This is a genomic window from Enterococcus sp. AZ078 (assembly GCF_051714985.1).
In the GTDB taxonomy this organism is placed as follows: domain Bacteria; phylum Bacillota; class Bacilli; order Lactobacillales; family Enterococcaceae; genus Enterococcus_B; species Enterococcus_B hirae.
In genome coordinates, this window is sequence record NZ_JBIOSW010000001.1 from 2,610,172 (window position 1) to 2,667,842 (window position 57,671).

The 57,671-nt window shown below is 37.5% G+C and carries 52 protein-coding genes (2 of these 52 only partly in view); 6 read left to right on the forward strand and 46 right to left on the reverse strand.

Annotation, left to right across the window (positions count from 1 at the left end):
* The 20 genes from glpO to IGJ18_RS12255 all read right to left on the reverse strand — a co-directional run.
* A protein-coding gene (gene glpO, locus IGJ18_RS12160; RefSeq protein ID WP_438843376.1) for a type 1 glycerol-3-phosphate oxidase crosses the window boundary here: on the reverse strand, window positions 1–1,814 show its 5' portion. 10 nt of this gene lie to the left of the window's left edge; 1,814 of the gene's 1,824 nt are visible here — the first part of the coding sequence; the start codon lies at window positions 1,812–1,814; its stop codon lies off the left edge, out of view.
* Window positions 1,815–1,828: 14 nt separating this feature from the next.
* Window positions 1,829–3,325 (reverse strand): glycerol kinase GlpK, encoded by a 1,497-nt coding sequence (glpK, locus tag IGJ18_RS12165; RefSeq protein ID WP_413138913.1) that lies wholly within the window; start codon window positions 3,323–3,325, stop codon window positions 1,829–1,831.
* A 112-nt stretch (window positions 3,326–3,437) separates the two neighbouring features.
* Complete coding sequence (locus IGJ18_RS12170; RefSeq protein ID WP_034700450.1) at window positions 3,438–4,898, reverse strand: helix-turn-helix domain-containing protein; 1,461 nt, start codon at window positions 4,896–4,898, stop codon at window positions 3,438–3,440.
* Complete coding sequence (locus IGJ18_RS12175; RefSeq protein ID WP_438843377.1) at window positions 4,888–6,183, reverse strand: FAD-dependent oxidoreductase; 1,296 nt, start codon at window positions 6,181–6,183, stop codon at window positions 4,888–4,890. Before IGJ18_RS12175 ends, IGJ18_RS12170 begins: the two co-directional genes overlap by 11 nt.
* A 223-nt stretch (window positions 6,184–6,406) precedes the next feature.
* On the reverse strand, window positions 6,407–7,000 hold the full coding sequence (locus IGJ18_RS12180; RefSeq protein ID WP_053766215.1) for a hypothetical protein: 594 nt from the start codon (window positions 6,998–7,000) through the stop codon (window positions 6,407–6,409).
* 322 nt (window positions 7,001–7,322) lie between these two features.
* The gene (locus IGJ18_RS12185) at window positions 7,323–8,144 is read right to left on the reverse strand and encodes a hypothetical protein (protein ID WP_438843378.1); all 822 of its coding nucleotides are present in this window, start codon (window positions 8,142–8,144) and stop codon (window positions 7,323–7,325) included.
* Window positions 8,145–8,493: 349 nt separating this feature from the next.
* The gene (locus IGJ18_RS12190; RefSeq protein ID WP_010737023.1) at window positions 8,494–9,171 is read right to left on the reverse strand and encodes a type 1 glutamine amidotransferase domain-containing protein; all 678 of its coding nucleotides are present in this window, start codon (window positions 9,169–9,171) and stop codon (window positions 8,494–8,496) included.
* Between the two features lie 35 nt (window positions 9,172–9,206).
* On the reverse strand, window positions 9,207–10,313 hold the full coding sequence (locus tag IGJ18_RS12195; protein WP_053766213.1) for an NADH-dependent flavin oxidoreductase: 1,107 nt from the start codon (window positions 10,311–10,313) through the stop codon (window positions 9,207–9,209).
* A 79-nt stretch (window positions 10,314–10,392) separates the two neighbouring features.
* Window positions 10,393–10,827 (reverse strand): MarR family winged helix-turn-helix transcriptional regulator, encoded by a 435-nt coding sequence (locus IGJ18_RS12200; RefSeq protein WP_010720971.1) that lies wholly within the window; start codon window positions 10,825–10,827, stop codon window positions 10,393–10,395.
* Between the two features lie 423 nt (window positions 10,828–11,250).
* On the reverse strand, window positions 11,251–11,688 hold the full coding sequence (locus tag IGJ18_RS12205) for a hypothetical protein (protein ID WP_063627598.1): 438 nt from the start codon (window positions 11,686–11,688) through the stop codon (window positions 11,251–11,253).
* Window positions 11,689–11,691: 3 nt separating this feature from the next.
* Window positions 11,692–12,108 (reverse strand): DUF3021 family protein, encoded by a 417-nt coding sequence (locus tag IGJ18_RS12210; RefSeq protein ID WP_010720973.1) that lies wholly within the window; start codon window positions 12,106–12,108, stop codon window positions 11,692–11,694.
* Between the two features lie 98 nt (window positions 12,109–12,206).
* Window positions 12,207–12,668 (reverse strand): LytTR family DNA-binding domain-containing protein, encoded by a 462-nt coding sequence (locus IGJ18_RS12215; RefSeq protein WP_010737019.1) that lies wholly within the window; start codon window positions 12,666–12,668, stop codon window positions 12,207–12,209.
* Between the two features lie 66 nt (window positions 12,669–12,734).
* Complete coding sequence (locus IGJ18_RS12220; protein WP_438843379.1) at window positions 12,735–14,360, reverse strand: glycoside hydrolase family 13 protein; 1,626 nt, start codon at window positions 14,358–14,360, stop codon at window positions 12,735–12,737.
* A gap of 263 nt (window positions 14,361–14,623) precedes the next feature.
* Window positions 14,624–15,937, reverse strand: coding sequence for an NCS2 family permease (locus IGJ18_RS12225; protein WP_088745584.1), 1,314 nt, complete (start codon window positions 15,935–15,937; stop codon window positions 14,624–14,626).
* A gap of 229 nt (window positions 15,938–16,166) precedes the next feature.
* Window positions 16,167–16,427 (reverse strand): hypothetical protein, encoded by a 261-nt coding sequence (locus IGJ18_RS12230; protein ID WP_010737016.1) that lies wholly within the window; start codon window positions 16,425–16,427, stop codon window positions 16,167–16,169.
* 102 nt (window positions 16,428–16,529) lie between these two features.
* Window positions 16,530–16,886, reverse strand: a complete 357-nt coding sequence (locus tag IGJ18_RS12235; protein ID WP_034700463.1) for a VOC family protein — start codon at window positions 16,884–16,886, stop codon at window positions 16,530–16,532.
* 288 nt (window positions 16,887–17,174) lie between these two features.
* Window positions 17,175–17,885, reverse strand: coding sequence for a B3/B4 domain-containing protein (locus IGJ18_RS12240; RefSeq protein ID WP_010737015.1), 711 nt, complete (start codon window positions 17,883–17,885; stop codon window positions 17,175–17,177).
* 13 nt (window positions 17,886–17,898) lie between these two features.
* Entirely contained in the window at window positions 17,899–18,423 is a 525-nt protein-coding gene (locus tag IGJ18_RS12245; RefSeq protein WP_034700466.1) for a GNAT family N-acetyltransferase, read from the reverse strand.
* Between the two features lie 13 nt (window positions 18,424–18,436).
* Window positions 18,437–18,889, reverse strand: coding sequence for a MarR family winged helix-turn-helix transcriptional regulator (locus IGJ18_RS12250; RefSeq protein ID WP_053766210.1), 453 nt, complete (start codon window positions 18,887–18,889; stop codon window positions 18,437–18,439).
* Window positions 18,890–18,984: 95 nt separating this feature from the next.
* Complete coding sequence (locus tag IGJ18_RS12255; RefSeq protein ID WP_438843380.1) at window positions 18,985–19,584, reverse strand: NUDIX hydrolase N-terminal domain-containing protein; 600 nt, start codon at window positions 19,582–19,584, stop codon at window positions 18,985–18,987.
* A 255-nt stretch (window positions 19,585–19,839) separates the two neighbouring features.
* On the opposite strand from IGJ18_RS12255, the gene IGJ18_RS12260 reads away from it, so the two are divergent.
* Complete coding sequence (locus tag IGJ18_RS12260; protein ID WP_010720983.1) at window positions 19,840–21,294, forward strand: helix-turn-helix domain-containing protein; 1,455 nt, start codon at window positions 19,840–19,842, stop codon at window positions 21,292–21,294.
* Window positions 21,295–21,431: 137 nt separating this feature from the next.
* Here IGJ18_RS12260 and IGJ18_RS12265 read toward each other — a convergent pair whose 3' ends face one another.
* The 4 genes from IGJ18_RS12265 to tdc form a co-directional block, all read right to left on the reverse strand.
* Window positions 21,432–23,975 (reverse strand): HAD-IC family P-type ATPase, encoded by a 2,544-nt coding sequence (locus IGJ18_RS12265; RefSeq protein ID WP_438843381.1) that lies wholly within the window; start codon window positions 23,973–23,975, stop codon window positions 21,432–21,434.
* Between the two features lie 109 nt (window positions 23,976–24,084).
* Window positions 24,085–25,404 (reverse strand): amino acid permease, encoded by a 1,320-nt coding sequence (locus IGJ18_RS12270; RefSeq protein ID WP_088745579.1) that lies wholly within the window; start codon window positions 25,402–25,404, stop codon window positions 24,085–24,087.
* A gap of 16 nt (window positions 25,405–25,420) precedes the next feature.
* Window positions 25,421–26,851, reverse strand: coding sequence for an amino acid permease (locus IGJ18_RS12275; protein WP_010720986.1), 1,431 nt, complete (start codon window positions 26,849–26,851; stop codon window positions 25,421–25,423).
* 315 nt (window positions 26,852–27,166) lie between these two features.
* Window positions 27,167–28,999, reverse strand: coding sequence for a tyrosine decarboxylase (gene tdc, locus IGJ18_RS12280; protein ID WP_438843382.1), 1,833 nt, complete (start codon window positions 28,997–28,999; stop codon window positions 27,167–27,169).
* 495 nt (window positions 29,000–29,494) lie between these two features.
* On the opposite strand from tdc, the gene IGJ18_RS12285 reads away from it, so the two are divergent.
* Window positions 29,495–30,925: a helix-turn-helix domain-containing protein gene (locus IGJ18_RS12285; RefSeq protein WP_438843383.1), complete on the forward strand. Its 1,431-nt coding sequence runs from the start codon at window positions 29,495–29,497 to the stop codon at window positions 30,923–30,925.
* Between the two features lie 234 nt (window positions 30,926–31,159).
* Here IGJ18_RS12285 and IGJ18_RS12290 read toward each other — a convergent pair whose 3' ends face one another.
* From IGJ18_RS12290 to IGJ18_RS12325, 8 genes are all read right to left on the reverse strand, one after another.
* Window positions 31,160–31,519, reverse strand: a complete 360-nt coding sequence (locus IGJ18_RS12290; protein ID WP_010720989.1) for a DUF1622 domain-containing protein — start codon at window positions 31,517–31,519, stop codon at window positions 31,160–31,162.
* Window positions 31,509–31,880: a DUF1622 domain-containing protein gene (locus tag IGJ18_RS12295; RefSeq protein ID WP_010720990.1), complete on the reverse strand. Its 372-nt coding sequence runs from the start codon at window positions 31,878–31,880 to the stop codon at window positions 31,509–31,511. Before IGJ18_RS12295 ends, IGJ18_RS12290 begins: the two co-directional genes overlap by 11 nt.
* A 237-nt stretch (window positions 31,881–32,117) precedes the next feature.
* A complete protein-coding gene (locus tag IGJ18_RS12300) occupies window positions 32,118–33,812 on the reverse strand; it encodes an IS1182 family transposase (protein ID WP_438843385.1) in 1,695 nt (564 codons plus the stop codon).
* Between the two features lie 463 nt (window positions 33,813–34,275).
* Entirely contained in the window at window positions 34,276–34,935 is a 660-nt protein-coding gene (gene csn2 / locus IGJ18_RS12305) for a type II-A CRISPR-associated protein Csn2 (RefSeq protein WP_438843386.1), read from the reverse strand.
* A complete protein-coding gene (cas2, locus tag IGJ18_RS12310) occupies window positions 34,925–35,269 on the reverse strand; it encodes a CRISPR-associated endonuclease Cas2 (protein ID WP_010720992.1) in 345 nt (114 codons plus the stop codon). The genes csn2 and cas2 overlap by 11 nt, the downstream gene beginning before the upstream one ends.
* Window positions 35,266–36,132, reverse strand: a complete 867-nt coding sequence (gene cas1 / locus IGJ18_RS12315) for a type II CRISPR-associated endonuclease Cas1 (protein WP_438843387.1) — start codon at window positions 36,130–36,132, stop codon at window positions 35,266–35,268. The genes cas2 and cas1 overlap by 4 nt, the downstream gene beginning before the upstream one ends.
* The gene (gene cas9, locus IGJ18_RS12320) at window positions 36,114–40,124 is read right to left on the reverse strand and encodes a type II CRISPR RNA-guided endonuclease Cas9 (protein ID WP_438843388.1); all 4,011 of its coding nucleotides are present in this window, start codon (window positions 40,122–40,124) and stop codon (window positions 36,114–36,116) included. Before cas9 ends, cas1 begins: the two co-directional genes overlap by 19 nt.
* Before the next feature lie 373 nt (window positions 40,125–40,497).
* On the reverse strand, window positions 40,498–40,653 hold the full coding sequence (locus IGJ18_RS12325) for a hypothetical protein (RefSeq protein ID WP_161440159.1): 156 nt from the start codon (window positions 40,651–40,653) through the stop codon (window positions 40,498–40,500).
* Between the two features lie 145 nt (window positions 40,654–40,798).
* Between IGJ18_RS12325 and IGJ18_RS12330 the strand changes: the two genes are divergently transcribed.
* Window positions 40,799–40,927, forward strand: coding sequence for a hypothetical protein (locus IGJ18_RS12330; protein WP_010720995.1), 129 nt, complete (start codon window positions 40,799–40,801; stop codon window positions 40,925–40,927).
* Window positions 40,928–40,980: 53 nt separating this feature from the next.
* Window positions 40,981–42,675 (forward strand): oleate hydratase, encoded by a 1,695-nt coding sequence (locus tag IGJ18_RS12335; RefSeq protein WP_010720996.1) that lies wholly within the window; start codon window positions 40,981–40,983, stop codon window positions 42,673–42,675.
* A gap of 127 nt (window positions 42,676–42,802) precedes the next feature.
* Here IGJ18_RS12335 and IGJ18_RS12340 read toward each other — a convergent pair whose 3' ends face one another.
* Window positions 42,803–43,687: a hypothetical protein gene (locus IGJ18_RS12340; RefSeq protein WP_438843389.1), complete on the reverse strand. Its 885-nt coding sequence runs from the start codon at window positions 43,685–43,687 to the stop codon at window positions 42,803–42,805.
* A 250-nt stretch (window positions 43,688–43,937) separates the two neighbouring features.
* Between IGJ18_RS12340 and IGJ18_RS12345 the strand changes: the two genes are divergently transcribed.
* The gene (locus IGJ18_RS12345; RefSeq protein WP_010737002.1) at window positions 43,938–45,071 is read left to right on the forward strand and encodes an alcohol dehydrogenase catalytic domain-containing protein; all 1,134 of its coding nucleotides are present in this window, start codon (window positions 43,938–43,940) and stop codon (window positions 45,069–45,071) included.
* A 27-nt stretch (window positions 45,072–45,098) separates the two neighbouring features.
* On the forward strand, window positions 45,099–45,416 hold the full coding sequence (locus tag IGJ18_RS12350; protein WP_010720999.1) for a YrhK family protein: 318 nt from the start codon (window positions 45,099–45,101) through the stop codon (window positions 45,414–45,416).
* A gap of 293 nt (window positions 45,417–45,709) precedes the next feature.
* Here IGJ18_RS12350 and IGJ18_RS12355 read toward each other — a convergent pair whose 3' ends face one another.
* From IGJ18_RS12355 to IGJ18_RS12415, 13 genes are all read right to left on the reverse strand, one after another.
* Window positions 45,710–46,177: a GNAT family N-acetyltransferase gene (locus IGJ18_RS12355; protein WP_010721000.1), complete on the reverse strand. Its 468-nt coding sequence runs from the start codon at window positions 46,175–46,177 to the stop codon at window positions 45,710–45,712.
* Between the two features lie 271 nt (window positions 46,178–46,448).
* A complete protein-coding gene (locus IGJ18_RS12360; RefSeq protein ID WP_010721001.1) occupies window positions 46,449–47,702 on the reverse strand; it encodes a PTS sugar transporter subunit IIC in 1,254 nt (417 codons plus the stop codon).
* Between the two features lie 34 nt (window positions 47,703–47,736).
* Window positions 47,737–48,054, reverse strand: coding sequence for a PTS lactose/cellobiose transporter subunit IIA (locus IGJ18_RS12365; protein ID WP_010721002.1), 318 nt, complete (start codon window positions 48,052–48,054; stop codon window positions 47,737–47,739).
* A 15-nt stretch (window positions 48,055–48,069) separates the two neighbouring features.
* A complete protein-coding gene (locus tag IGJ18_RS12370) occupies window positions 48,070–48,390 on the reverse strand; it encodes a PTS sugar transporter subunit IIB (protein WP_010721003.1) in 321 nt (106 codons plus the stop codon).
* A 280-nt stretch (window positions 48,391–48,670) separates the two neighbouring features.
* Window positions 48,671–49,345 carry a DUF1003 domain-containing protein gene (locus IGJ18_RS12375; protein ID WP_081128849.1) on the reverse strand — a complete coding sequence of 225 codons (675 nt, stop codon included), beginning with the start codon at window positions 49,343–49,345 and terminating at the stop codon, window positions 48,671–48,673.
* A 53-nt stretch (window positions 49,346–49,398) separates the two neighbouring features.
* A complete protein-coding gene (locus IGJ18_RS12380) occupies window positions 49,399–50,391 on the reverse strand; it encodes an aldo/keto reductase (RefSeq protein WP_438843390.1) in 993 nt (330 codons plus the stop codon).
* A gap of 176 nt (window positions 50,392–50,567) precedes the next feature.
* Window positions 50,568–51,407 (reverse strand): GH25 family lysozyme, encoded by an 840-nt coding sequence (locus IGJ18_RS12385; RefSeq protein ID WP_081128853.1) that lies wholly within the window; start codon window positions 51,405–51,407, stop codon window positions 50,568–50,570.
* 168 nt (window positions 51,408–51,575) lie between these two features.
* Window positions 51,576–52,388 carry a peptide-methionine (S)-S-oxide reductase MsrA gene (msrA, locus tag IGJ18_RS12390; RefSeq protein WP_438843465.1) on the reverse strand — a complete coding sequence of 271 codons (813 nt, stop codon included), beginning with the start codon at window positions 52,386–52,388 and terminating at the stop codon, window positions 51,576–51,578.
* Between the two features lie 192 nt (window positions 52,389–52,580).
* Window positions 52,581–53,321, reverse strand: a complete 741-nt coding sequence (gene truA, locus IGJ18_RS12395) for a tRNA pseudouridine(38-40) synthase TruA (RefSeq protein ID WP_207414521.1) — start codon at window positions 53,319–53,321, stop codon at window positions 52,581–52,583.
* Window positions 53,322–53,453: 132 nt separating this feature from the next.
* The gene (locus tag IGJ18_RS12400; RefSeq protein WP_094940687.1) at window positions 53,454–54,089 is read right to left on the reverse strand and encodes a DUF998 domain-containing protein; all 636 of its coding nucleotides are present in this window, start codon (window positions 54,087–54,089) and stop codon (window positions 53,454–53,456) included.
* Window positions 54,090–54,275: 186 nt separating this feature from the next.
* Window positions 54,276–55,724 (reverse strand): response regulator transcription factor, encoded by a 1,449-nt coding sequence (locus IGJ18_RS12405; protein WP_438843391.1) that lies wholly within the window; start codon window positions 55,722–55,724, stop codon window positions 54,276–54,278.
* Between the two features lie 4 nt (window positions 55,725–55,728).
* Entirely contained in the window at window positions 55,729–57,456 is a 1,728-nt protein-coding gene (locus IGJ18_RS12410; RefSeq protein ID WP_438843392.1) for a sensor histidine kinase, read from the reverse strand.
* On the reverse strand, window positions 57,449–57,671 hold the 3' end of the coding sequence (locus IGJ18_RS12415) for a YesL family protein (RefSeq protein ID WP_010721012.1). 392 nt of this gene lie beyond the right edge of the window; 223 of the gene's 615 nt are visible here — the last part of the coding sequence; its start codon lies off the right edge, out of view — the gene reads right to left on this strand; it ends in the stop codon at window positions 57,449–57,451. Before IGJ18_RS12415 ends, IGJ18_RS12410 begins: the two co-directional genes overlap by 8 nt.

Sequence of the window (57,671 nt, forward strand, 5' to 3'; positions counted from 1 at the left end):
CCCTTCAATTCACGTAGATCCGACTCTGCGATCAATTCTTCTAAATGAGCTTCTTGACGCTTCTTCTCTTCTGCTGACCAAGCGAAGTAAGACGCAATGGCATCAATGATCGGTTGTTTGATTGCATCAAGTTGATCACGTTCAAACAACAAGTGATTCGTGCGGCGAATCAAGTAGTCGCCTGGTGCTAATACCATTTCTTCTTCTAACCCATAACGTAAACGAGCAGATTCAGCTAAACTTAGTCCTTCATACGGTGTCATTTCTTTTGCCAAAGCAAAAATCTTTTTCGCATTGGTTCCATAAAAATCTGCAATGTATTTTGCATCAGCTTCTGCTAAACCAGATTCAACTCCGATTTTTGTCAATTCTTCCACAGTTTCTTCCAGTTTCGTTGGATCAAAATCTCCACCGGAAACGGGATAATGTTTCGAATCGATTTCTTTTACTGACATCCGGTAGTCATCTTTCAACAACTGGCGGATTAATTTTAGTGCCCCCTCTGCCATCTTACGGTAGTCTGTGATCTTCCCACCTGATAGTGTCACCAAACCATCCGATTCACGTTCTAATGAGCTACCTCGAGAAATCGAAGAAGGGGCTTTTTCATCACGGCTGTTTTCTAAATGATTCAATACATCCTCTACTTCTAACCGAGAAGCCTTGTTTTCTTTATATTCAGTAACCGTATCAACGACTTTACTAAAGCTTTTATCTGAAATAGAGCCGTTGTCACCACCGTTATAGTCAGAACCAGAATTACCGATCAATAATGGGCGTAACCCTGCCCAACTTGATTCGATATCTGCGAGGGTGATGTTTGCATCTGGGTAACGATGATTGATGACATCTAATAAATAGTCCACATCTTCTTGCGTTACTTTTGGTTCCGTATAGTCTCCTTGATAGTCCGTATCTGTCGTTCCAAAATACGTTTTATTTTCTCGTGGAATGGCAAAAACCATTCGGCCGTCTTGTTTGCCCGTGTCAAAATATGTTGGTTGTGGAACAGGCAGTTTTTTAGCATCTACGACTAGATGAACACCTTTGGTTGGTCGCATCTTAGGTGATACCGCACGTTTGAAATTCAAGTTACGGATTTTATCGACCCATGGACCACTTGTGTTGATCACTATTTTTGCGTGGATCTCCACGACTTGATCCGTTAACAGATCACGTGCTTTGACACCCACGATTTGATCTCCTTCATATAAAAAGCCAATCGCTTTCATTTTACTTACTAGGTAAGCACCATCTTCTGCTGCTTTTTTGATGTTATCGATCACTAAACGTGAATCATTGTTCCGAAAATCTAGATAAACACCAGCGCCCTTTAACCCTTCTTTTTTCAAAAATGGTTCTCGTTCTAACACTTCTTCTGGTGTCAGCGTATAGTTTTCATATTTTGTTCCAGTCACATTTGCCAATTTATCGTAGAGATCCATTGCCACTTTGACTGAAAACATATTAAACGTCGTTGCACCCTCATCTTCATAGATCGGTAGTAACATTGGATCAGGTTTTGGAATGTGCGGTGCAATGCCTTGGACCACCGCTCGTTCGCCTACAGTATCTGCTACAACTTCGACGTCAAAAGTTTTAAGATAACGAATCCCTCCGTGTACTAATTTTGTGGAGCGTGAAGAAGTACCTTCTGCAAAGTCTTGCATTTCGATTAGCCCCGTTTTGATTCCTGATGCAGCGGCTTGAAGCGCCACACCAGCCCCTGTGATACCGCCACCAATAATCAGCAGATCCAATTTTTCGTGTTGCATTTTTTCAATACTTTCTTGTCTTGTTCCTCTTGAAAACATGACATTCCCTCCCTTTACTCAAATGCTTGTGTTGCTACTACCGCTTTTTTCCAACCGCCATATAATTTTTCTCTACGCTCTTCAGGCATCTCTACTTCAAACATCTTGCCCGCTTCATAAAATTCTCTGATTTCATCTGTATCTTTCCAAAAACCAACCGCTAAACCAGCTAGAAAAGCAGCACCTAATGCCGTAGTTTCCAGATTTTCTGCTCGTTGGATCGGAATATTTAAAATATCTGTCTGAAATTGCATCAAATATTCATTATTCGCTGCTCCTCCATCGACCTTCAAGACTGGAATTTTGATCCCTGTGTCTTCTTGCATCGTATCAATGATATCTCTTACTTGGTATGCAATCGATTGTAAGGTTGCTTTGATAATGTCTTCTTTGGTCGTCCCACGTGTCAACCCAAACATCGAACCTCTCGCAGCTTGATCCCAATAAGGTGCCCCTAACCCAACAAATGCTGGCACGACATAAACTTCATCCTCACTTGTGGAACGTTTTGCTGCTTCTTCGGAATCACTTGCTTTTTGTAACATTTGCAACCCATCTCGCAACCATTGGATGGAAGAACCTGCTACGAAAATGCTCCCTTCCAGTGCATAGTAAACCTTGCCATTGATTCCATAACCAATCGTCGTTAATAGATTGTTCTTGGATAGTTGGGGTTTTTCCCCAGTATTCATGACGATAAATGATCCTGTACCATACGTATTTTTGACCATTCCAGGTTCAAAAGCCATTTGTCCAAACAAAGCAGCTTGCTGGTCACCAGCCATCCCAGAAATCGGCACTTCACTTCCATAGAAATGATACCCTTGTGTATAACCATAAATTTCTGAATTAGAAGTCGGTTTTGGCAGCATTGCTCGAGGAATGTTCAAAAGATCAAGGATTTCCTGATCCCAATCAAGATCGTGAATATTAAACAACATCGTCCGACTTGCATTGGAATAATCCGTCACATGTGCTTGACCGTCTGTTAATTTCCATACCAGCCATGAATCGATCGTACCAAAAAGCAATTCGCCTTTTTCAGCACGTTCTTGCGCTCCCTCTACATGGTCAAGAATCCAACGTATTTTGGTAGCAGAAAAATAGGCATCAATCACTAAACCTGTTTTTTTATGGAAAAAGTCTTGGTAGCCTTCCTTTTTTAAATTATCAGCAATTGATGCGGATTGACGAGATTGCCAGACCACAGCATGATAAATCGGACGTCCAGTATCTTTTTCCCAGATCACCGTCGTTTCACGTTGGTTAGTGATCCCGATGCCTGCAATTTGATTCGGTTTGATCCCAGATTCAATGAATGCCCCTGCAATGACCGACTGTACGGAGTTCCAGATTTCATTCGCATCATGTTCCACCCAGCTCTCTTTAGGAAAATATTGCGTGAATTCTTTTTGTGAACTACCGATATGTCTACCTTTTTTGTCATAAATAATTGCTCGTGAACTTGTCGTTCCTTGGTCAATCGCCATGATGTATGTTGATTCTGTCATTCTGATCTCCTCCATTATCTGCAAACGCTTTCTAAATTTATCTTTATCTTACACCGTTTCATTTTTTAGAAACTGCCAAAAAAACATTTATTTTCTGTTTTTTTGACAGTTTTTAATTTTTTGCTTTTTTTTCTTCTTCGATTTTTTGCTTTAACCTTGCGATATCATAGCTTGAAGCAAACTCTGATAAATAATAATAATTTTGATGAGGATCTTCTTGATTAAATGTGATCACTAAATCATACTTTTTCCCTGGTTGTCGATTTTCAATCTCAATCCCACTGATTCCTTTTAGCTCTCTTAACAAAAATTGTTGAAATGCCACTCGATAAATCGGTAATGTTTCAATATCGATTCCGATAGTGACCGATTTCGCAATATAAAAATCGATCATCATAAGAATATTGGCATACTGAATCATGAGATAACTTAAAGCAGCTTCTTCACCTTGTTTAGCAGGTAGTTGTGTCAGCGTTGTTTCTTTCAATCGTTCGAGTAATTGACTAAGGGAGCGGCCTAACATCTTTTTCTGTTGTTGCAAGAGATGTTCTGGCTCATAGATCATCATGACTCCTCGAAAAAAATAAAACTCATTATCGATTTGAGCTAATTGATAACCAACTGCTTTTTCTTCCTTGATCTTCAACTTTCGTGGACGATAGTGCCACAACATCGTTTCTCTAATGTACGTATCTAATACAGCTGTTGGTAATTTTTTGCTTCGGGTTAAATCATATTGATAAAAATGTTCTTCTGATAACACAGCAAACGAGACAAAAAAACTGTAAAACATTAAAGGCTCATAGCCACTGATCTCAGCAGCTGTCCGACTTAAATAAAGCGAAATGACCGGATCAAGTGCTTGATACAAACGATCCTTTTGGTAAAGTATTTTCTTTTCTTTCAATGTAGCAAACGTCGTTTTTTCACTCAATAGCCGTTTACGAGTGATCCCCAGCCAGCAGGCGATTTTACTAGCTGACTCTTGAGAGAATGTCGTTTCTAAGGCTCGTTCCAACCCTAAAATAAGTGGCGCTTTATCAGGCGTCTGTTGTAAGAAAAGGGGACGTTGTGATTCAGAGATAAATTGGAATAACACATAGTAGAAATAACGAACTTGCAATTCCTCGCCATAGAGTTGGCCATTTTTGATTTGTAGAGAAAATTCTTGCAGTAACTGATTCAATTCTTTGATCTTACGAAAGACAGAAGATTCACTGATATTAAAAGCTGTCGCTAGACGAACGATCGATGCTTGGTGATGTTCTAATAAATAAACAAGCAGATTAAATTTCAAGCTTTGTTGAACTAAGAATAGAATGATTTTTTCTAAGCTGACATCTTCAGCCAACTCTAATGTGACTTGAAATTCATTTCTTTTGATTGCTACTTTCTTCCCCATCATCCTACCGATCATTGGGATTTCTGCTATATATTGATCAAATGATGTTTTAGAAAGATTGACTTGTTCCCTTAATTGATTCGTGCCTACAGTTCCACCATGCAACACCATTTCCCTAAGAATCAACACTTGCAACTGCTCTTTTTTCTCTAATAATTGTTCAATCTTCATCGAGCGTATCAACCACCTTTATCAATTGAAGCGGCAACCGATATTCTGGCTGGAAGAATAACTCCCGTTCGAATAATTTCTCTAACGTCCAGCCTTCCTCGATAGCGAGAGTGAATCGATCCAATAAATCGAATATCTCTCCACGACTTCGCAACTGCGCACCAAGTAATTGTCCCTTTTCATTGCACATCACTTTGATTTTCGCCGTTTCACTATTGATCGCAGCTAAGCGGGCAAGCAAATATGTTTTACGGACAGTCTGCGGATAAAAAATACTTTCTTCTTCCGTTAGCCCGACACTTCCTAGAAAATAACCAAACCAATGATTTCCAATTGCTCGGTAGGTTCCCGGATCTTTCGTACGTTTGCCACTAATCGTTTGACTGACCACTTGTGCCGTACGTAGTGCATTATTGACCAAAGAGACATACATTTTTTCTTGAGTCGGTTGGAACGTCACTTGGATCGCATCACCGATTGCATAAATATCCTTCGCTGACGTCTGCAAATACTCATCGACCCAAATCGTACCATCTTCATTTAGCTTCAACTGATCTTGCCAGAGATGATGGTCTGGACGCGTGTGATTCGCTAGCAGAACTAAATCATAGCTTTCTGTTTTTTGATCCGTCACTACGACCACTTGCTCGTTTTCTTCGAGCGTTTGCACTTGTTCATTCAAAAACAATTGGATATGCCGTTGCAATAACTCATGTGTTAACGGTTGAACCATTTCGGGATCGAAATAACGGAACAACAATGTTGGTCGACTTTCATAGAGATGGATTTCTTTTTGCTGATGATATAACCCTTCTGCTAATTCAAGTCCTACTTGTCCCGCACCAATCACAGCAATCTTTTGTGCCTTCGCAAGACTTTGTTCCAAAGATTCTTTTAAGTGGATATCTTTAACAGAACGGATCTGCGTACTTTTGTTTCCATTTTTGAATTGCTGACTCGAACCCGTTGCAATCACTAACGTATCAAAAGTAAGCTGACGCCCATTTTGGATAAACACTGTCTTCGTGGCTATTTCAAGTGAAACGACTTCCGTGCGTACTTGCACATCAATTGCGTATAGCGCTTGCAATTCTTCCTTAGTCAACCAATAAAGTTGCTCTTTACTTGTGAGTTGCTTTTTTAACAGTAAATTGAGTCCACTCGGTATAAACCCAATCTTGTCTTGTTTTTCCAAAAGTATGATTTCACTGTCAGGACAACTTTTTCGCAAAGAAATTGCTGCATAGATCCCCGCAAAAGAACCACCAATGATCACGATCCTCATCCATTTCCCTCTTTTCCAATAGCCTATTTGAAGAGTATCATGTAACCGTTAATGTTTCAAAAAATGTACTCAAAAACGAAGCAAATCTTCGATCATAAGAACAGCCGTGGTGTTAGATCAAGTAGGCAACTTTTGCAGAATAAAAAAATAAGTTCGATTTTGACAATAAAAATCAAAATCGAACTTATCTTCTTTTTGAGAAAGAACTATCATCTCAGTCTCATTAATCTATTATTAACGAAGCATCAATTACAATAAATTTTTTGTACTCCACATCATAGATTGTCCATAAATATGCTCCAAGTCCTTCTCGCCCCCCATTATAATATTGGGTAAATTCATTATTCCAAAGATAGATTTCCAACCTTTTTTTTTCTGGAAAAAGTTGCTGGTTTATTTCAATAAAATCTTCCTTTTTCCCATATAAATTTTGAGGATTATCCATAAACGCATGTTCATATGTTCCTTTTTCTTCAAAAAATTCTTCGACAGATATTTTTTTGCTATTCATTAACTCTGGATTTACTTGGATAGGATAACCTTTGATTTCATCAAATGAACGCAAATTAGTGTAAATAATCTTTTCCTCTCTTGTTTCCTGATACTTCTTTTCATATTCCCTACTAGTAAACTTTCCATCTTTTGTTTTAATCGCCCAAATTCTAAGCGCCCACAGTCTATTTTTGTAATTAAGAAAAGCTAATGCAGCTTCTTGATGGCTTATTATCTTTTGATAATTCTCTTCATAAAAAAAAGCATAATTCATAGCAAAACCTTTTTTTCTGAAATTCCATGTTTCTTCTTCTAATAATTCCATTTCATCACTCTCCTATACTTCCCCATACTATTTTCCTTTAATTCCATCATAAAACCTTTTTAATTATAAAATTATTTAAAACTACTTTTTCACAAAAAAAGGAAGAACGAACTTCGAAAAAATCATAAGTATTACATTGTCACTGCTTTTCCAGATCTAAAAAGATATAAAGAAGAAACAAATACTTTGATCTATGAATAATAGTGTAGTATGGAGTAATCGAACTACAAATATGTACTTGATTTTGTTGATTTCCCCTTAAAGAAAAGAGAGCCAAGGAAGTTCTTCCCTTGACTCTCCTTTTTTAAACACTTTTTACCACCTATGGAATAATTAGGGCAATATCAATCACTGTAAATCGTTTCCTTTTTTTGTCATAGATCGACCATAAATACGCTCCATCATCTCTTCTACCTTCATTATAATAATTGGTAAAATCAGTATGCCATTGATAAATGACTAACTCACTTCGATCAGGAAACAAGAGTTGATTGACTCGTTGGAAATCTTCGATTGTTCGATGGGTCTGGAGATAACTACAAAAAGCAATTTGGTATTCCCCACCCTTGGCAAAAAAAGTTGTAGAACTGATTTCATCAGCTTTCATCATTTCGGTATTGACCCGTATGGGAAAGCCGTCATAAGTATCAAACGAGGTTTCTTTCATATAAGTAAGCGTTACTTCTTCAGTTCGTTCGTAGAGTTGTGGAAACCTGATCAATAATGCTTCACGCTCTTTTCTAAGCTCTTTTATCATTTGGTAACGCTCTTGTTTGCGTTCTTCATACTCCATTTGTAGCTTTTTGAGGTTTACTTTTCGCCCGACTGCTTGAAGATATTTGATCTTTCCTTGTATATCTGCTTTTATTTGGGCATCTACACCAGCTTCTATTTTTGCCTCGACTTCTGGGGTTAGTGTGACCTCAATTTTTGGCACTTCGGCAAATTTTTGAGTTAATCCAGGCACAAATTTTGGTGTCCAGATACACCATGCCCGATTAGCATATGTAAGAAATGCCAGTACTGCTTCACGATGACTTTCATATCCTCGATACTTTTCCTCAGTAAAAAAAGCACAATTGACCGGCTCAATTAGATATTCATTACATTCATAATAGAACGTTTCTTTTTCTAGCAATTCCATTTCATCATTCCTTTCTTCCTTCCTTAATTACTTTCTATGTATCCGCTTTTATTTTACCATGTTTTTTTACCTCTCATACTCCATAAAAAAATCAATTTTTAGACTTACGTTGTACATTCTTTTTATTTTTTTATAGAAATAGAGGGCAAAATCTGAAGCGACTCCAAACAGTTAGACTAAAAAATCTAAATTTTGGAGGACGTTTCAGATTCCACCCTCTACTTTATAAAGTTTTCTTCTATTGTTAAATTGGATTGTTTTTTGGCAGACTTACTATAATGCTGTAATAAGAAGGCCTACATCGGAACTATTTATTTTCGTTTTTTGCTTAACTTTTTCCCTTAACAACTTATTTCTTCAAAGATTCAACGACTTTGATTCCTAATTGATGCGCAGATTGAGGATTCTGTCCGGTCAACAACTGTCCATCTGCATGTACGACCGCTGTAAAAGCTGGTCCTGCTTGATAGTTTGCTCCTTTTTCTTTCAAGGCATCTTCTGTTAGAAAAGGTACTTTGTCCGTTGTTCCATTCGCTGTTTCTTCTTCGTTACTAAAACCAGTGACCGTTTTTCCCGCTAAAATCGGTTGACCAGAAACGTCAACTACAGGAAGTAATCCGACTACACCATGACAAACAGCTGAAACGATTCCGTCATTCTGGTAGATCGATGAAGCAATTTTTCCTAGATCCGTTGCTTCAGGAAAGTCCCACATGGTTCCGTGTCCACCGGTATAATAAATCGCACGATACTCGTTTGGGTCGACTTCAGCTGGACTCAAGGTGCTTCCTAACGCTCGGTTACGGAAATCTTCGTCCTGATAATAGTTCCAATCGATTTCATCCATCGCTTCCAGACTCTTCGGCTCCAAAGGAACATACCCACCTTTAGGACTGACAAAATCAGCTGAGATATTATTTTTGACTAAAGCATCATAAAAATGAGTCAGTTCACTCAGCCACAGCCCTGTTGGACGGTCGGTTCCTTTATATCTTTCCACATTCGTTAAGACGATCAATACTTTCATTGTTCTCTCTTCTTTCTTTACTAATAGATCTTCACTTATCTATTAGTATTTGATTGATAACGGATCTGTAAAAAATTATACAATGGATTAGGTAAATAGAGTTCTTGATATGCTTTTGCAAATGGTTTGGTCACAAGTTCTGTATCGCGATTTTCCATTAATTTGACCGCCCATTCGGGATCAACTAATAGTTGCTGTCCAACTGCGACAAGCTCTGCATCAGATAAAACCGCTTCAACATCTTGGCGGTTACGGACATTCCCTACACCCACTAATGGTATTTTTCCTTGCAATGTTTCATGGAGATAGTGAAGCATCGATTGCTCATTGTATTGCTCAGAACGAGCAACACGATCATACGTACTTAATGAAACATGAAGGTAATCCAATTTTGTTTCACGTAATTTTTCCATTAGCCATATGGTATCTTCAAAACGGATACCAGGCGTTTCAAATTCTTCTGGTGAAAAGCGATAACCTACGATAAAAGGCTCTGTTGCGTATGTTTCGACAGCTTGAAACACACTTTTCACTACTTCATCAATAAAGCGATAGCGATTTTCTAAGCTTCCGCCCCATTGATCTTCACGACGATTAGAATGTGGCGAAAAGAATTGTTGGATCAAATACGTATTAGCACCGTGTAATTCTACACCATCAAATCCAGCTTCGATCGCTCTTCTAGTTGCTTCACCAAAAGCCTTGATTGTTTCTAAGATTTCGTCTTCTGACAAGGCACGTGGTGTTTCCGCATTAGGTCGTTCTGCAGGGATTGCGCTAGCCGAAACAGTTTGTTCGCCTGATAACGTTGCTCGACTCGTCATACGTCCGCCATGGAAGATTTGTACGATCGCTTTTGCCCCATTTTCTTTGATTGCCTTTGCCAAGTCACTGAGCCTAGGTATCATTTCATCATGGGCTATGCTAAGTTCACCGGGCCAGCCTTTTCCTATATCTTGCACATTCGCAGCCCCTGTAATAACAGCGCCTAGTCCCTTCGAACGTTCTTGGTAATACGTGATCTCATCTTCCGTAATCACACCATTATAAAAACTTAACTGGGTGGTCATAGGTGCCATCATCAAACGGTTAGGTAATGTCACACCAGAAGGAAAAGTGATTGTTTCGTTAAAATTTGCCATGGTGATTCCTCCATTCAGTTCTCTTCGTTTATTAAAACACATAATTAGTTGCGCATACAACTAACGAGATTAAAAAAATTTATTTTTTTTGTAGTTTTTCAGTGGCTGAATTGATTGCTTTAGATAAACATTCACTTTCTACAGATCCTAGAATCTCTTGATATGCATGATGTAGTTCTTCCCAACTACTATCGATTTCTTTTACAAATTCCCGTCCTTGATCCGTCAGATAAACTAATGACAAGCGTCCATCACTGACTGTTTTGATATAGCCTTTGTATTCCAATTTTTCGACAAAACGAGCAATCGTTGAAGGTGCAGAACAAAGTAATTGGGCGATATCCTTTTGTGGTAACCCATCTTTTTCTTTTAAAATCAATAAAATAAACCCATATGTCGGTGTCAAACCCGTTTTCTTAAATGCTTCATCTGCCATTTTATTCAACAGGCGATCTAATTTTTTCACACTAAAAAACAGACAATCATTTAACGCTTGTTCAATCGGTTTTCCCATGTTTTCTCCCCCTAATATCCGCGTAACATATCATAGTATGATTTTTGTTATTTGTCAAAAAAGGCTGTAGTAACAAGGGAAAACAAGAGCATGTAAAATTCCTAGAAAGAATAATATAACCTGTTTTAGGGGATATAAAAACGCAGAAACAAGATTCAAGCACCTTCAAACAATGGGCTGCACCAAAAATTTGAAATAAGATAAGTAGAGAACAGATACGGCAAAAAATTGTCTTGGTATTTCTTATCATTTTTGAAGTCTTCTTACTTTCTTGATGTTTCATACTGTTATCTTTTCACATGCTCTCCTTGTTGAAGAGAGGTCTTATTCCATTCATAAAAGAATGATTCAAAAAAATTGTCACTAGGTACCGCCGAATAAGAAAAAATACGACTGATTGGTATTGTTTATGCGCTGATTGGTTTATACTTTTTTCAGATAAACTACTTTGGCACCTAATAATGAGACACCGATATGCAAAGTTTCAGCAACTGCAGGTACGCTTTCACCAAAAGGCAATACGCTGACACGATTGATGATGACCCCTATGATAAATACAAGAACGGTCAGCCAAGTTCCCTTTTTTACCCATTGCTGGTCACTTTGTCTTTGATAGATTTTTACAGTTTGGGCACGTAACACGCCAAAGATGAATCCCAGCAAAACAGACAAAACAATAAGAATAAGTGTATGGTTAGTCTTAATGATTTCTTGCCAGTTGCTTATGATTAAATAAAGTCCAACTAATACAATGATGATTTCACTTTTCATCGTGTCTTTGATTGCTCTTTCTTTAAGTAATCTCTGTAAAAAAAAGAGAATCAATACTAACACAATGAGATAATTTTGTAGATGTTCCACGTTTTATTCTTCTTTCTTTCCTGAAATTCCTGAATGCCGTGTATTGATTATTTGGATTCGTTTATTTAACAATCGGGCTCGTAAAAAGTTCCTGATGATCAAACAAAGCCACACAATGAAATAGATACTCACAAAGGTTAGCGTGTATCTCTCAAAATGAACAGAAACACTTCCATTCAACAGCACCAACAAGAAATAACTAAAGGCATACGTACTAATAAAATGTAGCAGTATAATCTGAAGATAATTAAGCTTCTCAATTCGCTCGATCAGCGATACTACGCCAATAAAAGCCGAGAGAAAGAAGACAAAAAGAATCTCATTTCTCGTGATCTCATGGGTTTGTGAAACTAATTTGAACAGCAAGAAAGCAAAGCTTCCAATACCAATACTTCTCATCATACGTTGTATCAATTTCATCGAGCTCTCCTTTTCATCTTACTAGCTATCAGGTACATTTATTCTACAAGGTTTCCTTATTGAAGCTAGTTTGATTGTCATTTCTTGCATTTTTCTTGTCACTTGTTGCGAAAAGTCTGATCAATTTTTTCTTTTAATGCTTTGGAAAAATAACGGCTAACGAGTAACTCTTCTGTATTTTGTAATGTGACATAGAGATTTCCATTTAAAAGCGACGAATTGATTTCTTTAACCATATAGATATTTAAAATAGTCGTTTTCGATATTTGGATAAATGGTTCTGGGAGTTCTTTCATTAACTGAGCTAGTGTCAATCTTCGCTCATACACTTCATTTTCCGTATAAAAAAAACATTTGCGATCAAGATATTCGATATAAAAAATCGAGAATAAATCTAAATAGACATCTCTTTCTTTTTTATAGTCTCTCACTAAAATAGTTTCCACTTTGTATTTCTCTAAAATATCAGCAATCGAAGTTAAAAATGGTACCTTTTCATGAACTTGAAAAAGTACCATCTCCTCTTGTTTTTTTGGAATCAAATCAAACAATACTTTCATCATGGTCCTCACACTTGTCTAAATTTCTTTTATCATACTCTTTTTTGAGGTGTTCGGACAAGTCATTTATTTGCTCATCTTCAAAACAAAAGCTTCATAAGGACGTAAATTCAGTTTGCCTGTTGGTATCTGTTTTTGTGGATAGTTTGAAATGACCAGTGTCATCGCTTGATCAGCCAATGTGTATGGCTGATTTTTTTCAGACATATTGCAAACGACTAACCATTGTTCATTATTCAACGTCCGATAATAGGCAAATACGTCATCGGGCGTATCTGTTACCAATTGGTAATCTCCCCAGACGATGAGTTCATTGTTTTTCCGTAACTCGATCAATTGCTTATACGTATAAAAAATAGAATCTTTCTTTGCTAAGGCTGTTTTCACATTGATCGTTTGGTAGTTTGGATTGACGTGTAGCCAAGGAGTTCCTGTGGTAAATCCAGCATGTTCACTATTATCCCATTGCATCGGTGTACGCGCATTGTCACGCCCTTTTGCATTGATCGAACACAAGATTTCTTCCGGAGTAAATCCTAAAGTTAACCGTTCATGATACATGTTGATCGTTTCAATATCTTGCGCTTCAGAAATATCCTTGATCGGGTAGTTTGTCATCCCGATTTCTTCTCCTTGATAAATATAAGGTGTCCCTTTCATCATATGAAGCAAAATCGCAAACATTTTGCCACTTTCTTCTCGATAATCTTGATCATTCCCCCAACGTGAGATGATCCTTGGCAAATCATGGTTATTCCAAAATAGACTGTTCCATCCTTCATTCCCTAAAGAAGTTTGCCATTTTGATAATACATGTTTCAACTCAGGAATACTTAATGGTTTTAAATCCCATTTGTCTTTTCCTGCCTGTTGATCCAAACCGACATGTTCAAATTGAAAGATCATCGATAGTTCATTTCTCTTGGGATCAGAATAAAGCTTGGCAATGTCCGTGGTTGCTCCCCAAGTTTCGCCCACTGTCATCAGATCTTTGTTTCCAAAAGTAGCTTGATTCATCTCTTGTAAATAGTCATGAAGTTTGGGACCATTACTTGTTATTTCTTGATCAGGTAACTTCCCAATCGTATCGATCACGTCCATTCGGAAACCACCGATTCCCTTGTCGATCCAAAAGTTCATCATCTGATAGATTTCTTGACGTAAATGGGGATTTTCCCAGTTTAAATCTGGTTGCTTTTTACTATAAAGATGTAAATAATACTGACTAGTTGTTTCATCAAACTGCCAAGCAGAGCCACTGAATATCGACCGTAATTGATTAGGCTCATTTCCATTGATTGGGTCACGCCAAATGTAATAATCCCGATACGGATTTTCTTTACTTTGACGAGCTTCGATAAACCAAGCATGTTCATCTGATGTGTGGTTGACGACGAGATCCATAATGATTTTTATTTCACGTTTCTTTGCTTCTGCAATCAGTTCCTCCATATCAGCCATCGTGCCAAATTCGGCCATGATTGCTTGATAATCACTGATATCGTAACCATTATCGTCGTTAGGAGATTCATATACGGGAGATAACCATATCGTATCGATCCCTAAATAATGCAGATAATCTAATCGAGCGATCACTCCTTGTAAATCCCCGACTCCATCCCCATTCGTATCTTGAAAACTACGAGGATATACTTGATAAACAACTGATTGATGCCACCATTTTTTCTCCATACTTTCCTCCATTGGTTAAAGATTATATACCTCGCAAAAATTGTAACGCTTTCAAAAACGAGAGTAAATAGCCATTATTCTCCTTATTTCTTTCACCACGCCTAAACCTTGATGCTATCGTCTTTTACTTTCAGTTGTTACCGATAACAATTTTTTCCAAAAAAGAACCCTGGCATTTGTTTTCTCGCTAACAATAGTGAGATCTCCATTTGCCAAGGTTCTTTTACTTGTCACACATCAAAAAAATAATCAACTAAATCAAGTTAACTAACGTTCAGTATCCACATGAAGCCAATAAAGACAAAGAATAACAGATACATGATCGGTGATACTTCTTTTCCACGCTTTGCTGCGATCATAGTAATTGGATAGAAAATAAATCCTAATGCGATCCCATCAGAAATACTGTAAGTTAACGGCATGCCGATCAAGATCAAGAAAGCAGGAATGGCGATCTCTAACTTGCCCCATTCGATTTGACGTAACGATTGTGCCATCAATACACCGACAATGATCAGTGCTGGTGCTGTTACTTGTGAAGTCACTACTGATAGCAACGGTGAAAAGAATAAACCGAATAGGAATAAGATCCCGGTCGTTACTGCAGTGATCCCAGAACGGCCACCAACAGCAATTCCGGCAGAAGATTCAACGAAAGCCCCAACTGGTGAAGTTCCTAATAAAGAACCTGCAAGCATAGCTGTTGAATCAGAAGCCAACGCTTTCCCAACACGAGGCATTTTGTTATCTTTCATAAAACCAGCTTGATTAGCTAAACCGACTAACGTGCCTGCTGTATCAAAGAATGTAACTAATAAAAAGGTTAATACGACTACCCACATTTGTAGTGAGTTGATGTCTCCGATATGTTTCAATGCAACTAAGAATGTTGGCTTTAAACTTGGTGCAGCTGAAACTAATTGAGAAGGCATAGGAATAAGTCCAGTCACTAATCCAAGAATTGTGCTAGCTACCATCCCAATAAAAATACCTCCTGGAACACGTCTTATCAATAAGATTGCTGTCACAACTAACCCAAAAATCGTCAACCATGTTGAACCTACGCTTAGTGATCCTAACCCCACTAATGTGGATTCATTTGAAACGATGACTCCTCCTTCATTCAAGCCAAGGAAAGCAATAAATAAGCCAATCCCACCTGAGATCGCATATTTTAAATCAGCTGGAATTGCATCAATGATCATTTCACGTAATTTGAAAATCGTGATTAAAATAAAAATCAAAGAAGCAACGAACACGCCTGCTAAAGCTGTTTCCCAAGGAATCCCCATTCCCAAACAAACGGAATAAGCAAAAAAGGCATTAATCCCTAATGCTGGCGCAGTACCAATCGGGTAACGTGCTAAGACCCCCATTAAAATACAGCCGATCGCACTTGCTAATGCTGTAGCCGTAAACACCGCACCTTCGTCCATTCCTGATGCGCCTAAAACTGTTGGATTGACAAATAAGATATATGCCATTGAGATAAATGTTGTAAAGCCTGCAAGTATTTCTCTTCTGACGGTGGTACCTAATTTTTCAATCTCGAAGTAGGAAAGTAGTTTTTCCTTCATCTTTCATCCCCCTAAAACCGAACATTTATAAAAAAGTCCCTCAAAATTTTGAATTATTTAAAAACAACGTGTTTAATCATATACTAAATCAGAACATAAGTAAACAAAAAAGTCGGATTTTAAGCAAAATCCGAACTTTAAGTTTTTTTGATCGTTATGAACTGATTTAACAGTTTTTTTAATAGAAAAGGAGCATTTCAAACAAAATAGCGTACCAAATCGGTTTGCTTTAGCTATTTTTTAGCTGCTCTTTTCCGATGCGTTTTTGTTCTTCAGCAATGAATCCCTTGATGTCACTTTCTGCCGAAAAATATTTACTAATTTCACTAGAATTAGTCAACGAATTCAAGCCACCATATCCTGTATCTACCATTTTCCCCCAACCTTTTGTTGGCTTTTTCCCTGTCTTCAAGTTTTTCATACGGATTTTTTCACTTTTTTCTTCTCGTCGTCTCTGTGAATATTCTTCCATTTTTGCGATTAGATTCATGACAGTCTCTCCTTTCCTTCAAAAATTTGTTATTCATTTATTTAAATTCCTTGTCCTGTGCATCTCCTTTTCAAACACCAGGACCTCTTCTGATTTCAAACATTACAACTTACCGATCACAAAATAGTTTCCTTCTGGATCAGAAAAGTTGAACGTCTCTACGCCATTGCTCTCCATGATTTCACCAGCATTCTCTATTTTTTGATAGATCTCCTCAAATTGATCCGTAAAGAAAATGATCGAAGGAGTCGTACCTAACACTTCTGGCGAAAATCGTTGGACAAAAACTTTTGGAAAAATCCCTAATTCAAATTCTGGTGAAAGTTGCACGATCGTACTTTGAAATTCTTCTGGTAACTCAATCGTTTCACTAACTGTTGCGCCTAGAGTTTCGACAAAAAATTGACTAAGCACTTCAACATTTTCTGCATAAAGCATGACTCTGGTTTTACCGATCATCTCTGATCCTCCTTTGATGGTGTTGATCCTTTTCATTAAGTATATCATGAAAGCGGATAATCAAAGAATTCTCGGTTTAAGAATCGAAAAATCCGACAAGATTTGACAGACTGTGACGATTCTTTGTCAGTTTGTCTTGTTTTGATAAGATTTGATGGCACAACAGTGAAACGAAACCATTCAAAACTACACTCGTTAGAGAAAACAAGATCACATAGAAAAATCCCTCGTTTTTCTATGTGATCTTATTGGTTGAGCTACTTTTTCTTCCTACGTTTCGTTCCTACTTCAAATGTTCATTTCTGGATGTTCCTTTGTTAGCGTAAATGTTTTCCCTTCTACGCCAAATGTTTGTTCCACGCGTTTTTTCAATTCTGTCATTGCTTTTGCGCCACGTGATGCTTGCTCTTTTGTGACTGATTCAATAACCAAAATGGCTTTAGTCGTGTCTTCCGTCAACATTGTCCGTTGCGCTTCTCGCCAGTTGAAACTGCGACAGATTGCTCCTTCGTTATCGTAATAAATGATTTCTTCTGGTAAAGCTGGTGCATCAGCTTCTGCTCCTAGAGGTAAGAAACTTTCACCACCATGAGCTTTTCCTAGATGAAGATCCCCTTTGATTTTTTCTTGATCTTCTCCTCCACATGGCACACCAAATGTTAGAGAAATACTGTTATAGATATCGACTAATGGGTTGATAGGGAAAAATTCACGTTCTTGGCTAGCTCTTTTTAATAACGCTTCAATCGATGAACGGGCTCCTTTTTTGGTTTTAAAACGTGAAAAAGCTTGACGCCATTGAGCAATGACTTCATTTTGACTGAATGTTTCTTCTGTCAAATATCCTCTTGCTTCTTTCGCTGCATCATTCAATAGTTGATGGAATTGTTCTTCTTTGGCTTTATCTACATGATTATCGATACCTTCGACTACCAAAACTTCAATCGTTGCTTCTGGAAAGACTTCCCAAAAATTTTGTTCTGCGATGATTTTTTCCATGTTTCTACTCCTTTTATTTCTGTAAATTTTTGACATATAGATAATCTGTCTGAGCATCATCTCCCATATAAAAAATATGTTGGCTATGATGTTGGAATCCATGTTTTTTATAAAAAGCTAAGGCAGGATAGTTATGTTCCCATACCCCTAACCAAATCGCCTCTTTTTGTTTTTCTTGCGCTTTTTGCACAGCAAATTCGATCAATCTAGATCCAATCCCTTTAGATTTAAATGGCGAACGGACATAAATACGTTCGATCTCTAAAAATCCTTCTCCCATTGCTTCTGTTTGTGCTTGCCCTATATTTAATTTTAGATAGCCAGCAATCCGGTCATCTAGTACTGCCCAATAAAATTCTGACTGTTCCTCTTGTAGTTCTCGCCTCAATTTATCGAGCGCATAAGCTTCATCCAAATAGGTCGTCATCAATTCTTCACTGTTGTGTTCACCAAAGGTAGCTTGATAGGTCTCGATACTAATTGCCTGTAATTTTTCTACTTCCGTTTCTTTGATCCCTACGATTTCGATTGTTTTCACCGCTCCAGTCCTTTCAATAAATTCTTTTGTTTCCTTTTTTTATATAATGCCAATCTTCACTCACATTTTTCCGAACTTTTTGCAAAAGTGTGTGTAATTGCAAAACTTCTTGCTGGGATAACCCTTTGACAGCTACTTGATTAGAATAATGATGCTCTCGAAGGATAAACGGATAGACTTTTTTTCCACGATCCGTTGGGTAAAGTTTTTTTATCTTTTTATTGTTTTTATCTGGCATGCTTTTTATCAGGTCTTTTGCTATCAATTTTTTCACCGCACGTGCCGTTGTTGTTCGGTCAACGTTGATCATCTCAGCTAACTTTTCTTGAATAATGCCAGGATGTTCACAGATTCGTACTAAATACAGGTATTGTCCTCTTGTCAAATCAACTTCTTGAAACTCAATGTTACTAATCGAGTCCAAGGCACGGGCAATTGCTCCAATCTCTCGAATGATTTCGTCCATTTTAACCCTCCCTTACCTAGCTTTAGTATGATTTCACTCTTTTTTATTGCATTTGCAACAAAAAATCACTAAAAATAAAAAACTACCTTCCCTGATCAATCACAATAAGGCAAGGTAGCTTTTTCTAAAATAAATAGTTGCTCTTTGGTCGTACGTTTCAGCGAGAGTTTTGGTAAATCATTTAAATGGAAGAATTTCATATTAGAAGTTTCATGGTTTGCCACAAACCTACCTGACAAGATAGCGCAAGAAAAAACAATTTTATAGTACTGAAAGGCTTGAGGGATGTCTGTGCGCAGATTCGTATCAAATATCGCTAATAATTGACCTACTTCTACCTCTAACCCAGTTTCTTCTTTGACTTCTTTACGTATATTTTCTTTAGGAGACAAACCAACTTCTGCAAATCCTCCTGGTAATGACCATTCTTGTGTTTTTGTATCTTCGATCAATAGAATTTTCTCGTCTTGTTTGATCCATGCACGTACGTCAACTTTTGGTGTTGGATATCCTTCATGAGCTTCTATTAGGCTTGTCCATTCTTCCTTTGTTTCCAATCCCACTTCACTCAGCAGCTTCAACGAGATTTCTTGCAGCTCTTCATATCGTTCTTTGTCAAACACGTCTTTCCCATAAAGCAATCCAGCTTGAGCAATCGCTAGTAAGCGGCGATAATCGTTTAGTCTAGTTTCCATTCTACTCACTCCTCTCACATGACTATCTTTTTACTTATTTTAGTATAAGTCAAATTTTTTAGCTAACTTCTACTTTAAATAAACGAAGGCTGATTGAAGTAAAAAATCCAAAAAACTCATCCTTTATTTGATATTGTGCCTTTTTTCATTATACTAATGGTAAGCGCTATCTAAAATAATCAGGTTTCATTATGAAGATACGGCGAAACGAGTGTCTTCCTCACTTGTCATACTTAACAAAGAAAGGTTGATCCGATGTATTCTTTAATGAAAAAAATCATTACTGAAAAAGATATCAAACGCCAAGTCTCTTTAGTGGAACTATTACTGAATCACTCGCAAATAACTGTGAACGAATTGGCCGAAGCTGTCAATACCACAGAGCGTACGATTTTTTCTGATCTTCAAACAATCAAAACCCAATTACCTAAAGGCTGGCTAATCAATAGTGACCAATCAGGGATTCAACTAAAAAACGAACAGAATCTCCTGACAAATGAACTGTGGGAAATTTTTCTGACACAGTCGATCAGTGTCCAATTATTGAAAGAATTATTAACGATTAAAGAAGTCGCTACCCCCACCTTTTTAGCACGTAACGGCTTGTCTTATGAAACATTGAATCGTCATGTCAAAAAATTGAATCAACAATTAGTCGTCTACGAATTACAGATTGAACAAAACCGCCACCGTTTGTCGTTTTCAGGTGAAGAAGAAACCATTCGGCTATTTTATCATCGATTACTTATGCCGTTTACCCATAACAACTATTTCTTCGAGGATTACTCGATCCATGAATCTCACTACTTCCGGTTTCTCAAACGTTTACGACAAGCTGAGTTAGCTGTTGACACCGAAGAGGTATTCGGGATTTGTTGGTTTTTTATCAACACGATTCGGATCAAAGCTGGTTGTCGGATCCCGACTTCATTGTTTTCTACCCAGGATCAATTATTTTTACTCTATGCTCCTGAATTAGAAAAACTGTACCGAACTGAAGGGGTCTATCTTAAAGATAAAGAAGCAGCGTTTGCTTTTTCCTGTTTTCTTGACAGCTGGAACTATAACAACTCTTACCCGCCTATGATCTTGGATATTTTACACCGTCACCCTGCAGAAACAAACATTCGTGAATTTGTAAATCGTCTATCAGAAAGCTTAGCTATCAAAGAGTTAGAACAAACAAACTTACCGGAAAATTTGATTTTACTACTCCTGAAATACTATGAATCACCGTTATTGATCGAACAAACAACCAAGCAATATCACTATTATTTAAAAGAATATGAACAAGAATACCCAGAGTTATATCCTCATAAATTCGCTTTGTTGCAACAAGTTAAAGAATCGACGAGCATGGTCAAAAAGGTCACCAATGAGACTTATTTCTTTTATTTACTTTCTTTATTGATCCAACAGACACTTTTAGCCGTGCAGCCGTATCAAGCAACGATTTATTTTATTTTTCAAGGGGAACCTTCATGGAAAGCTTTTTTGCAACAAGAATTAAATGCTTATTTAGGCAAACGAGTGATCTTGGAGCCAATTGAATTGAGTCAATTGTCAGATATCACTATCAAGAAAAATGATCTATTAGTTTCAAATATTCCGATCGATACGCCGCCAATGCCTGTCATTTATCTTTCAACGATCCCGACAAAAAATGAATTGGATCGTTTAAGTGACTTATCGTTGCGATCGTATTTGTAACTCACACTTAGTTTTTTTATGCTCTGTCTTAACATCGATCAATGATCAAGTAACTAACAAAAGCTTATAAATGTCTATTTGGTAATGGCCAAAGAGTACGTTTATAAGCTTTTATTTCCTGTTTGTGGTGGTACTTTTTACGTGGGTAACTCAGCATTTCTTTTTTTGGCGATCATCTTACTGATCCGCTTTTCGATCTCAACGATTACAAAAAGTAATAGAATATTTAGTAAGATCGGTAGTTGCTCTGTCAGGGAAAGACTTGTTGTCCCAATTAGCTGTTGTGCGATCGGTAAGTAAATCACTCCTGCTTGCAAGAGGACCAACATCCCGAGTGACAAGAACAACGCTTTGTTTTCAAATAAACTACGATTCAATGAAGGATCCAGTAACTCGCGGCAATTGATCATATACACAGCTTGAGCAGCTACGATATTTTGTAAGAGCATGGTTTGTTGGAGCGCTTGTCCTTCAAAGCTCATTGCTAGTAAATAAGCAGGAATCATGATCAGCAATGACACATAAAAGATTCGAAACACACTGTAGCGGGTGAGAATCCCTTGCTTTGGATCTCTCGGTGAGCGACTCATCGTGTCCTTACCTGCTTTTTCAAATCCTAAAGCATAGGATAACGTGATCGTAGTAACCATGTTCACCCATAAAATTTGGACAGGTGTCAGTGGTAACGGCTGGTTAACGAGTAGTGCCCAAATAATGACCAGTCCTTGGGCTAAAGCTGTTGGTAAGAAAAAATTGATTGTTTTTTGAAGATTGTCGAGAATCCTCCGCCCTTCTTTGACCGCTTTAGCGATCGTATGGAAATTATCATCACCCAGTACCATGTCCGCTGCCTGCTTGCTCACTTCACTCCCTTTGATTCCCATAGCGATTCCTACATCAGCACGCTTCAAAGCTGGCGCATCATTCACACCGTCACCCGTCATTCCAACGATTTCTTCATTTTTTTGAAGAGCATCCACGATCCGTAACTTGTGTTCAGGTGTCGTTCGGGCAAATACATCTACTGATTTCACTTGTTTCGCTAGTTCTTCATCGGATAAGCGATCAATGTCAATTCCTTCTAACACGTTTTTTGTGTGTTTGAGACCGATTTGTTCAGCAATTGCCTGCGCAGTGTCTTTATGGTCTCCTGTGATCATTTTCACCGAGATCCCTGCATTTTGACATTCTTTGACTGCTCGGATTGCACTCTCTTTTGGTGGATCGATAATTCCTGCAATCCCTACAAAGGTCAGTTCATTCAATTGATCATGACCTAATTCTTGATCAGGAGCAAGTGTCTTATAAGCAAAGCCTAAGACTCGTTGTCCTTTTTGGGCGAGTTTCATCGCTTCCTCTTGCCATTTCCCGACTTGTTTCGATGTCAAGTTCGCTTTTGCTAGTAATACTTCTGGTGCCCCTTTGACATAAACAATCGCATGTTCCTGTTTGTCATGCATTGTTGCCATGTATTTATAGCTTGAACTAAATGGGATTTTTCCTTTGACTGGCTCCAAAGGTAGTGATGCTTTTGCCGTGTAACGCAGTAAAGCAAGTTCAGTCGGGTTTCCTGTTAATTCGGCCACGTTTTGATTTGCTTTGGTTTGGATCTCTTGGCAGTTTTTCATGATTGCCAACATGGTTTCTTCTTGATCCGTCACTGTTTCGACAACACTCATTTCGTTTTTTGTCAGGGTTCCTGTTTTATCCGAACAAATCACGGTCATAGAGCCAAGAGTTTCCACAGAAGGCAAACCTTTAATAATCGCTTGCTCTTTAGCCATTTCGTTCACACCTAAAGAAAGGATCATCGTAAGTACTGCTGGTAAACCTTCCGGGATCATCGAAACGATCAAAGCAATAATCGTTGAAAATAAGAAGTTCATTTCCAAGCCATATCTAAATGTCGTGAAAAAGAGTAAGAACAAGCTAAGGAAAAGAATCCCACGAAAGATCTGCTTGTTTAGTTGGTTGATTTTTTTAACGAGTGGTGTAGTTTGTTGTTGGACTGATTGTAGTGCCTGATTGATTTTCCCGATTTCAGTGGTATCTCCCGTTTCGATAACCACACCAATCGCAGTCCCTGTTTGAACTAAGGTACCAGAAAATGCCAGATTCTTCTGATCTCCGGTTGAGACGGTTGTCGTCAATCGTTCGCTAGTCTTTTCAACTGCTTCCGACTCCCCCGTCAATGCTGCTTCTTCTACCATGAAGTCATGGACCTCAATCAAGCGAACGTCTGCAGGTACAACATCGCCTGCTTTCAACGCTAACAAATCACCTGGCACTAATTCTTTAGCTGGAACCAATTCTTTGATCCCTTCTGTGAAAATCACCGCGTTCTGTCCTAAAAGTTTTTCTAAGCCGTTTAACGCTTCCTCAGCCTTTCGCTCTTGCCAATAACCAACAAAACTATTGACGAGAACGACTGCCAGAATAATACTGCCTTCAATCACTTCTCCTGTAAAAAATTTTAACAAAGAAGCAACCAATAAGATAATCATCAATAACTCTGTCAAATGCTTCAAAAACTTTCGTAATGGACTAACTTTCTTTTTTACTTCTATATGATTATAGCCGTTTTCTTTTAAACGACTGATACGCTCATCTTGGTTTAGCCCATCTGGAGTCGTTTTGAGTGTCTTCATCACTTCTTGGGCTGTTTCTTTATACCAGACCATCGCAATCCCTCCTCTTTCGGTTGTGATACTTTTATTATAGGTAGGAGAGACTTGATTTAACGTCAATTATTTCAGAGGGCCCTGAAAAAAATAGGGGAAAAATATCGAATCATTTTGGAGCGGTCTGACGAATCCGTTGATAGATCAAGTTCAAGGCACCAAACCAAACGACGGAAACTACGGGAATCACACGAGTAGTTGGTTCAAAAAACAAACTGATTCCTACCAAACCAAAAAAACATAGAATGAGTCGATCTTTCCATTTTTTCAACTGACTGTTCGTTAATTTTAGATGGGCAAATAAAATAGCTGACCAGACAAATAAGAACGAAATCGTGGTCATGCCTGCAAGTAATTGAAATAAAATCCGACTATCTGATACAAAAAAGTGTAAACAAAGACCTAATAAAAACATGCCTCCAGTAAATAAGATACCGTGCAAGGGCACACCCCGAGAAGATAATGTTAGAAACCATTTTGAAAGATTTTTTTCTTTTGCCGTATTATATAAGATACGACTCGTACTATAAATGGCACTATTCGTGGAAGAAAGTGAAGCAACCAAGATGATCAAGTTGATGACTCCTGCCCCTTTGCTACAATGAATGAACTGTAACATCGTGACCAACGGACTTTCTTTTAAATCTAAAGATTGCCAAGGAACGACTAACAAAATCGCCACGATCGTTCCAATATAGAAAAAGAGGATACGTGCGGGTAAACATTGGATCGCTTTTTTAAGGTTTTTCTGTGGATCTGCTGTTTCGCCCACCGTTAAACCGATCATTTCAACTCCGGCAAAACTAAATAAAACCATTGGAAAAGCAGCAACTAAGCCGGTTAGTCCAAATGGAAAAATGGTTTGGAGCTGATCAAAATTTTCTCTGACACCAATTCTTGGTGACTTGAAGTACAAAAAGCAAACGCCAATCCCTAAAAGAATAAATAATAAAATCCCAAAAATCTTGATAGTTGAAAACAAGGATTCCAACTCACCAAACCAGCGAACCGCAACTACGTTAATGATCACTAAGGCAATGAGTGCGAAGATCCCACTGATTAAGGGAGAGAGTGCTGGTAACCAAAAGCGGATATATAAACCAATCGCTGTCAATTCGGTCAATCCAGCACCCATCCAACATAACCAATACGTCCAGTTGACTAAAAATGCCCATCGTTCGCCTAAATAGTATTGGATGAAATCGCCGATCGATTGAAACTCATTATTGGATAAAAAGAGCTCACCCATCGCATACATCAACCCATAAATAGCGAGGCCGCAAACAAAATAAGTAAGCAAGACAGCAGGTCCCGCCAACTTGATTGCTTTGGCAGAACCTAAGAATAGTCCAGTCCCGATCGCACCTCCTAGCGCAATCATCTGGATATTCCGGTTCGTCAAAGTTTTCTTCATTGTGGTTCTTTCCATCTTACTCACCTTTTCTTTATTCTTGATTCAATTTTTGTTGGACTTCTTGTTCCCATGATGGTTTTCTGATTTTATCAATACATAATGGGGCAATGAATAAGATCAAACTAATCACCGTTACTGCGATAAAGTTGATCAACGTTCCAGCTTGCATCGTCAAGCCTACCGAACAGCCAATTGCTGCAAAAAGAACAAGTACAACGATCCATGCACCTAAATCACCCTTGCCACCTTTTTTACCGATTCTAAATGGTCGGGCAAGTTCAGGTTTGGCTTTTCTTAATTTCAAAATAGCAATCCCCATAATGACATATACAATACAATAAATCACTGTCGTGGAGTTCACTAACATCAGAAATGCCTGATTGACACCTGGTATCAACAAATAAAACAAAGCAAAGATCGAAATAATCGTTGATTGTGTTAAGATCACTGATTTTGACACATCAAATTGGTTCGTTTTCCAAAAATTGAATTTTGGTGGATATGCTCCTTTTCTCGCACTTGCAGTGACTGTTTTTGCTGGTCCTGAAGCCCATGCAGATAATTGGACAGCTACACCTACAAAGACTAATAGACTGAAAATATTAACGATGATATGTGGTAATCCTAGAATCTGACAATAGATTGAAATGGATTGCGCAATATTATTCAACTCCATTTGGCCTTTAGGTACCACATTTGCTACGACTAACGCATTCAACGTATTCACAAAGAAGAGAAAAATCAATGCAGCAAAGATCCCTTTAGTATAAGTTTTTACAGGATTTTTCAAACGGGTGATGTAGACAGATGACATCTCGATCCCCGTAAAGATAAACATGATTGGTGCAAAGTAAACGAATGATTTCGCTGTTTCTGCATCAGGGATCAATTTAGCCCAAGAAAAATGACCTAATGTTGCATGTGGTTGGATACCGACTTTGATCCATGAAAAAATACCTAAAAGAAGCATAATTGCTAATGGAATATATAGACCTAACCAAACACCGATCTTCCCACCAATTTTAGCCATATCAAATTTCAAATTTAATAATGTAATAATCCAATACACGACTAGAATAACGATCAAAGTAAATTTACTGTTCAACCCTAAAGGAACGTTATCAATCATATTACCCAATAAAGGTGCTAGCGCTGAAGCGACCATCACCATCCCTGGAAACATTTGAACCCATAAAAGCCACGAGACAACAAAGCCCCATTTTCGTCCTAAAGAATTTGAGACCCAGAGTTCTGGTCCACCTTTTTGGGGAAACATCCCAGCAAATTCACCTGAGATCAACGAAATAGGAAAAGCATAAAATAATACCGCTACAAGCATATAGAAAAGCATCGTCCACCCCGTGGCTGCAACATCAGGAATGTTCCGAACACTAGCAACTAAGGCACAAGTCATACCGATGAAAGTCAGTGTAGTGATTTGTGAAGTTTTCGAATCTGTCATTGTTATTTTCCTTCTTTCCATCAACACAGAATAAACTATCTAATTTGAACGTTACAGGGGGGAAAAGCTATGAACGAAAAAAATTAATGGCAGTATTTCATTTTGAAAAAGAACTGCTTGCGTTTACCCGATTACTCACTAGTCTTCAACTATCTGAGTTTGACATAATCTTGATATCTTGAATCGGAAAAGCGTTTGAACATCCACTCTTTCTACTCTGAATACAACAATTCAACGTGCATCATCTATCTTCTTTGATCATAGCTTCCTGTAACACCGTTCTTCACTAGACAGTTTATCGGTTAATTTTTATTGTTATAAGATTTCATTGAGTGTCTTTTCCATGGCTTTGGTAATGCCTTGCGTATAGAACTCGAAAATCTTGTCATCATTAAGATATGGTGTCATAATTGCCGCTCTTAGCAATGTCACTTTTTGTTCTTTTTGCCATTCTTCTTTCGAAAGACCTATCCGTTCAATGAAAGGAAGTGGGGAATCTCCATATTCTTCTTTCATAAAGGTCGTATGTGAAGTAATGAAATGTTCACTATAAACATCCCCTTCCATATAAGAAGAACGATTGAACATTTTTTCATTCAATTCATTGATCGTTTTTAAATCCGTGCATCCTTTGACTTTAAATACCCAATTGACCATATTAAAATCTGGATGATTCAAAGGATAAACTTCAATCGTTTTCCCTTTGATGGTAAAGCTCAATTGTTCTAAAAATGCTCGGAAACGTTGAGCTGCTTCAATCGAGGCACCAATCAATTGACCATAACCAGTAATGTTCAATGGCAATACACGATGAGCAGTCCAAACAGCAGCAGCCGTTGCCCCGGCTTTTGATCCTTCTAAAATATAGGCGCCTAACATGTCCGGTGCTTTTACTGATTTTTCAAAAACATAAGGAGCAAAATAGGAAATAATGTTGCGCATTTCTTTGTGTTTGATTACGATACCTCCAGCAGCATAAGGAACATAGCCCATTTTATGCGGATCGATCGTGACCGAATCTGCCTCAGAGATTGCTTTGAACCCATCGTAAACACTTTGATCAATGGAAACATCATAATTAAATACATGATGTTCTTCAAAAAAGTCTGGCAGAGATTCATAAGGTACAAACTCGCCTGCTTCATTTAAGAACAATGCACGTGCATATCCGCCATAAGCTGCGTCAACGTGAAGATAGAAATAAATTCCTTCTTTGTATAATTTTTCTCGCAATTCGACGATTTTATCTACACTATCCACTTGGCCTTCTTCCGTAGTCCCAACGACCGCTACCACACCTAGGACTGGAATCTTTTGTGCGGCTAATTCACGGATCGTTTTTTCTAAAATAGCAACATCCATACGATAATCTTCTTGAACTGGGATAGCGATCATTTGATCTAACCCAATCCCGCAAATGTCTAAAGCTTTCATCCATGAATAATGCTTCGTTTGTGGCACTAACCATTTGCCAAGTTCTTGGAGGTGTTTCCCACTACGAGATGAAGCTGCTTTGACAGCATCTAATTCTTCATCACTGAAGGTTCCAACCATTTCTAAGATTTCTTCGACAGAAAGATTCAATAGTTCCCAATCTGTTTTATCTTTGACTTTTTCAGGATAAACTTCCTTCACTGCAAGGGGAATAGATATGATACAACGTGCATACCAAAGACCTTCAAGGTTTGCGATCGAGCCATCTGCTGTGATATGGCCCCAGCCACCGGTCATATTGAATAAATCAGCAAAATCTTGCCCTACTTCTGCCTCCATTTGTGAAGTTGCCATAGAAGATTCCAATGCCACATTATTCGGATTCCAAAGCATAGCAAAGTTATAAGCAAGCAAGGCAGGCATCAATGTCTCAGCGTTCATTTGACCCCAATAACGCCCAGCAGAATGCCAAGGGATTGATCCTGCACGCATCCGTTGACTGACTTCATCCAAGACTTCCACCATATGCTCACGAGTGGCGATATATCGAGGTGCTTGTTTGTCGGCTTCACTAATGGCTGCAACGTCACCAGGAAGATAATTCTCTCTCCAGCCTAAATGTTCATCGACCATCTTGTTCAATTGCATTTTGTAAAATGCGCCATTTTCTGATTTGTCGCCAATAAAGACGGCTTTGATATCCATATCTTTCATGTCTATTACCTCCATATTGTTCTCGTTGGCCAACGATTTTGTAACTGCAGATGAAACCATCCATCTGTATCACACTACTGACTATAGAACAAAAAATGAGATAATTTTTTTTATAACATTGTAAAATAACCCCTTTTTTTAGAAAAAAATAAAGAAAGTCTGATTTTTCAGAATTTTCTACTCATAATAACGAATATTTTATAAAAACATGAGATAAAAAACTGTTGTTTCTTAAGTGTGTTTAAAAATAAATACGTATATTAAAAAAATAATTATTTTATTTATCCGTTTACTCATCCATTTTTTACTTTTATTGTATTTTTTTCACAAGAATTTTTTCTCTTTATATTTTTATAAAACATCGTTTTATAACAAAAAAGCTTGTCAACACAAGCTTTTTCATTCATATGAAAAAAAATAAAGGTGTTTTAAACTTTAAATCATGGCATAATGAATGGTACATTGTTCAACCATCTACAAAGCGGAGGAGTTTTAATGTTTGAATACTATTTGGAAAAAAATATTTTACGCCAGTTATTTCTTTGCGGTCAATTCTATCACAAAAAAGAAATCGATTTAGACGAACTATCCCATTTATTACAAGTCTGCAAAACAACGTTACTCAATGACATCAAAGCGATTCGAACTGAACTCAAGGATGAGATCATCTATAGCCAACGAGAAAAAGATACTTGTTCCTTGTATTTTGATCCTACGATCCCTCGTTTTCGCCTGATACAAAAATTAGCACGCCCTTCTTTATTTCTTAAAACTTGTCAGTTATATCTTGAAAATGAACCTGATTATCTCCAACTGACTGAAATCGAGTATATTTCTGTTAGCAAAGCGTATTCATTAAAAAAACAAGTACTTGCTTATTTTGAAGATTGTGACATTCAAATCCAACACCACTCTCCACGATTTACGGAGATCGAACGTCGTTTATTATTATTGAATGTGACTTATCGAACGGGTACCTTGAAGATCCCAACACTTCCAGCAGACTACTTCCTGGCAATAGATGAATTTATCGAATCGGTAACCTTTAATAGTAGGCGTATCTACGATAAAGACAACCGTGAGATCTTACGTATTGGATTGTTGATCAGCTATTTGTCTCAAAAAAGGCATCCCTTATCGATTGAACAAGATTTTATAGCCGAACTTCAAAAACGCCCCATTTATCAATATGTGATGGATGCATGGCATACAACTAAACTAAAACATTATTATCAAGAAAATGAAGTATACTTTGCTTTGATCTTATTTAATCTCAGTGATTATGGCTTCAATTCTTACCAAGCAATCGAAGAAGACTTCTGTCACCTCCATCAAGTTTTCATTGAAGATAGCCAATCAATCAAGCAACTGATTATCCAGTTTGAAAGCTATTTCAATCGAAAATTCATCGGTAACCGAGCATTCGAACGCGCTTTAATTCGTTTGATGCGCACCGCATGGGATAATTATCAACTCTTTGTACCTGAAAAATTTTATCTTTTGTCCCCAGAACAGCAATCCTTATTAGCCGAAATACAGCCTTTATTCAACCAATGGTTAGCCCAATTACCTTATAGACTACGACTTAAAATCAATTGTTTGGACGCTTTCGTTATTGAATTAAGTGGCATTTTACGCATTAATAAAACAAAACTCCACGTCCGTATCGTTACCAACTCAGACGTAAAATATCTGATTTACCGAGAAGCCTTAGAGTCCGTCACTACTTTCGATATGGAAGTCGATCCCGTTGTTTATCAGCACTTAGACGAAGCGATAAAAAGTGCTGCACAACAAGAAAACACTCGAATTTTATGTGAAAAAACTCTCTATACGCCAGAAGCAGAACAGTTTCCGACAATTGTTCCCGTTTCCGTAGACACAATTGAAAAATCGATTGTCTGGGCAGTTCAAGCAGTTCGATAAGCCGTGCTAGGAAAAGCCGGCGTATGCTTCACTGAAAGCCAGCTTCCAGTTAAGAAACCAAGTTGTTAGCACAACTGTTTAATAACGTTCGTTCTATAAACTGGCCGATGTTAGGCAATTAAAAAGCAAAACAAAAAATCTCAAAACATGGAAAGTCGTTTTGAGATTTTTTCTATATTGCAAATGTTTCTACGTTGGCGCACCATAATAAACGAGTTGAGTGATACTTATAACTTATTGTCGTGCATCCGAGCCGATTTCTTTATTTAAAAAGAACGAAATGATCGTTCGGATCACAACCAAAGCAGCTAACTGGAAGACATCTTCCAAGGTTGGTTTGATAATGGACTCAATGATACCAGCTGAGATCAGGACTTCTAAACTCAACAAGATATAGCCACCTAACATTTTTTTGATTGCATTGTTTTGGTTAATCCGCTCTGCTTTGATTCTTCGTTCCGTAAAAGAAAAGTAGAGAAAATCTTTGATAGCTAACCAGGCACCCCAGAGAATGATTAAAATAGCAAAAACGTCTAATACGATGACTAATAGTTCCAAATAAGGGGCAAGTTTCTCGATCAAATTAATTTCCATTATGTGTTCCTACCTTTACTTGCTTTTTATCTTGTGTTTCTAAATTCAAGAAATAGGAAATAATCGTTCGAATAATGATGATCACTGCTAATTTTAAAATATCTGTCCAAGTTGGTTTGATAACTGATTCAATGATATCTGCTACCACTAGCACCTCTAGACTCAGCAAAATATAACTAGCCAATAATTTGCGTACTTCCGCATTTCGGAAATTACGCTGTTCGTAGTCTTTTTTCAGTGGGTGCCAGTCAAAAAGATTTTTTAAGACTAAAAAAATCCCTACCAGCAAAATAATGATTGAAGCAATATTCAAAATTGCGATCAACCAGTCCAAATAAGTTATCAAATTTGTATCAAACATCTCACTGTCCCCTCTCACATTCATTTTAGTTCACGAACAAATGCCTACTGTTTGATGATAGAGAAAAAGCACGAAATTAGCAACTCATCTTTTCTTTGAGAAAATAAATTCGTTTCAATGCTGAAAAGACTGAACAATTGTGTCCTGTTCCGTAAACATATCCATTCATTTTTAAAAGGCACGATTCCCCCTTTCAATGATCAAAACTTAGCAGATTCAACAACTGAAGACACTTTCCTATATATAAGTAAAAAAAGAGAGAGTGGGACAATAGTTCTTTCTCAAAAAGAAAATAAGTTCGATTTTGATGTTTATTGTCAAAATAGAACTTATTTTTTCTGTTTTGCGCACTTTCCTCTCCATATATTTTCCTAATTTTCTTAAATTTAATGCCATCAGTGCCAAACCAATATCAATCGTTGCTCCTTGTTTCCCACGCAAATGGAAACGATGGAACGCCAAATGAGCCTTTAGATGTCCGAACACGGGTTCGACATCAATTTTTCGTTTCCGATAAATCGAACCAGTTTTCTCCTCTAAAAGCTTTTTTCTGCATTCTGCTTTGAAATAGCGCCAATTATTATTTACTTGAATTTTTCGCTTTTGTTCACTTTTCGCACGCGTACATTGACGACGAACTGAACAGTTCCGACAATCCTCACATTCATAGATTTTGAAATCTCGAATAAAGCCACCTTTATCTTTTCTGCGACTATAATTTTTGAACGGTACCGGACGATTCGCTGGGCAAATATAGGTGTCTTGTTCTTCAAGATAACGCCAATTCTCCACGTTAAACGGATTATCCTTGTACTTCTTTTTATTTTCTTTGTGATAACTGCCATATGTAATTAAGGGAGTTTTATGTAGAACATCGTTGATATACATGTAATTTTCTTCGCTACCATACCCTGCATCTGCCACAATGTACTCCGGTAACTCCTTATGTCGGTCTAAAAAACTGTCTAAAAATGGATTCAATGTTTTGGTGTCTGTGGGATTTGGAAATAATTCATAGCTCAAAACATACTGATTTTCGGTGGCGATTTGTAAATTATAACCTGGCTTGAGCTGTCCATTTCGCATATAATCGTCTTTCATCCGCATAAAGGTGGCATCAGTATCTGTTTTTGAAAAGCTATTTCGTTCTTGAAATAGTTGAGCATACCGTTCATACTTTTGTTTTCTTGGCAGATAATCCGTTTGTACCTGTCGGAGATATTTTTTATACATTCTTCTTTTTTTCTTTAGTTGACTTTGCTTTTCTTTGCATTTTTCATGTGTTAATTGTACTTGTGTTTCATGGAGTTCAGCTTCTAAATGATGAGCGACTTCTTCTAACTGGTCGCTCGTCAATCCATCGGATTGACTTTCTTCTTTTAAGCAAGGAAGAATTTCCTCTTGATAAAGCGTTTGATAAAAAGCTTCTGATTTTTCATCTAACAACCGTTCACACCGAGTGGTGGCTTTACGCCAAACAAAGCTGAACTTATTGGCGTCTGCTTCAATTTTCGTACCGTCAACGAAGATGGCTTCATTATCTATCACTTGATTGGTTATCAGTTGACGGCGAAACAACACAAAAGCCTCTGCTAGAAGCTGAGCTGTCGTTTCCTGACTTCTGAATCGATTGATCGTGCGGTAACTCACTTGTTCATGATTGGCTAGCCAACGCATACGGTAACTATCGTCTAATAAAAATTCGATCTTTCTGCCAGAAAAAACACGTTGCGTGTAGGCATAAAGAAGAATTTTCAACATCATTTTGGGGTGATAGGCTGGACGTCCCAGCTGTTGTTCAATTTGGTTGAAGAGCGCTTGCGGGATTGCTTCTACTAACGAGTGAACCGCAAAGGCAACATCCGTTTCTGGAATATAATGTTCTACATCTAGTGGTAAAGTTGTTTGGTTGATGGTATAATTTTTAAACATAAGGCACACTCCTTTGATTTTTGTTTAGGCACTTTAATCATACAAGGTTGTGTGCTTTTTGTGTACCTTAAAATCAAAAAAAAATGGGGCAATAATCAGATTTTTTTCTGACTATTGTCCCACTCTCATCTTCATTCATTCAAAACAACATAACTCTAAAGCTACCTCTTATCATAGTTGATGAGGTCAGCACTCAAAATAACACAAAACTAAAACAGCGATCGAGTAAAGCACAACGCTTCTACATTTTGGAAACATTCAAAACAACATAGCTCTAAAACAAACTCAATGTGTACTGCGTTGAACCCTTAGTTTTGGAAGCATTCAAAACAACATAGCTCTAAAACCTCGCAGAAAAAATTTTTTCTTACAAGATCTCGTAATCGCGCTACTCGTCCATAGCAAAACTTTCGTCTTGAATGCTCATTCATGCTGTTTTTTTGTTATTTTGATTGTTCTTATTTTACCACATTTCTTCACACAAAAAATAGTCTTGATCTAAAACAGTTTGCTTCAATCCTTTTATTTTTCGTGGTTCGATAAAAAGGACAGGCATATGACACAAAGAAATATATTCCTGTAGTTCAGCCATTTCTGTGGTTGTTAAGTACGCTCCAACATTAATAAAAACCAAGCATTTCTTTTTCACTAGATACTTATAAATCTGTAAAATCTCCATTATTTTTTGAAAAATTGATTCTGGTTGCGTCGTAATTCTTATTTTTAATGCTTTGAATAGCTCAACCATACTCATTTCTTTACAGACTAAATCTAATTCATGTTCTAAGAGTTCCTCACTAATCCATTCCTGAACCTTGGTGGTTAATTGATCAATCCTTGATTTTAGTTCGATGTTTTCATTTAATTGTTGCTCTAAGTCAGCATAGATCAGCTTCAATGTAGTTGGAGCTTGGCTATCAAAACTTAAGATATCCGTCACAACCATCAATTCTGATGGTTTGAGTAGCTGTAATTTATCATTGAAAAACTTTAACATGCTATTTTCACCATACTGGTAAACTCCATGAACGACTTTTGAAAAAACTTCCACATCTTCAATTACAAAAATCAGCGCTTTTTCAAAGCTTATCGGTTGTTCTAATAAAGAAAAGTTAAGGTTCATCCTCCACATCCTCTCCTAAAAAAATGACTCGTTCGTCTGAATTAGCTGGACTCAGGTCTTTTTCCCCACACAAATAAACCATTCGTGAAAATTGTTTTTCAGTGACCGTTAGTAAGGTAACTAAGCCCTTTTTAGGATGATGGGCTTTTAATCGACCGAGCATCGCTTGATTAGCAGTACCGTTCAACAACAACTTACTATATACTGAAAATTGATGCATGATAAAGCCTTCACTCAGTAAAAACTTTCTGAACCTTCGATAAACTTTTCGATCATCGCTCGTCTCTGTCGGCAGATCAAACATTAATAACATTCTCATGTAACGATAACTCATATTCCGAAATAAGGAACTCCTTTCCCTTCATTATTCAATGTTTTAATCGTTTTATTGGTGTAATCCGTCACGATATTCGTTAAGAACATTTCTTTTTTCCCATATAAATACTTTTGTGAAAACAAATCAAACAGCCTTCTTTTGATAATCGGGAAAGGTTGATCACGATATGTATAAACAATTTGATCAACTAGCGGACGAAATGGTTCCATCAAGTCACTTGCTAGATTAAAATCATTAAATTGGTTCGCATGTTTTAAACCAAATTGTGTCATACAACCATTTTTAACGATTTCTCTTGCAAACAAACTCATTAGCAGCGTATAACCATAATCTAACCCCGCATTGATTTCATTCGACTCCTCCCGCGTGAATTGATTACCAAACAACGTTTGAAAGTAGATTCTTGCCGCATGCCCTTCACGATTCGTCGGATCAAATGTTTCCAATTCTTCTGATAACTTGGAAAGCGCAGATGCCTTTTCAACAAAATCATTTTCTTGTAAAAAACGACATTGGTTATGGATCTTTTGGGCAATGATCGTTGTCCAAACTATGCCCTTCAAGTCCGATTCCCACTGAATTTGTTTAGATAACTGCAAACTACTATCATGTCGCCCATAATAGGAGAATAATTGCGATGACGGCAATCGCTTGTCATCGCAAAATATCACTAAGATTTTTTCATCTGTTAAACGCTTCAACAACATTGTCGTGATCGTGATATCGGTTGTTTCTAAAATAAGGATATCGATCTCAGACAAATGGATTTTTTCCGTTTTTTGCGCATTTTTAAATACCAGATGATTATTTGCATAAGTCAGTTTAGAATGGGTATTGATTACTACTGTTCGCCAGCCCATAAGTCACCCATCCTTATCCTCGTTTCGTATAAACCAGTGACCGACTGGTAAATGATCGTAGCATCCCAAATCTCTGTTAAGCTGGTATAACGTTTTCGAGGGATCGTTACTCCGAAAAATTTAAAGTCTGCTGGAGCACCTATCGCATTGAACTGTAACAACTGCAAAAAGGATTGTGCGATCATCGAAGTCTCTCCATATTTGTTTTCTTCATAGAGTTCTTGAATTCGCTCTATATTTTTATCCGCAAGTGTATACTTTTCTGCAAAAGCGAGAACTTCGGTTAAGATGGCTGAGAAATCAGAAAGATGAGTATTGACGTAATCAAAACTTTCTTGATAGGTGATTTTGTCATAATGTTGCGCATGGTATAACAAGGTTACTAATTGGTCCGATAAGATGAAAGGATTCCCTTTTTGCGACTCCTTGTGACTTGCCAGGAATCTTCTGCGCCCATTATCAAACTCAAACAAGGTATATTTTGGCAATTTGATAAACTCTGTCACCTGAGGAAAGCCTTTTTCTTTTAAAAATGTAGTCGGATCTTTTTCAAAAGCCGCTTGTTCCATGATGGTAATTCCTTCAATTGCCCTGGTTTTCTTTTGTGTCTTCCCTTTGGCATAAACAAACGCAATGGCATAGGCAATGACTGGACTTCCAAAACCACCGTACTTCGTCACATCCCAATTATTTTTCCGTTCGATCAGTTTATCAGGTTTTTCTTTTGAATTGACCGTTTCCTTATAGAAACCACCTTTTTGTTGTTCGACTTTTTTCACTACATTCACTTGATGGGAGCTAAGAACTTTTTTGATCCGTGGGAGATGATGGCTTTTTTCCCAATAAATTTCCCCATTTTCATCGCAAAACGGTTCGTCTGATTCAAGGAACTTTAAAATATTGGAATAAAATTCTTTTTTAGCGGTAGCTTTATTTTCTCTTGCTAAACTATATTTGACATACTTTCCATAGACAAATTCAGGTGCTAATTTAGGGTACCGTTTTAACAAAACATTCGCAATGAAACCATTTAAATACGCATCATGCGCATGATGATGTGGATTGATCTCACGTACTTTATAAAGCCCAAAAGTTTGTCTGAATTGGCTCGTCAATGTTGCTTTTAGCGTAATGATCTGTACCCCATCACAATCTGTTCCTTCCTCTTCCTGATGAAAAGATTGATGTAAAATATTCGCAACATGTTTCGTGATTTGTCTCGTTTCGACTAATTGCCGCTGAATAAAACGGGCTTTATCTTCTGGTGTCAGTTCAATTTTGGTTAAATACGCATATTTTTTGGGACTAATCAATTTGGCTTCTTTCAGTTGATTCCAAAAGATCCGTTGCTCGTTGACTATTTGTTTATTCGGCACATCGTCGCGCTTCTTTTGATTTTGTTTACTAGCAACTAACACCTTGTTATCAATTGAATTATCCACAATAAAGCTTCTCGGTATGATATGATCCACTTCGTATTGGTGAAGATTCTCGATTTCTAGCGGTTCTCCCGTATACATATCTCTGCCATTTTGCAAATAGTACAGGTACAACCGTTCTTTTTGGAGCGCTTTGTTATCTGTTGGCTGTTCTTTTAATAACGTGCTTCCTATCTGTTTCAACCCATTTTCTAAAGCTTTAAGACGTGGTTTCGTCCGATGCGTTTTTTGGTTTTCTCTTGCCATTTCGATCACGATATTCTTTGGTTTGTATCCAATGATCGCAATCAGTTCTTCCACGATTTTAAGACTTTGCCAAATTCCTTTTTTGATCGCCGGACTTCCTGGTAAGTCTTGTATGACGTCAACTAATGATTTATGTTTAGAAAACACCGTTGCTTTTGCAATTTCTTCTTTAAAAGATAGATGCTCATCATTGATCAGCTGCATCAAATTACGGTTACGGTTAGCCGGGACGTCATCATCGTTGATTAGATAATCAAGGATCGTTTTATTCGTTTTTCGATCTCTGATGCCATGGATCAATTTAGCTGAGAATCTTCCCCAGCCAGTGTAATGTTTTCTTGCAAATTCCTTGAGCAACTTTTCACCGAAGACTTCTTGATACTTACTTAATTGATGTTTAATCATTTGACGGTCTTCAAAAATGGTGAGTATTTTTACGATATCCTCAAAAATCGGTTCCATTTTGGGCTGTTCCAACCACTCTTGCATGGCTTTTTGGTTTGTTTTTGCTAATTTCATAAAATCATGATACGTGCTATACGAAGCATTAAATGCTTTTTCAATACCAAAAATCTGGGCATTTTCAATATGGTAATGCGTATACAAAAAGTTTTGTAATTTTTTGACAGTGATTTTCCCTCGCTCTTTTTGAAACAACTGTTTAAAAATCTGCTGTTTCTCATCACCAGAAAAATACTGTTTCACACCTCGTTCATCTTTATAGCTCACTTTGGTTAGTTCATTGAAAATCATATATTTTTGATAAAGTAAGCTATTTTTAGGAAGTACTTTTTCTGTCGGTAAATACGTATCTTGCTTTGTCATTCTTTGAATAAAACGCATCGCTGATTTTTCGATATCTACGACTTCTGAAAAATTCCACGGATTGATTTTTTCAGCTGTTTTCCGCTCGATCCAAGCAAAAGAACTAGCCTCTTGTTCTTTTGCCAAAGGACCGACATAATAAGGGATTCGAAATTTGAATAACGCAATGATTTTTGGTCCTGCTTCTTCTAGAAATGGATAATGTTGTTTTTGTTGATCAATGATCGCTTTCAATTCTATTAGATGTACTTGATGAGGAATAACCCCATTGGTATAAGTACGTTGTTTCAATAAAAAGGTTTCTTGATCGATTTTTTCTAGAAAATGCTCACTTCCTACTACCCCACTTAGCTCTTTTTTGACGAATTTATAAAATTCTTCTTGGGTTGTTTTTCCTTTGATATAACCAGCATAACCATTTTTGGTGGTATCTTTGAAAAAAACCGTTGCTTTTTGCGGTACGTTTTCTTTCACGAATTGTTTGAATTTTGCCAAATCAGCTTTATGCCGTTCATACCGTTCGACCATCCCTGAAGACAGTTTTGCTTGCGTATGTTTGACAGTTGAAGAAATAATCTCTGATAATAAGATCGCATCATGGACTTTCTTCGCTTGCAAAAAGATATCTAGGTACTCATCACCGATTTTTTCTAACAAAGACTCCAGATCTTCTTCATAGGTTTCCTTTGAAAATTGGAGTTTTACTTCTGCTTCCAAATCAAATATACGTTTAAAGTTCGCTTGATTCCCAACGATCAATTTTAAACATTGAGCAAAAAAGCTGTTGATTTTTTCTGTAGGATAATATTTGAGGATTTCTTCCACTTTTTTCGTCTTCGATAATTTATCTGTCAAAATAGTTAAAACGGGTTGGTGAACGATTAGTGGTTGATCTGATTGTTTGCCATACTGTTCTAAAAAAACACGAAAGCTTTCTTCAATAGAGGTATTCTCCGTATCCAAGTCTCCTTCAAACAAAAAATGACCACGATATTTCAATAGATGAGCCAATGCCAGATAAACCAATCGGAGATCTTCTTTTTCCGTTGAATCGACTAACTTTTGGCGCAAATGATAGATTGTCGGATATTTTTGATAATATTCTTTTTCTTCCTCTAACGTGGGGAAAATCGATGCTGGTTTGTATTGTTTTTCTTCTGGAACTAAGAAGCTTTCTTCCAAACGTACAAAAAAGCAGTCATCTTGTTTGCAGAGTTCTTCAGCAAAAAGATCTTGTAATTTGCTGAGTCGATATTTTCTGCGAGCCAATCTTCGGCGATTCGTTCGCTTAGTTCTTCTAAACTCCGCTGTTTGACCTTCATCAAATAATCGTGCGCCCCAAAAATTTTTTTTGATTTTCTTTTTTTCAGTATTTCCGTGAACGCTCATTTTCCTTTTCATTAATTGATAATCATCTGTTAGTACCGCCCAGCCCACAGAATTGGTTCCTATATCTAAACCAATCGTATAGTCCTTTGTCATTCACTATCCATCCCTTCTTTTAACATTTACACAACTTAGCAAGTTGTCTTCTTTACAATTGCCAACCATCATGAATAGTTAGACAAAGTGATTTTCTTTTTCTACTTGTAACTCTTTGGTATTATGCTATAATCAATTTGTTGGTAGCATTCAAATCAACATAGCGAGTTAAAATAAGGCATTGTCCGTTATCAGCTTTTAAAGCAAGCACTGTCTCGGTGCTTTTTTATTTTGCCTTTTTTTGTTATATATAGAATTTTTAACAGTTTTACTATAACACAAAATTTTTATGCGATTTTTATTTTTGAAAGCATTTTATTTAGAATTTTGATTTTAAAATCAAATCTAATGAAACTTTTTTAAAAAAATAATTCTAATTACCTAATGATTCATCAGATATAAAATAACACAAACCTCTTACATATCCTTTCATTGCTATCTGGCAAACCATTCTTTCCAGATTTTCTGCCAATCTTGATTTTCTTCCCAAGCTTTCCATTTTTTCAGCTGACCAACTTTTCGATTCCATTGACTTACTTCTGCTCAAAATTAGACACTCTGTTCAATCTGTCCAAAGTTCGGATATTTGGTTACCCTATCATTTGGCAATTAGAATGAAAGGTTCTATCCTTTTACATAGAAGGACGAGAGAAAAAACAAAGGAGGAACATCTTATGAGTAAAAAATGGATCAAACTAGGTATTGGACTAGGCATATTAACATTGGGTGCTGTTTATCTTGGTAAAAAGACAGGCTTGTTAGAAGATGATCGTCATTTGTATGATGAATTTGAATCGATCTAGTCAAAGAAACGAATCGTCAGACTGTTCACTTGTAAAATACTGGAGGAATCACAATGAGAAAAAGTAAAGCAATAATGATTGGCGCTGGAATCGCCAATATGGCAGCTGCTGTTTATTTGATTCAAGAAGGAAACTGGCGTGGTGATCAGATTACGTTTTATTCTTTAGATGACCATGGCTCCAATGATGGTGCCCCAACGGATACCGTTGTCGATGAATATTGGAATAAAAATCATCCCTTAGAAAACAAAAAGGGCTATATCGCCCGTGGTGGACGTATGCTCAATTATCGAACATACGTGGATTTGATGGATCTCTTAAGCCGAATCCCCTCTGTCACCGAACCAGGAATGACTGCGGCTGAAGATACTAGAGATTTTGATGCAAAACACCGAACATTTGATAAAGCACGTTTGATGGAAGGCGGCAAAGGAATTATTGACGGAGGCAAACTAGGATTTAACAATAAAGATCGTTTGTTATTGACTAAGCTGATCGCCATGCCTGATTCAGAAGAAGAAAAATTAGATAATGTCACAATTGAAGAATACTTTAAAGATGATCCTCACTTCTTTGAGACAAACTTTTGGTTTATGTGGGAAACAACTTTTGCTTTTCGTACTCGTAGTTCTGCCCAAGAACTTCGTCGCTATATGCATCAAATGATTTATGAATTTACACAAATCGAACATTTGGTAGGAGTAAACCGAACTCGCTACAATCAGTATGAAAGTATCATGTTGCCATTGATCAATTATTTAAAAGACCAAGGATGTCAAATCATTTTGAACCGCCGCGTAGTCGATTGGGAATTCAAAGAAACTCCGATGCAAGATGAAATTACAGTGACTGGCTTAAAAATGATCAACACGTTAACCAATGAGGAAGAACACGTCGTGGTTGATGGTGATACGGGTGTGCTTTTCACTAACGGATCAATTACTGATTCGGCTACACTAGGTGACTACGATACACCAGCTGTTGAAAATATGGATTATGGTGCTGCTTCTAGCTTGTGGAAGAAAGCCAGTGAACGTTTCTATAATTTAGGTAACCCTGACAAATTTTTTGCCGATCGTGATGCCAGTGAATGGGTCAGTTTCACTTTAACAACTAAGGATCATTTGCTTTTAAATGAAATTACTCGGATCACGACACAAGTCCCTGGTAATGCATTGAATTCATTTATCTCCACTACACCAATCACGCCACTCGGACAAAAAGATGTCAACATGTCGATCGTCGTTCATCACCAACCACATTTTACTTCACAAAAACCAAACGAAACCGTCATTTGGGGATATTTCTTATACCCTCGACGTCGTGGAGAATTTGTGGATAAGCAATATATCAAGATGACTGGGAAAGAAATGTTAGAAGAATTGATCGGACAACTTTCTAAAGTCGATCCTGGTCCTGAAAATATTCGAACGAAGGAAACCGAGATTTTTGATAGCGTTGTGAATAATATTCCTGTGTATATGCCTTATGCTTCTGCATTATTTAATAATCGAGCAAAAAGCGACCGACCAAAAGTGATTCCTCAACACTCAACGAACTTGGCATTTACTGGAGAATTTGTCGAACAACCTTATCAAATGATCTTTACGGAACAAAGTGCCGTACGCTCTGGCGAGATCGCTGCTTTCCATTTTGCTGGTATTCCAATGTCACGTCTTGTTAAAACACCAAGATATGACAAAGATATACCTACATTGATGCGTGCTGCTAAGAAAATGTTTGAATGATCGATGCAATAAGCTATCAACAAGGAACAACCGCAACAAAAAACGACTGTCACTTCCTAGTAACGGGAGTGACAGTCGTTTTTTAGTATTTCATCATTCAACGAATGATTTTTATTTAGCTATTATCTTAGGCTTTTTTTAAGGTACTGCTTCCAGTTTTCAGCCACTTTTTATTTTGCCGTTTCTGCAGAAGCTTACTTCCCCCACCGAATAATACAGCACAAGACAAAAGAATGCCCCCAATAATCGCTGGATACATCAGTAGATCTTGCACGTAATGTGTCATTAATTGTAAAGTCGCTTGTGAATGAAAAGCTATATTATGTAAAACGTCTTGTATATAAAGCAATCCTGCTAAAACGCAAAACATACTTCCAGTTGTTCCCAAAATAAACATACCGTAACGCAGGAAAGAAAAGGGTGTTTTGTTAATTACCCGATATAAATAGACTAGCCAAAACGCCAATAGACCCAGACAGATGTAAAAAAGAGGTACCACTATTTTTCGAGCAGACACGATGTTTTCGATAAAAATAGTCAAGTATCGATCACCTAATGCACTTTGGAAGTGATACATGTAAATAAAGATCATTGTCTCGATTTTATTTTTCTCCTCTTTATCGATAGTCAGTTGTTTTTTTGTTGCAATTGTAGCCACAGCCTGAGCAATTTTCTCACTCACCTCATTGCTGTCTCTTAGCTCATAATTTGTTTCTTCATATGTATGTTGGATAAATGGTCGAAGGGCTTCTTCGACAAAACTTGGTGAAAGTGCCGTTGCAACGACCTCTGAAAATTCACTTTCTTCTGTGTTTTCTTTCCGAAAATTCTGAGCAGCTTCTGCGAGGACCAATTCGCTATACTTTGTTTTTTCGATTTGACCGAGTAAATACGCCTGATCAAAAAACGTCACTTGAATGATTCCTACGGAAATAATCACAAACAAAGTCACTGAACAAGCAAATGTGACCATCAGTTTTCTGATTTGTTCTCCCTTTTTTTCTTTTATCACAAATAACCTCCCTTTTGATCTATTTTTTAATCTGTTATTTACTTAACCTAAGAAATCAACATAATTTAATTATACTTCTAACTATAAAGCTTCTCAATGTAAACCAAATAATACACTAGTTATTTTAAAGTGATTTTCCCTTTACTAAAAGCGTTTCACTACTCAAAAGCCAGCTCCTCCTTTAGAATGAAATTAGCTGTTCGTTCAAAAAATGACATGTTATAGGGTTTGAAGAAAGGAGTTTTATTTCATGAAAGCTGTTACCTGGCAAGGAAACCAAAAAATGGAAATCAGAAACGTAGATGATCCAAAAATCGTGGAACCGACAGATGCTATTATTCGAATTACCGCTACTGCGATTTGCGGATCGGATCTTCACCTCTATCATCATGGGGAGGCTGTCTTAGAAAAAGGATATGTCGTTGGTCATGAACCAATGGGGATCGTTGAAGAAGTAGGTCCTGCAGTAAAAAAACTAAAAAAGGGACAGCGGGTCGTTATTCCTTTTAATATTAGTTGTGGGCATTGTCATTTCTGTACCCATGAGATGGAAAGTCAATGTGATCGCTCAAATCCAGATCAACTTTATGGTGGTTTATTTGGCTTTGGCCGTTTAAATGGGAATCATTGGGGTGGTCAAGCTGAGTATCTTCGGGTACCGTTTGCTGATAGCACTTCGTTTATCGTACCTGACAATGATCTTGCAGACGAAAAAGTCCTTTTCTTATCTGATATCCTTCCAACTGCTTATTGGAGCGTTCAAAATGCCAACGTAAAAAAAGGCGATACTGTAGTGGTCTTAGGTTCAGGACCAGTTGGGTTGTTTGCACAAAAATTTGCCGCTATGGCAGGAGCAGAGCGAGTGATTGCTGTCGATCCGGTCCAACATCGTATTGATAAAGCCGCTCGTTACAATCATGTAGAAACTTATTTGTTAGAAGATACTCAGTCTGCTGGGAAAGAACTTTACGAATTAGCAAAAGGTGGCGCTGATGTCATCATTGATTGTGTAGGGATGGATGGCTTGGAACCAGTGAAAGAAAAAGCTAAGAATCTCGTTAGTTTGCAAAGCGGGACGATTTCACCGATCCAAATGGCTGCGCAAGCTGTCAAAAAATTTGGAACCGTACAAATCACTGGTGTTTATATGACCCCAGCTTCTTCGTACCCACTACAAGAATTTTTCATGAGAGATATCACAGTGAAGCATGGTCAGGCACCGATTGTTCATTTGATGCCTAAAATTTACGAGATGATTGCTGCGGGTCTGTTCGATCCAACCCAAATCATCACACATGCGATGCCTTTAGCTGATGCTGCCCGAGCATACGAGATTTTTGACAAAAAAGAAGATAAAAATATCAAAGTTGTTTTGAAACCTTAGCTTTGTTCACAGATAGGTGAGTGAGAGATGCCAGAAATAAAACGAAAAAGCCATGAAATAGATATTGGGAAAGAAGAAGATATCGAAATTGCTGGACAACGTTTTCGTCTTTATTTCCAGAACCGCTATACATTATTGTCTCTTGCAGTTGATTTATTAACAGGGATTTTTTATATTTTTGGAAGCGTAGCGTTGTTAACAGATATTCCAGACCGTTATAGTACCTATTGTTATCTAGTAGGAGCGATCTTTTTGACTGCACGTCCTATTTTGAAAATAGTACGTAATGTCTTCATCTATGACGAGAAAAAAAAACAAAAAAAGAGCGAAAAAAAGAATGAATAAGAAAGCTTCCTAATTTTTCGGTAAAAAGACGGAACGCCTATTTAGGACAGCGAGCTCATTCATGCTTTTCCAACAAATCAACCATTCTAAATTCCAGGACTGATAGAACTTTCTATTGCTCCTGGAATTTTTTTTTAGCTAAAAAATAGTACCGTCCACTAAATAATACTCGAATAACCAATATACCAACAAAAATAGCATCAAGAAACAATTTCCGATTTTTCTTGGCATTGCTCACCAGAAACAAAAGATTACTGCTCAGACAAAGAACCCTTTTGAGTAATCAACTCCGGTCACGTTGTAAAAATCGCTAGTTGATATAAATAAACCGGGATCCCTTCATTATCTTGTACCGTCGTCAGATATTCCCACTCATATCTTTCATAAAAACCTGTATGGTCAGTCGCTACATAGAGCTGCGAAATCCCAAGCGCTCCCATATCCTCTCGAATAAATGATAAAATCTCTTTGGCAATTCCTTGATTACGATACTCTTTTTCAACAAACAATGCACAAACATTCGGAGTCAAATCTGGACGATCATGAAAATCATTCGCGATGACCCCTGCTCCAGCGATAATTTTTTGTTCTGACGTCACGACTATATACCATTGAGGAACAGCGTTAGATGATTGAAGAGAATCTTCCATGCTCTCTTGGTAAAAGGAAAGCGGAAGATGCCATTTTGACGTAAACCATTGCGCTGCCTGTTCCAACCATTCAGGTCTTTCTCTGATCTTAACCAACTCATAACCTTTCATTTCGTCCTTTCACTCCCCTATACATTTGCACTATTATAGCACGCTTGTTATCGAAATGGTTTTTTTAAACTCCAAAAAAACCTCCTTTTATCCTTCTTTTTCACTAAGAAAAAAGAAAGCAATCCTTGAGCCATTTATCCAAAAAAAAACAGTTGTCATGACCTCTGTCAGACAACTGTTTTTTTTGATCGCTCATTAAACGAAACAAGATCTTTTCACTAAAGAATAGCTACTTTTGATTGTATGTGCTGTTTCTTTCTTTTATGTGCTTTTAGCCGTTTAATGCTTCTTTTCTTTTTTCTTGAACTGTCGCTACTTTCACAAATGGTAGGTAAATCAAGACAGATAAGATTAAGTTGATAGCAGCTAAGACACCGCCAGCGATACTTTTTGTTGCTAATACCCCACCGATTACTGGTGGTGTTACCCATGGTGGCATCACCGTTGCAGCTGGAACTAGTCCGGTAGCAGTAGCAAAATAAGCAACAGATACTAAAACCATTGGGGTTAAAATAAACGGAATAAACATAATTGGGTTCAATACGATTGGTAAACCAAACATTGTTGGTTCATTGATATTGAAAACACCTGGTGCGATCGACAAGTTCGTAACAACCATATAAGGTTTATTTCTACGTCCCACTAAATAAATCGCTAGTAACAGACCTAATGTTGCCCCTGTACCACCTAAGTTGACAAAGCTATCAAAGAAAGGTTTGTTTACAATGTATGGTGCGCTATGACCAGCAGCAATCGCATTAACATTCGCTTCGATTGCTGGTGCATTGATTGTTTGCATCAAAGGGTCTACCATATTTGCTCCGTGTAATCCAAAGAACCATAAGAATGGTGTAATGAATGCTAACAACAAAGCTGAAGGATAAGAATTGGCTAGTCCCATGAATGGTTCTTGAACAATTGTATAAAACGCGCCTACGATATCATCTACACCAAATGCAGCAAAGATCGCAGCAATCAAAGCAAAGAATGAGATCGTGATCATTGCAGGTAATAATGAAGCAAAGGCTTTAGCTACAGCTGGTGGCACGCCATCAGGCATTTTGATGATTAATTTTTCATTTCCACTTAAACGAACAAAGATTTCTGTTGAAATAATCCCAACAATAATTGCAATAAATAAACCATTTGAGCTCATGCCCAACGCTCCGCCTAATGCGAAGAATGAACCTAAAGAAATTACTCCAGCAGAAACGCCGTCTTTACGATAACCATTTGCTAAATGATAAGCAAGTAGAAAGGCGATCAAAACTGAAAGAATCGCAAATGTACCATTCCAAGCAGCTGCGCCAAATCCTTTCCAAGCTTCGCCACCAAAAATTTTATTCATTAATTCTTGGAAACCAGGAATAGGCAAGTTATTGATCATTACTGCTAACGCACCTAAAATCATCAAAGGCATACTGACCATAAATGAATCACGAATCGCTACTAAATGACGTTGAGCACCAATTTTTGATGCCACAGGTATAAAATGTTTCTCCATAAATGCAACAAATTTATCCATGTTTCTTTCCTCTTTTCTATTTCACCAGTTTACTTTAAGCATCTAAACGTCGATATAAATCAATGATTTCTTTTGCTAAATCTGTAAATGCAATCGAAGTCATCAGATGGTCTTGGCTGTGAACCGTTAATAAAGTCACTTCCATATGATTACCTTGTGCTTCTTGTGTTAACATTTCTGTTTGAGAGTGATGAGCTTGCACTAAAGATTCTTCCGCATCTTTGATTTTTGCATCAGCTAACTCAAAATCTCCTTTTTTCGCTGCAGCAATCGCTTCCATTGCATCGCTTTTTGCATTTCCGCCAAACATGATCAAACCCATGATTGCTTCAAGATTTTTTTGCTCTTGCATTGTTGGTTTCCTCCATTATTTATTGATTAATGATTCTGCTTGTTCTAATACTTTGGCACCGTTCATCATTCCGTAATCTTGCATATTGATTACATCTAAAGGAATTCCTTTTGGTGCTAATTTTTCAGCAAATTGATTTTGCATAAAACGTACTTGTGGACCTAAAAGTAAAACGTCTACATTTTTTGATTCTAATTGATTGTCTGCATCTGAAGCAGATACTGCAAAGATATCAGCCTCGATTCCTTTTTCTTCTGCCGCTTTTTGCATTTTTGTTACTAATAAACTAGTACTCATTCCAGCTGAGCATACAAGCATGATTGTTTTCTTTTCCATTTTCTACACTTCCCTTTCTTGTATCTTACACTTTTATATAAAGCAATTACCGTGCCAACTTTTAAAGCGCTTTAATCCCTTGTCGTGCTAACGCTTTCAAGAGGACACTGTATAGATGCACACTTCTTTTTTCTTTGCACACTAAAATTAGTGTGCAAACGTTGATCATTTCTCTGATAAATTTGTGTAGCTCATTCATGGTATCAAAAAAAATAAGCCGTAGTTTCGCAAAAATGACTCCTTTGTGCGAATTCCAGCTTATTTTCAACTGCTTGTCCTACTATTCACTTTTTGTCGTTTCTTGGAATTTTTCATTTAATTGGGTTAATAACTCAATTTGTAATTGTTGTAATTCCAGCATTTGTTGCCATTGCTGTGACATCAAATAATCGATTTTTTCATGCAACAAACTAATTTCTAACTCAGCTTTTAGGTTTGTTTGATAATCATGGTCGGCTGCTATCCGATCTCTAGCTGCTTGTCTGTTTTGACTCATCATAATGATCGGTGCTTGGATAGCAGCTAAACAAGAAAGCACTAAGTTCAAAAGAATGAACGGATATCGATCAAATGATAGGCCAAAAAAATGTAACGTATTCAACAAGATCCAACTACCTAAAATCACTACAAAGAGAAAGATAAACGGCCAACTACCACCAAACTTGGCAATTGCATCTGCTGATTTTTGACCAAAAGTCGCTTTTTGATTGATCGTTGTATTTAAATTTTGACTAATGATTTGCTTATTTTTCAACTGCTCTAGCATTTCTTGATTAATTTTTTTTGTTTCATTCTGGTCTTGAATGATTTTTTCTTTTATATACTCAAAATGATAATTCATAAAAGTAATAAAAGGGATTTGGGACTCTATGGTCAGTTTCTTATTTTTTTGTAAAATAAATGAACGAATATCTGTATCAATTGTTTTCAGATGAACGTAATCTTGATGAGCCATGGCAACTCCTCCTTTACGTTATTTTTCTGAGAAAAAGGAAAAAACAGCTTTCATTAGTGTCCTAAGATTTGTTCAATTTTCTGTTCTTCTTCAGGTGAGAAGGAAAGATTATCCATCACCCGAACACTTTCTTCTAATTGACTAAGTCGACTAGCGCCTACAAGCACACTGGTAACTGACTCTTGTCGTAGATTCCATGCTAAAGCCATTTGTGCTAACGTCTGTCCACGCAAATCAGCTAAATCCTGTAATTGCTTGATCTTACCCAATGTAGGTGTCACTTGATCTTCTGATAGAAAAGGAATTTCTTTACGATGGGCTCGAGAATCTTCTGGAATCCCATGTAAATAGCGTTTAGTTAATAACCCTTGCGCTAAAGGACTAAAAGTAATAGCTCCCAGACCTGTCTCTTCTAAAACAGGTGCTAAATCTTCTTCTAATAATTCTCTTGAAAACATATTGTAACGCATTTGGTGGATAATAAATGGAGCGTTCATTTCACGTAAGATAGCAGACATTTTCTTCGTGTCTTCCCCGTTGTAGTTGGAGATCCCAATATACAGTGTTTTCCCTTGACGAACTAATTGCATAAGCGCTTCTGCCGTTTCTTCCAAAGGTGTATCTGGATCAGGACGATGATGATAAAAGATATCTACGTAATCTAACCCCATCCGTTTGAGGCTTTGATCACAACTAGCAATGATCGATTTACGGGAACCCCATTCTCCATAAGGCCCTTCCCACATGTGATAACCTGCTTTGGTTGAAATGATCATTTCATCACGATACGTTTGAAAGTCTTCTTTAAAGATCCGACCAAAGTTTTTCTCTGCTGCTCCTGCTGGTCCACCATAGTTATTGGCTAAATCAAAATGTGTGATCCCCATATCAAAGGCGCCACGTAAAATTTCCCGTTGATTACTTATAGGATCATAATCACCAAAATTTTGCCATAATCCTAAAGACAGCAAAGGCAATCTCAACCCAGATTTTCCAGTTTTTCGATACGTCATTTTTTCATATCGCTGCTGATTTGCTACATACATTTTTTATCCTCCTCTTAACCAAGTATACGCTTTCAAAAAATGTGACTCGTCACTTCTTTTTCCTAGTATGCGTACGTGTATTTCGTTTTTGATAACTATCGTTCTATGTGCATTATACGCTTATCGTTGGCGAATTACTAACAAAAATCCTCTTTAGCCTCAATCATCACCATGGATCATTTGGTAAATATCCCTAGGTAATCGGTGTTGATATCGAATTGTTTTTCGGTAAATTCTGGAAAGTATAAATCACTTGCCCATTGCCAAGCAGCTTTTTCTATATGTAAAAGTTCGTTTTCTGAAGGATTCTGAGGCCATTGTGCTACCCAGCAATTCTCTTTTCCTAAGACATCCAAGTCTAAAGTTCCATTCGTAAACCATGAAAGATTGGAATAATGAACCACCTGGGAAAAACCAGCTGCTTGAATGGCCTGACTAAACACTTGCGCATTTTCAGTCACTCTTGCTAGATTCATTTGAGGATTTTCACTATCGTTCACAACTACAGTAGAATAAGGTAAATTTAATTCTTTTAGATAGGCTAATAAATAGTAGGCTTCTTTTTCGGTGTCTTCTGCATAATTAAACCAAGCATAATGATAGACACTCACTTTCAACCCCGCCTGGATAGCATTCGCAACTTGTTCAGGGGCCAGTGGGTTCCTATAAGAATCCCCTTCTGTTAACTTAACTACTACACCTGTGATCCCATAGTTTTTCATTGTTTCATATGCTTCGACAGATAAATAACCATTATGTGAGGAAACATCAATAAAATCTTTTGGCGGTCTACTATTTTCAGAAGCAGAAATGCCTGACCCCGAATCCAACAAATTTACTCGATTATTACGTTGTTTTGCCACCACATTGTCTAGTAAATGCTGTTTGCTTTCAGTGATAATTGTTTGGGTGCTTTCTGATTTTTCATAAGTATGGACCACAAAAAATGTTGAAAATATTGAAAATACTGAAAATAAAAAAAGAACACTAAAAACCAATAAACGCCTTTTCTTCATCATAGGTACCTTCTTTCTTTTATTTGAGAGAGGTTTCTCAAATAAGTGTACCACTTAATCAACAGCGCTTACTTAAAAGTATTATTAGATTTTAATCGTTATTAAATCATCTAGCAATTTTAAGGGAATGACTGATTTTTACAGAACATCTTCCACTTACACGATTACTTATTCGTCTCCCCCAGACCATTTTTTCTTTGCCCGCTTAAAAAATAAAAATTGTTGATGAGACTTCTTGATCTTCTTATAACGTTTTTGTTGTTTTTTGTAAAATTGTTGATGATAATTTTCAGCAGGCCAAAAAGTTGTTGCTGGCTTGATCTGTGTGACGATTGGTTCCGCAAACTGATGCGAAGCAATCACTTGTTGCTTGGATTTTTCTGCTAGTGTTTTTTGTTCTTCATTTTCTACAAAAATGATAGAGCGGTATTGATTCCCACGATCCTGAAACTGTCCAAAGGCATCTGTTGGATCGGTGACTTGCCAAAAAATCGCTAATAGTTCTTCATAGTTTATCATTCGCCGATCAAAAATAATCTCCACTGCTTCCACATGCCCAGTCGTGCCACTGCTAACTTGGTCATAGTTAGGATGTTCGACCTCCCCGCCAGTATATCCGGACAACACGGAAATAATCCCTTGCCGTGTTTCAAACGGTTCGACTAAGCACCAGAAACAGCCCCCGGCAAAGACGGCTTTTTCTTGATAGCGTTCATCGGTGATCTGGTGTTTCGCAAAGTCGTAAGACACTTGTCCCATCGGATCATGGGTGATCTTCAAATAAAAGTCCATGACGTCAGGCGTCAAATTCCCCCGAAGTGCTAGTGGTCGTAAAGAGACTTCAATCATTTCAAGGATTTCTTTTCTTTGTTTTCTTTCCCCCATTTGGTTTTTCGCTTGGATCAACAATGTCCGTTCCCATTCACGGGTATTAGGGTTTAAAATGAGATTGTATAATTCTGCTAGCTCTTGCTCCACCACTTTTCCCCTCACTTCTTGGTCAAATATGTAAATTCGTCCTGAATGTATCACGAAACTAGCGAAATTGCGAATAGACCGCTTAGAGGAGTCGTGGGAGGGATTAGGCTACTCAAAAAAACTGAGACAGCCATTCTTTTGCCTGCTACAGGCAATCAAACGACTCTCTCAGTTTGTTCTATTTGATATGAATGTTTATTGGTAATACACTTCGTCTAAAAATAAACCATGTGCCGGCACGGTTTCTCCTGCCTGTTGTCTTACTTTATTCTCAAAAATATCATCAATCGCCGAAACGGGTAATTTTCCTGTACCGATCTCCAAGAGTGTACCCATCAAGATCCGAACCATCTTATACAAAAAGCCATTGCCCACAAAGGTAAAGTGCAACATGCCGCCTTCTTGTTCGATTGAGAGTTCATGAATCGTACGAACTGTTGATTTTTTTGATTTTTTCAAGGCAGAAAAACCGATAAAATCATGACTTCCCATTAGTTTTTGACAAGCTTCATTCATTTTTTCCAGGTCTAGTTCTTGCGGAAAATAGAAACTATGATTTCGTTCAAAAACAGTTGGAATGGGATTATTCCACACATAATAGCTATATTTTTTCCCTGTCGCATTGTATCGAGCATGAAAGCGTTCAGGCATTTCTTCCACTTTCTTGATCACGATATCTCTTGGTAGATAGCGGTTGAGAAAAGTTAGCATTTCATTACGACTCATTTGAGAAGTCGTTTTAAAGTTTGCCACTTGTCCTCTGGCATGTGTCCCAGAATCCGTGCGCCCCGATCCAATGATCTCCATTTTTTCTCCAGTCATCTGTGAGATGATTGCTTCGATTTTGCCTTGGATTGTTTTATCGTCATCTCCCAGACGTTGCCAGCCTGAGTAACGTTTCCCATCATATTCGATCGTTAATTTGATATTTCTCATGTCTTTCATTAGACTCCCCTACGATATACATTTGCACATCACGATGTGCGGTCAAGGTTTAGTCTGACACATTTATCCTGTGGTTTCAATCAGTTTTACTAATTTCCAGCATTTAGTTAGGGCTACAGTCCGCTATGCCCTAATGTGTAAGATACTTAACCACACAATTGGTAAATAATTAAAGAAAAAACTGATCCGTTGACAAAAACCTAACTGATTCAAAACCGGCAATTGATTTAATCCGGGAATACGTGCTGCGCCATAAATTCCTGCAAAAACCAAACTGGCAACTAGTAAAATAAAAAACGATTGAGTTAATTGTGCATCGCCCATTTTGCGATACAATAAGAAAACAAATAAAGGGAACAAAATAAATCCACCATACCCAATCCCTGAACCAAGATTGTGGATCCAAGTCGAAAAATTCCAAGAAGTTTCGTTCGTGTCCACACTAAATAACCCGGTAAAAATACAATCTGTAACACCATATAGACCGATGGCAGCTGTCACTAATAGAGCAAGTGGTTTTGAAGTAGAAACAAAAGCTTGATATAACGCTGGCATTGCCAAAACATACAAGCAGCCAGATATGACCGACCAAATCAAAAATGCTTTTCGTACGGGACTACCAACATCCCCAAAAAGACTGATCACAGCAGTCATTTGATTAAGTTTGGGATAAAAAATCCCTAAAACATACGGCGTCAGAAAATCACTTACTACTCCTGACAATAAAAAATAAAATCCATATTTACGTAAAAAATCCATCCTGCATCCTCTTTTCACCAACCAGAAAAAAGAAAGTTTCATGCTCGCTTTCTTTCAAAATTCTAGACATCATCTAGAAAAATTGTACCGAATTATACTAATTTAAACAAGCTTCAAGACATGCGGCACCTTGGATTTACTTGATGAGGGTAATGAGCACTTTCCTCTGAACCACAGTAGCTGATTTTATACGATCATTCCATTCTTTTCACGATATTCTTTTGGTGACTTGCCGACGATTTTTTTGAACAACTTTGAAAAATAGGTTGTGTTGTTGTAGCCGATCTCACTAGAAATTTCATTGATATTTTGATTGCTATGCAGCAGCAACCATTTCGCTTGTTCCATTCTGAGATGATTTAAATAAGTTGAAAAACTTTTTTTCGTTTCTTTTTTGAATAATTGCCCCAAATACATCACATTCAAATGCAGGCTTTCTGAAACTTCTTTCAAGGTTAAAGGTTCTCGGTAGTGTTCGTGTAAGATCGTCATCACTCGTTCGACATTCTCGCTATATCGGACTTGTTTTTGCTGTTCCTTGATCAAAGATAGTAAGAGTTGATGCAGTTCTTGGACTGTTTTTGCTTGATTGATCTGTTGAATCCCTTTTAAATATTCATCGTCTTCTAGCCGAATCAATTCCCGGTGGATATCCATAAACAACAAAAAACTAAAATGACGGATATCATCCGGTGTCATCACAGCAGTTTGGAATTGATCAAAAAATTGAGTAATCATTTGTTGGGCACTAGCCAATTGCCCGCTTTTCAACACACGATTAAACGAAGAAAAATCAATTGCCTGTTCTTTCGCTGCTTCTTGTTCGGCAAAAAAGATATGTTGGTCTTTTTCACCGTAGAATTGATGCAGTTGTAAATTATCTTTGGCATGTTGATAACTCTCAGGGATCTTATCAGGATCTGCTGTTTCATCTCCAATACTGATCAACCAGTTTTCTTCCATACTCTTCTCTTGAATGAAGAGGCAAAATGCAGAAACTGACGCTTCTTCCAGCAACAAAGTAAAGCGTTCCATGTCTCCAAAGTTTCGTTGATAATAAAAAAGTTCTTGGTGGTTTTTCAGCCACTGATTCACTGATTTCCCGACGGATCTAGACACTTGAGCGAGTAAAACTCTTCGTTGTTTCCCTCCGATTTTGTCTAAAATCTCTTCTTCACTCACTTCATCTAATTCTTCATTGAGCCACTGACTAAAAAGGACTTCTTGATAGATTTCTTGCTGGTTTTTCTGTTCAATTTGATGATCTAATTGCTGCTTCACTTTGGTTAAACTAGCAATCAGTTCGGTTTTATTAACTGGCTTCATCAAGTAATTGATGGCCCCTAATTGCATCCCACTTTTTAAATAATCAAATTCCTGATAACCAGAAAGAATCATAAATTCAAACGCATGATGTTCCTTTTGAGCCGCCTCGATAAATTCTAAACCATTCATTTCGGGCATCGTGACATCTGTTATAACTAAATCAATGGATTGATTTTCTAAAACAGACAATCCTTGCATCGCGTTTTCTGCCGTTGCGACTACCTGAAATCCCAAACTTGCCCAATCAACAATTTTTTGCAACCCTGCCAAGATCATATATTCATCGTCGACTAATAACACTCGGTACATGTTCCTACCCCTTTTCTTTAAATGTAATAGTGACAGACAATCCTCCTTCTTGATTGGTACTTAGCTTCATCTGATAACTATGTCCAAAACTAGCACGCAAACGTTCATTCACATTTTGCAATCCAATCGATTGATACAATTCGACTTTAGGATGCGCCAATCTTGATTCGATCTCTGCTAAGCGTTCCGGTGTGATCCCTTTGCCGTTATCCTTCACAATAATCTGGACTCGTTGCCCTTCACGAAACACTTTCACGCTTAAGGCATTATCAAAACGTGTAAAATCGACCCCATGTTTAAAATAATTTTCGATCAATGGTTGAATCACAAACTTCGGTACTTCGATACTTGCTAATGATGGATCAATGGAAAAATGATAGGCGATCCGGTTGAGGTAACGCATCTGATATAAATAGACATATTTTTCGCAAAAGTCCAGTTCTTCCTTTAAACTGATCGTCTTTTCTTGATTAGTATTGTTTCGCAACAAGGCCGAAAAAGCATACACCACATCTGCCAATTCTTCGCTGCCTTCACTTAACGCATACATCCGAATATACTCTAACGTGTTATAGAGAAAATGAGGGTTGATTTGTGCTTGTAATGCACGCATGTGGGCATCTTGCTGTTTGATTTCCAATTTATAGATATCTTCAACATATTGGTTGATGCTATCCAACATCTCATTGATCCCTATAGAAAGGTCTTTTAATTCATATTCCGTTTGTGTCGTATCGATCCGCGTCTCCAAATTCCCTTTGGCCGTTTCATTCATTGCATCCATCACGAGATCTACTTGTTGCGAATAGCGCTTGAAGGTTTGGTATAAAAAGAATAACAGACTGACATCTAATAGAAATACACCGAAAATCAATGGTGCTAAATCTTGGATAACCGCTCGTCTAACCATCGAACGATCTAAAGTAGCCAATATCCGGTAATCATCGGGTAATTGTTGGTACTGGATGAAATTATTTTTTTCAAGGTTTATCAGTGGCAAAGTGGAATTTTCTTGAAGGCTGGTTGTAATCAATTGTTCTTGGGTTGCTAGTTTATCCTTTGTCATTCCTTGATCATGGAATGTGTATAAACGGTTGGTGGTACCAGAGATCATATACAATGATAAGCCGCTAAAGGTATTCAAACTCTTTAATGCCGCATCCAATTCCGCTTTTTCAAAACCGACGAACATGCTCCCGACTTCGCTTCCACCTTGCGTGATCGACATTTTGATATAAAACGCATCTGTCAATTTAGGCGTACCACTTTTAATCACCCCACCTTTATTTGCTCTAGAAGATTCCAGATACTCAGGCAATTGACTGAAAACAACATAGACGGAGCTGACTTCCTCATAGCTGACATAAATATCTCTCATTAGATAAGGAAAAGAGACAAAATCGGTCGTTTTTTGTTGTTGATCATAAGCGTACATCAAATATTCATTGATCGGTTTTGTCAGATAAGTAGTCGCATTCTCGATTTTATCAGAGTTCCCCAACAATTGGTCTTTAATGATTTTACTTAGTGTCGTTTTATCGTTCAGTGTACGACTGGTACTTTGTAACGCCTCACTTGTCGTTCGCTTGGCTTGCTCTTGCGTTTGTACCCACGTATGAACACTGATGATAGCAGTCGCCACCGTTGTTAATAAAATCAGGACGAGCGCATATTTTCGGAAAAGACGATTCAGAAGTGTTCCTTGTGAAAATAAAATACGCCATTTATTCATAGCTTTCTAACTGCATATCCAGTTTTTCCCGCCATTGTTTGGTTACCAGCCCATTCCAAACAGTCAATAAGCCAATCACACCAAAGAGAATCAGTCCTTTATAATTCCAAGTTAGCCAAAAAATAATGCCTCCGCCAATCAACAATTTCAAAAAGGTCGAAAAACTGGAAAAACCTGAAACAAAACTTAACTTAAGTAGGTTAGGAATCGAAATT

Bases quoted from the DNA above. Each gene is read 5' to 3' on its own strand.
- IGJ18_RS12275 (WP_010720986.1), bottom strand. From the start codon at position 26,851: ATGACAGATTCGAAAACTTCACAAATCACTACACTGACTTTCATCGGT.
- cas9 (WP_438843388.1), bottom strand. From the start codon at position 40,124: ATGACAAAGGACTATACGATTGGTTTAGATATAGGAACCAATTCTGTG.
- IGJ18_RS12250 (WP_053766210.1), bottom strand. From the start codon at position 18,889: ATGGACGAAATCATTCGAGAGATTGGAGCAATTGCCCGTGCCTTGGAC.
- IGJ18_RS12225 (WP_088745584.1), bottom strand. From the start codon at position 15,937: ATGAAGGAAAAACTACTTTCCTACTTCGAGATTGAAAAATTAGGTACC.
- IGJ18_RS12380 (WP_438843390.1), bottom strand. From the start codon at position 50,391: ATGTATGTAGCAAATCAGCAGCGATATGAAAAAATGACGTATCGAAAA.
- csn2 (WP_438843386.1), bottom strand. From the start codon at position 34,935: ATGAACCTTAACTTTTCTTTATTAGAACAACCGATAAGCTTTGAAAAA.
- IGJ18_RS12285 (WP_438843383.1), top strand. From the start codon at position 29,495: ATGTTTGAATACTATTTGGAAAAAAATATTTTACGCCAGTTATTTCTT.
- IGJ18_RS12195 (WP_053766213.1), bottom strand. From the start codon at position 10,313: ATGGCAAATTTTAACGAAACAATCACTTTTCCTTCTGGTGTGACATTA.
- IGJ18_RS12355 (WP_010721000.1), bottom strand. From the start codon at position 46,177: ATGAAAGGTTATGAGTTGGTTAAGATCAGAGAAAGACCTGAATGGTTG.
- glpK (WP_413138913.1), bottom strand. From the start codon at position 3,325: ATGACAGAATCAACATACATCATGGCGATTGACCAAGGAACGACAAGT.
- IGJ18_RS12345 (WP_010737002.1), top strand. From the start codon at position 43,938: ATGAAAGCTGTTACCTGGCAAGGAAACCAAAAAATGGAAATCAGAAAC.
- IGJ18_RS12220 (WP_438843379.1), bottom strand. From the start codon at position 14,360: ATGGAGAAAAAATGGTGGCATCAATCAGTTGTTTATCAAGTATATCCT.
- IGJ18_RS12270 (WP_088745579.1), bottom strand. From the start codon at position 25,404: ATGGAAAGAACCACAATGAAGAAAACTTTGACGAACCGGAATATCCAG.
- IGJ18_RS12405 (WP_438843391.1), bottom strand. From the start codon at position 55,724: ATGTACCGAGTGTTATTAGTCGACGATGAATATATGATCTTGGCAGGG.
- IGJ18_RS12180 (WP_053766215.1), bottom strand. From the start codon at position 7,000: ATGGAATTATTAGAAGAAGAAACATGGAATTTCAGAAAAAAAGGTTTT.
- truA (WP_207414521.1), bottom strand. From the start codon at position 53,321: ATGAGAAATATCAAATTAACGATCGAATATGATGGGAAACGTTACTCA.
- IGJ18_RS12260 (WP_010720983.1), top strand. From the start codon at position 19,840: ATGTATTCTTTAATGAAAAAAATCATTACTGAAAAAGATATCAAACGC.
- cas1 (WP_438843387.1), bottom strand. From the start codon at position 36,132: ATGGGCTGGCGAACAGTAGTAATCAATACCCATTCTAAACTGACTTAT.
- IGJ18_RS12185 (WP_438843378.1), bottom strand. From the start codon at position 8,144: ATGGAATTGCTAGAAAAAGAAACGTTCTATTATGAATGTAATGAATAT.
- IGJ18_RS12265 (WP_438843381.1), bottom strand. From the start codon at position 23,975: ATGGTCTGGTATAAAGAAACAGCCCAAGAAGTGATGAAGACACTCAAA.
- IGJ18_RS12230 (WP_010737016.1), bottom strand. From the start codon at position 16,427: ATGAATCTAATCGCAAAAATGGAAGAATATTCACAGAGACGACGAGAA.
- IGJ18_RS12200 (WP_010720971.1), bottom strand. From the start codon at position 10,827: ATGGGAAAACCGATTGAACAAGCGTTAAATGATTGTCTGTTTTTTAGT.
- IGJ18_RS12240 (WP_010737015.1), bottom strand. From the start codon at position 17,885: ATGGAAAAAATCATCGCAGAACAAAATTTTTGGGAAGTCTTTCCAGAA.
- IGJ18_RS12290 (WP_010720989.1), bottom strand. From the start codon at position 31,519: ATGGAAATTAATTTGATCGAGAAACTTGCCCCTTATTTGGAACTATTA.
- IGJ18_RS12170 (WP_034700450.1), bottom strand. From the start codon at position 4,898: ATGAAGATTGAACAATTATTAGAGAAAAAAGAGCAGTTGCAAGTGTTG.
- IGJ18_RS12385 (WP_081128853.1), bottom strand. From the start codon at position 51,407: ATGAAGAAAAGGCGTTTATTGGTTTTTAGTGTTCTTTTTTTATTTTCA.
- IGJ18_RS12300 (WP_438843385.1), bottom strand. From the start codon at position 33,812: ATGTTTAAAAATTATACCATCAACCAAACAACTTTACCACTAGATGTA.
- IGJ18_RS12215 (WP_010737019.1), bottom strand. From the start codon at position 12,668: ATGAAAGTATTGTTTGATTTGATTCCAAAAAAACAAGAGGAGATGGTA.
- IGJ18_RS12325 (WP_161440159.1), bottom strand. From the start codon at position 40,653: ATGGAATCGAAAAGTTGGTCAGCTGAAAAAATGGAAAGCTTGGGAAGA.
- IGJ18_RS12175 (WP_438843377.1), bottom strand. From the start codon at position 6,183: ATGAGGATCGTGATCATTGGTGGTTCTTTTGCGGGGATCTATGCAGCA.
- IGJ18_RS12235 (WP_034700463.1), bottom strand. From the start codon at position 16,886: ATGATCGGTAAAACCAGAGTCATGCTTTATGCAGAAAATGTTGAAGTG.
- IGJ18_RS12210 (WP_010720973.1), bottom strand. From the start codon at position 12,108: ATGAAATTGATACAACGTATGATGAGAAGTATTGGTATTGGAAGCTTT.
- IGJ18_RS12330 (WP_010720995.1), top strand. From the start codon at position 40,799: ATGAGTAAAAAATGGATCAAACTAGGTATTGGACTAGGCATATTAACA.
- IGJ18_RS12400 (WP_094940687.1), bottom strand. From the start codon at position 54,089: ATGGATTTTTTACGTAAATATGGATTTTATTTTTTATTGTCAGGAGTA.
- IGJ18_RS12370 (WP_010721003.1), bottom strand. From the start codon at position 48,390: ATGGAAAAGAAAACAATCATGCTTGTATGCTCAGCTGGAATGAGTACT.
- cas2 (WP_010720992.1), bottom strand. From the start codon at position 35,269: ATGAGTTATCGTTACATGAGAATGTTATTAATGTTTGATCTGCCGACA.
- IGJ18_RS12410 (WP_438843392.1), bottom strand. From the start codon at position 57,456: ATGAATAAATGGCGTATTTTATTTTCACAAGGAACACTTCTGAATCGT.
- IGJ18_RS12350 (WP_010720999.1), top strand. From the start codon at position 45,099: ATGCCAGAAATAAAACGAAAAAGCCATGAAATAGATATTGGGAAAGAA.
- IGJ18_RS12295 (WP_010720990.1), bottom strand. From the start codon at position 31,880: ATGTTTGATACAAATTTGATAACTTATTTGGACTGGTTGATCGCAATT.
- IGJ18_RS12360 (WP_010721001.1), bottom strand. From the start codon at position 47,702: ATGGATAAATTTGTTGCATTTATGGAGAAACATTTTATACCTGTGGCA.
- IGJ18_RS12190 (WP_010737023.1), bottom strand. From the start codon at position 9,171: ATGAAAGTATTGATCGTCTTAACGAATGTGGAAAGATATAAAGGAACC.
- IGJ18_RS12365 (WP_010721002.1), bottom strand. From the start codon at position 48,054: ATGCAAGAGCAAAAAAATCTTGAAGCAATCATGGGTTTGATCATGTTT.
- IGJ18_RS12255 (WP_438843380.1), bottom strand. From the start codon at position 19,584: ATGGAAACTAGACTAAACGATTATCGCCGCTTACTAGCGATTGCTCAA.
- IGJ18_RS12335 (WP_010720996.1), top strand. From the start codon at position 40,981: ATGAGAAAAAGTAAAGCAATAATGATTGGCGCTGGAATCGCCAATATG.
- tdc (WP_438843382.1), bottom strand. From the start codon at position 28,999: ATGAAAGATATGGATATCAAAGCCGTCTTTATTGGCGACAAATCAGAA.
- IGJ18_RS12375 (WP_081128849.1), bottom strand. From the start codon at position 49,345: ATGGCTCATCAAGATTACGTTCATCTGAAAACAATTGATACAGATATT.